Source organism: Staphylococcus lugdunensis (assembly GCF_002901705.1).
GTDB lineage: Bacteria > Bacillota > Bacilli > Staphylococcales > Staphylococcaceae > Staphylococcus > Staphylococcus lugdunensis.
Genome location: NZ_PPPV01000012.1, coordinates 567,808 through 625,478 on the forward strand (window position 1 = coordinate 567,808; position 57,671 = coordinate 625,478).

General features: G+C 33.9%; 46 protein-coding genes and 1 pseudogene (2 of these 47 only partly in view). 2 read left to right on the forward strand and 45 right to left on the reverse strand.

Annotated elements, in window-relative coordinates; translation table 11 throughout:
- The 38 genes and pseudogenes from yfmH to ylqF all read right to left on the reverse strand — a co-directional run.
- Window positions 1–880, reverse strand: partial view of an EF-P 5-aminopentanol modification-associated protein YfmH gene (yfmH, locus tag CD041_RS03485; RefSeq protein ID WP_070648608.1) — the 5' portion only. 413 nt of this gene lie to the left of the window's left edge; only the first 880 of its 1,293 coding nucleotides appear in the window; the start codon lies at window positions 878–880; its stop codon lies off the left edge, out of view.
- On the reverse strand, window positions 873–2,141 hold the full coding sequence (yfmF, locus tag CD041_RS03490; RefSeq protein WP_070648610.1) for an EF-P 5-aminopentanol modification-associated protein YfmF: 1,269 nt from the start codon (window positions 2,139–2,141) through the stop codon (window positions 873–875). The genes yfmH and yfmF overlap by 8 nt, the downstream gene beginning before the upstream one ends.
- Window positions 2,142–2,218: 77 nt before the next feature.
- Entirely contained in the window at window positions 2,219–2,953 is a 735-nt protein-coding gene (locus tag CD041_RS03495; RefSeq protein WP_002459267.1) for a GntR family transcriptional regulator, read from the reverse strand.
- A gap of 3 nt (window positions 2,954–2,956) precedes the next feature.
- Window positions 2,957–5,230: pseudogene (locus CD041_RS03500) on the reverse strand (FtsK/SpoIIIE family DNA translocase); the annotation flags it as partial.
- Between the two features lie 370 nt (window positions 5,231–5,600).
- A complete protein-coding gene (rnjB, locus tag CD041_RS03505) occupies window positions 5,601–7,274 on the reverse strand; it encodes a ribonuclease J2 (protein WP_002459269.1) in 1,674 nt (557 codons plus the stop codon).
- A 183-nt stretch (window positions 7,275–7,457) separates the two neighbouring features.
- Window positions 7,458–9,554 carry a polyribonucleotide nucleotidyltransferase gene (gene pnp, locus CD041_RS03515; protein WP_037544922.1) on the reverse strand — a complete coding sequence of 699 codons (2,097 nt, stop codon included), beginning with the start codon at window positions 9,552–9,554 and terminating at the stop codon, window positions 7,458–7,460.
- Between the two features lie 135 nt (window positions 9,555–9,689).
- Complete coding sequence (gene rpsO / locus CD041_RS03520; RefSeq protein WP_002459271.1) at window positions 9,690–9,959, reverse strand: 30S ribosomal protein S15; 270 nt, start codon at window positions 9,957–9,959, stop codon at window positions 9,690–9,692.
- A gap of 113 nt (window positions 9,960–10,072) precedes the next feature.
- Window positions 10,073–11,044, reverse strand: a complete 972-nt coding sequence (ribF, locus tag CD041_RS03525; protein ID WP_002459272.1) for a riboflavin biosynthesis protein RibF — start codon at window positions 11,042–11,044, stop codon at window positions 10,073–10,075.
- Between the two features lie 13 nt (window positions 11,045–11,057).
- Window positions 11,058–11,975 carry a tRNA pseudouridine(55) synthase TruB gene (gene truB, locus CD041_RS03530; RefSeq protein ID WP_070648612.1) on the reverse strand — a complete coding sequence of 306 codons (918 nt, stop codon included), beginning with the start codon at window positions 11,973–11,975 and terminating at the stop codon, window positions 11,058–11,060.
- A gap of 197 nt (window positions 11,976–12,172) precedes the next feature.
- Window positions 12,173–12,520 (reverse strand): 30S ribosome-binding factor RbfA, encoded by a 348-nt coding sequence (gene rbfA / locus CD041_RS03535; protein ID WP_002459274.1) that lies wholly within the window; start codon window positions 12,518–12,520, stop codon window positions 12,173–12,175.
- Window positions 12,521–12,729: 209 nt separating this feature from the next.
- Complete coding sequence (gene infB / locus CD041_RS03540) at window positions 12,730–14,886, reverse strand: translation initiation factor IF-2 (protein WP_002478274.1); 2,157 nt, start codon at window positions 14,884–14,886, stop codon at window positions 12,730–12,732.
- A gap of 4 nt (window positions 14,887–14,890) precedes the next feature.
- Window positions 14,891–15,208, reverse strand: a complete 318-nt coding sequence (locus CD041_RS03545; RefSeq protein ID WP_002459276.1) for a L7Ae/L30e/S12e/Gadd45 family ribosomal protein — start codon at window positions 15,206–15,208, stop codon at window positions 14,891–14,893.
- Complete coding sequence (gene rnpM, locus CD041_RS03550) at window positions 15,205–15,489, reverse strand: RNase P modulator RnpM (protein ID WP_037540354.1); 285 nt, start codon at window positions 15,487–15,489, stop codon at window positions 15,205–15,207. The genes CD041_RS03545 and rnpM overlap by 4 nt, the downstream gene beginning before the upstream one ends.
- A gap of 17 nt (window positions 15,490–15,506) precedes the next feature.
- Window positions 15,507–16,670, reverse strand: a complete 1,164-nt coding sequence (gene nusA / locus CD041_RS03555; protein WP_070648614.1) for a transcription termination factor NusA — start codon at window positions 16,668–16,670, stop codon at window positions 15,507–15,509.
- Window positions 16,671–16,690: 20 nt separating this feature from the next.
- Window positions 16,691–17,158, reverse strand: coding sequence for a ribosome maturation factor RimP (rimP, locus tag CD041_RS03560; protein ID WP_002478277.1), 468 nt, complete (start codon window positions 17,156–17,158; stop codon window positions 16,691–16,693).
- Window positions 17,159–17,294: 136 nt separating this feature from the next.
- Window positions 17,295–21,605 carry a PolC-type DNA polymerase III gene (locus tag CD041_RS03565; protein WP_103284510.1) on the reverse strand — a complete coding sequence of 1,437 codons (4,311 nt, stop codon included), beginning with the start codon at window positions 21,603–21,605 and terminating at the stop codon, window positions 17,295–17,297.
- 227 nt (window positions 21,606–21,832) lie between these two features.
- Window positions 21,833–23,533, reverse strand: a complete 1,701-nt coding sequence (locus tag CD041_RS03570; RefSeq protein ID WP_002459281.1) for a proline--tRNA ligase — start codon at window positions 23,531–23,533, stop codon at window positions 21,833–21,835.
- Between the two features lie 18 nt (window positions 23,534–23,551).
- Complete coding sequence (gene rseP / locus CD041_RS03575) at window positions 23,552–24,838, reverse strand: RIP metalloprotease RseP (protein ID WP_002459282.1); 1,287 nt, start codon at window positions 24,836–24,838, stop codon at window positions 23,552–23,554.
- 508 nt (window positions 24,839–25,346) lie between these two features.
- A complete protein-coding gene (gene fbl / locus CD041_RS03580) occupies window positions 25,347–27,920 on the reverse strand; it encodes an MSCRAMM family fibrinogen-binding adhesin Fbl (RefSeq protein WP_080606586.1) in 2,574 nt (857 codons plus the stop codon).
- Between the two features lie 210 nt (window positions 27,921–28,130).
- Window positions 28,131–28,913, reverse strand: a complete 783-nt coding sequence (locus tag CD041_RS03585) for a phosphatidate cytidylyltransferase (protein WP_070648620.1) — start codon at window positions 28,911–28,913, stop codon at window positions 28,131–28,133.
- Between the two features lie 13 nt (window positions 28,914–28,926).
- Window positions 28,927–29,688: an undecaprenyl pyrophosphate synthase gene (gene uppS, locus CD041_RS03590; RefSeq protein WP_002478281.1), complete on the reverse strand. Its 762-nt coding sequence runs from the start codon at window positions 29,686–29,688 to the stop codon at window positions 28,927–28,929.
- Between the two features lie 261 nt (window positions 29,689–29,949).
- Window positions 29,950–30,504: a ribosome recycling factor gene (gene frr / locus CD041_RS03595; RefSeq protein ID WP_002459286.1), complete on the reverse strand. Its 555-nt coding sequence runs from the start codon at window positions 30,502–30,504 to the stop codon at window positions 29,950–29,952.
- Window positions 30,505–30,588: 84 nt separating this feature from the next.
- Complete coding sequence (pyrH, locus tag CD041_RS03600) at window positions 30,589–31,311, reverse strand: UMP kinase (RefSeq protein ID WP_002459287.1); 723 nt, start codon at window positions 31,309–31,311, stop codon at window positions 30,589–30,591.
- A 136-nt stretch (window positions 31,312–31,447) separates the two neighbouring features.
- The gene (gene tsf / locus CD041_RS03605; protein WP_070648622.1) at window positions 31,448–32,326 is read right to left on the reverse strand and encodes a translation elongation factor Ts; all 879 of its coding nucleotides are present in this window, start codon (window positions 32,324–32,326) and stop codon (window positions 31,448–31,450) included.
- A gap of 183 nt (window positions 32,327–32,509) precedes the next feature.
- A complete protein-coding gene (gene rpsB, locus CD041_RS03610; RefSeq protein ID WP_002459289.1) occupies window positions 32,510–33,298 on the reverse strand; it encodes a 30S ribosomal protein S2 in 789 nt (262 codons plus the stop codon).
- Between the two features lie 218 nt (window positions 33,299–33,516).
- Window positions 33,517–34,290: a GTP-sensing pleiotropic transcriptional regulator CodY gene (gene codY / locus CD041_RS03615; RefSeq protein WP_002459290.1), complete on the reverse strand. Its 774-nt coding sequence runs from the start codon at window positions 34,288–34,290 to the stop codon at window positions 33,517–33,519.
- Between the two features lie 21 nt (window positions 34,291–34,311).
- Window positions 34,312–35,715, reverse strand: a complete 1,404-nt coding sequence (gene hslU / locus CD041_RS03620) for an ATP-dependent protease ATPase subunit HslU (RefSeq protein ID WP_002478282.1) — start codon at window positions 35,713–35,715, stop codon at window positions 34,312–34,314.
- Window positions 35,716–35,761: 46 nt separating this feature from the next.
- The gene (hslV, locus tag CD041_RS03625) at window positions 35,762–36,304 is read right to left on the reverse strand and encodes an ATP-dependent protease subunit HslV (RefSeq protein ID WP_002459292.1); all 543 of its coding nucleotides are present in this window, start codon (window positions 36,302–36,304) and stop codon (window positions 35,762–35,764) included.
- Window positions 36,305–37,198 carry a tyrosine recombinase XerC gene (xerC, locus tag CD041_RS03630; protein ID WP_002459293.1) on the reverse strand — a complete coding sequence of 298 codons (894 nt, stop codon included), beginning with the start codon at window positions 37,196–37,198 and terminating at the stop codon, window positions 36,305–36,307.
- Window positions 37,199–37,329: 131 nt separating this feature from the next.
- Complete coding sequence (gene trmFO, locus CD041_RS03635) at window positions 37,330–38,637, reverse strand: FADH(2)-oxidizing methylenetetrahydrofolate--tRNA-(uracil(54)-C(5))-methyltransferase TrmFO (RefSeq protein WP_002459294.1); 1,308 nt, start codon at window positions 38,635–38,637, stop codon at window positions 37,330–37,332.
- Window positions 38,638–38,688: 51 nt separating this feature from the next.
- Entirely contained in the window at window positions 38,689–40,764 is a 2,076-nt protein-coding gene (topA, locus tag CD041_RS03640; RefSeq protein ID WP_176744575.1) for a type I DNA topoisomerase, read from the reverse strand.
- 165 nt (window positions 40,765–40,929) lie between these two features.
- Complete coding sequence (gene dprA, locus CD041_RS03645) at window positions 40,930–41,802, reverse strand: DNA-processing protein DprA (RefSeq protein ID WP_141750749.1); 873 nt, start codon at window positions 41,800–41,802, stop codon at window positions 40,930–40,932.
- A gap of 658 nt (window positions 41,803–42,460) precedes the next feature.
- A complete protein-coding gene (locus CD041_RS03650) occupies window positions 42,461–43,696 on the reverse strand; it encodes an aminoacyltransferase (protein ID WP_037545870.1) in 1,236 nt (411 codons plus the stop codon).
- A 13-nt stretch (window positions 43,697–43,709) separates the two neighbouring features.
- Complete coding sequence (locus CD041_RS03655) at window positions 43,710–44,858, reverse strand: CHAP and LysM peptidoglycan-binding domain-containing protein (RefSeq protein WP_070648624.1); 1,149 nt, start codon at window positions 44,856–44,858, stop codon at window positions 43,710–43,712.
- Window positions 44,859–45,053: 195 nt separating this feature from the next.
- Complete coding sequence (gene sucD / locus CD041_RS03660; RefSeq protein ID WP_002478289.1) at window positions 45,054–45,962, reverse strand: succinate--CoA ligase subunit alpha; 909 nt, start codon at window positions 45,960–45,962, stop codon at window positions 45,054–45,056.
- Between the two features lie 21 nt (window positions 45,963–45,983).
- Window positions 45,984–47,150 (reverse strand): ADP-forming succinate--CoA ligase subunit beta, encoded by a 1,167-nt coding sequence (sucC, locus tag CD041_RS03665; protein WP_070648626.1) that lies wholly within the window; start codon window positions 47,148–47,150, stop codon window positions 45,984–45,986.
- Window positions 47,151–47,260: 110 nt separating this feature from the next.
- Entirely contained in the window at window positions 47,261–48,028 is a 768-nt protein-coding gene (rnhB, locus tag CD041_RS03670) for a ribonuclease HII (RefSeq protein ID WP_002478291.1), read from the reverse strand.
- Entirely contained in the window at window positions 48,012–48,896 is an 885-nt protein-coding gene (gene ylqF, locus CD041_RS03675) for a ribosome biogenesis GTPase YlqF (RefSeq protein WP_002493074.1), read from the reverse strand. The genes rnhB and ylqF overlap by 17 nt, the downstream gene beginning before the upstream one ends.
- 256 nt (window positions 48,897–49,152) lie before the next feature.
- On the opposite strand from ylqF, the gene CD041_RS03680 reads away from it, so the two are divergent.
- Window positions 49,153–51,744 carry a YfhO family protein gene (locus CD041_RS03680; protein WP_080606588.1) on the forward strand — a complete coding sequence of 864 codons (2,592 nt, stop codon included), beginning with the start codon at window positions 49,153–49,155 and terminating at the stop codon, window positions 51,742–51,744.
- Window positions 51,734–54,355: a YfhO family protein gene (locus CD041_RS03685; RefSeq protein WP_070648630.1), complete on the forward strand. Its 2,622-nt coding sequence runs from the start codon at window positions 51,734–51,736 to the stop codon at window positions 54,353–54,355. The genes CD041_RS03680 and CD041_RS03685 overlap by 11 nt, the downstream gene beginning before the upstream one ends.
- A gap of 201 nt (window positions 54,356–54,556) precedes the next feature.
- Here CD041_RS03685 and rplS read toward each other — a convergent pair whose 3' ends face one another.
- The 7 genes from rplS to CD041_RS03720 all read right to left on the reverse strand — a co-directional run.
- Entirely contained in the window at window positions 54,557–54,907 is a 351-nt protein-coding gene (gene rplS / locus CD041_RS03690) for a 50S ribosomal protein L19 (protein WP_002459304.1), read from the reverse strand.
- 105 nt (window positions 54,908–55,012) lie between these two features.
- Entirely contained in the window at window positions 55,013–55,750 is a 738-nt protein-coding gene (trmD, locus tag CD041_RS03695) for a tRNA (guanosine(37)-N1)-methyltransferase TrmD (RefSeq protein WP_002459305.1), read from the reverse strand.
- On the reverse strand, window positions 55,750–56,250 hold the full coding sequence (gene rimM, locus CD041_RS03700; RefSeq protein ID WP_070648632.1) for a ribosome maturation factor RimM: 501 nt from the start codon (window positions 56,248–56,250) through the stop codon (window positions 55,750–55,752). The genes trmD and rimM overlap by 1 nt, the downstream gene beginning before the upstream one ends.
- A gap of 129 nt (window positions 56,251–56,379) precedes the next feature.
- Complete coding sequence (gene rpsP, locus CD041_RS03705; RefSeq protein ID WP_002459307.1) at window positions 56,380–56,655, reverse strand: 30S ribosomal protein S16; 276 nt, start codon at window positions 56,653–56,655, stop codon at window positions 56,380–56,382.
- 214 nt (window positions 56,656–56,869) lie between these two features.
- The gene (locus tag CD041_RS03710; protein ID WP_002459308.1) at window positions 56,870–57,130 is read right to left on the reverse strand and encodes a hypothetical protein; all 261 of its coding nucleotides are present in this window, start codon (window positions 57,128–57,130) and stop codon (window positions 56,870–56,872) included.
- Window positions 57,120–57,494, reverse strand: coding sequence for a VraC family protein (locus tag CD041_RS03715; protein ID WP_070648633.1), 375 nt, complete (start codon window positions 57,492–57,494; stop codon window positions 57,120–57,122). Before CD041_RS03715 ends, CD041_RS03710 begins: the two co-directional genes overlap by 11 nt.
- On the reverse strand, window positions 57,463–57,671 hold the 3' end of the coding sequence (locus CD041_RS03720; RefSeq protein WP_062077541.1) for an acetyl-CoA C-acyltransferase. 937 nt of this gene lie beyond the right edge of the window; the window shows 209 of its 1,146 coding nt (coding positions 938–1,146); its start codon lies beyond the right edge, outside the window; the stop codon is at window positions 57,463–57,465. The genes CD041_RS03715 and CD041_RS03720 overlap by 32 nt, the downstream gene beginning before the upstream one ends.

Sequence of the window (57,671 nt, forward strand, 5' to 3'; positions counted from 1 at the left end):
CCTCACCGAAAACTAATTCAAAAAATAATGTCATTTCTAGATCTTTTTGAACAAATTGTTGTGGTGACAAATCACCTGGCGTATTTTTAAAACCAAGCATAATTCGTGGAGACTGCAATTTCATACATTCACGCACATTAGCATCTTTAACATATGACGGTTCATCCACTAAAGATCGTTCTATCGTAGGTTGATAGACTTTGTCTCGTTTCGCTTCATGCTTTTCAACAATTTGGCATATTTCTTCCGGATTAACGTCTCCAACAACAAACAACACCATATTGGAAGGATGATAAAACGTTTCATAACAGCGATATAAATCATCTTTTGTAATATGGTAGATACTTTCGACACTTCCAGCAATATCCACCCTGATTGGATGGTGATGGTACATAGCTCTTAGTGTATTAAACATTAATTTATAACCTGGTTGTTCTTGATACATTTTGATTTCTTCTGCTATGATTCCTTTTTCTTTTTCAACAGTTTCTTCCGAAAAATAAGGCTGTTCAACCATGGACAATAAACGAATAATATTGGCTTCAATTTCATCAGTTGCACTAAACAAATAACTTGTACGATCAAAACTAGTAAATGCATTTGCTTGAGCACTGTCTTGAGCAAATGATGTAAATAAGTCTTCGCCTTGCTCTTTTTCAAATAATTTATGTTCTAAAAAATGGGCTACGCCATCTGGTACAGTTACAAAATCATCTTGACCAAATGGTTTGAATTTACTATCAAGGGAACCAAATTGCGTCGTATATGTAACAAATGTTTTTTGAAATCCTTTTTTAGGAATGATAAATAAACGCAATCCATTGTCTAGTTCTTTTTCATAAACACGCTCATCAATAAGTTCATAATAATGTTCATTCATTTATGTCATCTCCTTTTGTTAAGACATAAATTGTATCTAATTGAGCTTGGTTTACTAATTCGATTATGTCTTCTTTGGTTACTTTATTTATAGCATCAATATATTGTTCGTTACTTTGAGGATAATCAAGTAGTAATTGATTATGCATTATTTCGATAATACTTTTTGGTCTATCCATCGATTCATAGCGCTGGGATGCAATAACCTTTTTGGCTAAAGCTAATTTTTCTTCGCTAAAGTTTCCATTTTTAAACTTATCAAATTCATCTAAAATAGTTTGCTTAGCAACTTGGTATTTATCGACTGAAACACCACTTAACACAAATAAATAACCATTTTTACCATCGATTTGTGAATGAATAGAATATGCTAAACTTTGTTTTTCACGCACTTCACTAAATAAAACCGAAGATGGATCTCCACCAAACATCATATTAAAAACAACAAATGTGTAATAATTTGCGTTTCCATAAATAGCAGGGAAACGATAACCTAAATTCAATTTAGCTTGATCAACCACATCATAGTCTTTGATATCTTGAACTTGGATTTCATTTGCTAAGTCTAGATTTTTGTCAACTTTTTCAAGTGTAATGGAAGGCATAGGGAACTTTTGTTCAATCATTTTTGTAACATGTGCTTCATCTACATTTCCTACAATATAAACGGAAGATGTATCATTAGTAATCATAGCTTGATATGTATTGTATAGACTCGTTGGCGTAACCTGATCTATTTGTTCTAACTGGCCTGTTGCTAAAAAACGATAGGCTTCATTTTTAAACATATGTTTCATCAAATTTAAAAATGCAAACTGTGATTTATTGTCAACCATGGATTCTAATTTCTTAGTAAGTAATGTTTTTTCTTGTGTTACATATGTATTATGAAAAGCTTTATCATGAATAAGTGGATTCCAAATCACTTCGTAAAGTAAGTCTAACCCTTTTTCAAGGAGTGGTGTCGTATCCTTTAAATAACGTTCATTAACAATCTCCAATGAAATACTTACTACATGTTGATTCTTATATTTGGATACAGAACTATTGATGTAAGCACCATATAAACCTGCTAAATGTTGATTGAAAGCCTTGTCTGTAGGGAAGTATTGTGTAGCCCTGGTTAATACTTTGCTGAGCACTGATCTTTGTGTAATCGTCTCATAATTTAATGGGGTCATAAACTTAAAAGTTATAGTCGTTGTTTTGAACTTTTCTGTGGAAAATATATGAATATTATTCTGTTTTTCTTTCTCTGTCATATTCTTTCGCCTCTCTTTCAAAGTTGTCTTTCTACTACCATTTATAAAGCTTATTAATTACAACTAATAAAACAACCTTAAAATGTATCGCTATTCTCGCCTTTGCATCTAGTTATTTTAAATTTAACTAAGCTGCTTTTTAAATAATTTAAAGAATAAAGAATGGGCTGCTGATTTTCGTCATAATGCGTAACCTTTAACATCATTAAGCTTTCGTGGGGAGAAGCATTTAATACTTCTGAAATATGTGGCTCATAGCTAATAGCTTCAACCTCTGTTTCGGCATATTCAATACTTAAACCCGTGTTATCTTCTATTGCCTTCAACATTGAACCACTGCGCGATTGATACTCTGTACAGGTCAAATGATGGTTTGCTATTTTGTCTAAACAATAAACGACAGGCACTTGATTTGCTGTGCGTATACGTTCTATTACAGTAATCAATTCTTGATCTTGTATACCTAACTTTTCTGCATCTAAAATACTCGCTGGCTGCTGTTCTAAACTTAAATATTCTGTTCCTGATTGATATCCAGCACATGTTATCATTTCACTAATGCTAAATAATTTATTTAGCGGATAGTAAAAAGGGTGAAGTGCTTTCACACTTGGCCCTTCTTCAAAGTTATCCGTTAATACCTGCTCTGTGATAAGTTCACCAATAGCATCATAAACATCATCTGTTTTCACATGAAGTTCACGTGCAATTGCTAAATTGCTAGGAAGTTTGTCACCAGGTAGATATTTATTTGAATGTATTTGATTTAAAATATATTCTTTCACTTTAAAAATAGCGGTCAATTCTGCCATGATTTACACCTCATCATTATCTAAATCAATTAATACTTGTCGTGGTTTACTTCCTTTTTGTGGACCAATCACTTGGTTTCTTTCTAAATCATCCATTAATCTTGATGCTCTATTGTATCCAATTCTAAATTGTCTTTGCAATAATGACGTACTCGCTTTCTGCTTTTCTAAAACAAACAAGTAAGCTTCATCATATAATTCATCTTCACTTTTCATCTCTGATTTATCTACTGGTGCGTCTGGTTCCATTTCTTTTACATAGTTTGCTTGTTGTTGTTCCACAACATAATTCACTACTTCTTGGACTTCATAATCACTTAAAAATGCACCTTGCACACGCGTTTGCGATGATTCGCCATTTCCAACATAAAGCATATCACCCTTACCAAGAAGTTTCTCAGCACCACCTGAGCCAATAATTGTTCTTGAATCAGTTTGTGAACTCACTGCAAACGCAATACGTGACGGTATGTTATTTTTAATAATACCAGTAATAACATCTACAGAAGGTCGTTGTGTTGCAACAATTAAATGAATACCTGCCGCTCTTGCCATTTGTGTAATACGTTGTATGGCATTTTCAACATCTTTTCCTGCTACCATCATTAAATCAGCTAACTCATCTACAATAACAACAATATATGGTAATTCCGCTTGCTTTTCGTCTAACTCAGCATTTTGTTGACGAATATATTGATTATAACCTTCTATATTACGTGTTGATGAATGTTGGAACAAATCATAGCGTCGTTCCATCTCAGCAACAATTTTTTCAAGTGCTTGTGCAGCTTTATGTGGATTAGTAACAACAGGTATTAATAAATGTGGAATTCCATTGTATACATTTAATTCTACCATTTTAGGGTCAATTAACATAAGTTTTACTTCGTGTGGTTTTGCATTAAGTAATATACTCGTGATAATGCCGTTAATACAGACAGATTTACCGCTACCTGTCGATCCTGCTACTAATAAATGCGGCATTTCATTAAGTTGTATTGTCATAGGATCCCCAGAAATATCACGACCTAAGCCAACTTCTAATTTATTTTGAGCTGGGAATTTTGAATCTAATACTTCTTTAAGCGTTACCAATGAAATTTTATCATTAGGCACTTCAATTCCTACTGCAGACCGCCCTGGAATTGGTGCTTCTATTCTTACATCCTTTGCTGCTAAGGCTAACGCAATATCATTATGTAAGTTAACTATCTTACTTACTTTAACGCCTTGAGCTGGTTGAATTTCATATTGTGTTACTGCAGGTCCAATTTTAATTTGTGTAACTTTTGCATTCACACCAAAGTTCTTTAACGTTGTTTCTAGTACACGACCTTTACGTTGCACTTCTGCTTTAGATGTCGTTTGTTGCTTAGTCGGTTGATTCAATAATGATAAAGGCGGAATATGATATGCTTCATTGGCCACTTCACCCGCTTCAGAAATCGAGCTACCTACTTGGTCATCAATCATTGTTTCCTCATTGGTTTCAGCTTCTAATGATGGTGCTTTGTTTTCATCAGTATCTGAATTCATATCAGTTGTTTCAAAGCGACGTTTTTTTCGTGAAGAATGATTAGCCTGCCCTTTTTCATTATGATTATAAATAGGAATATCATTATTACCTGTTATTTCAGGTAAATCAGATACATCTTTGACTTCAGAGTCTTGCTGACCATTTTCTAGTAATTGCTGCTGTTTTTCTTCTGAACGTTGTTGCTTTTTCTCTTGTGCTTTAATACGTTGTTGCTTTATTTTAGCAGATGCTGCTTGGCTGAAATCTTTAATTTTTGTGAATAATGATTTTAATACATCACGATGTCTCAATTTCATAATTAAAATGATACTAGATGCACTTAACACAATGGTGATTAATATGACACCTATAATTGAAACTAATGGTTCAAATATTGCTAATAGATAAAAACCTATCAAGCCGCCACCAAAATCAGGAAAACGGGAAGAATCATAAGCGCTATAAACGTATGATAACACCGGTTCTCTCTCCGCTAATACACCTTTAGTAAAATGAAAATTGAGTTGTGCTATCAATAACAAGACAAATTGTAATAAAAATATACCTGATGTCCGTCTTGATTTCGGTATTTTACCAGCAAAAGCAATATAAAGTGATATTAAACTAATAAGAATATAAGTCATATAGCGACTCCAACCAAATAGATAATTAAAAAAACTATCCACTGCACGACCTATAATCCCTAATTGAAATAAACCAAATATCGATATTGCGATAACAATGATTGCGAATATGAAACGTACTGAATTATCACTGCTATTTTTTCTATTTCTTGACGATCTACGCGCGGTTGTTTTTTTCTTTCTAGAAGTAGTTTTCTTCTTTGTTTGTGGCAAACTCATACACCTTCTTTTTAATCTTTAACATGATATAACATCTGTGTTGCTTATGTATTGTTGTTCTGTGTCATAACATAAATGATTAAAGAGGTAGGGCGACATATTCACTAATAGATAACTTTATCAAGCAACCGACTGGCTACATTATGATAACACTATCATCTATCATTCTACATGTACTGCGACACTCTGATAGCATCATTGTACAAATTCAAGTGATACGACCCAACCTCTTTATATAAATGTGAACAACTCACTAGAAGCTAATTTATTAAATTTCTGAGATAACTGGTATAATCATTGGACGACGTTTCGTACTCTCAAATAATAGCTTGCTAATTTGGTCCCTCATATTTTGCTTAATTTCAGACCATTCAATACGTTTTTCTTGTAGACCGGCTTCTACGATTTCACGCACTTTTTCTTCTGCTTCTTTTAAAAGTTCTTCACTTTCCCGAACATAGACAAATCCTCTTGATTGAATTTCAGGTCCAGCAGCGATACGACGATGTTTAGGGTCTAACGTTACGACAGCAATAAAAATGCCATCTTCTGCTAGTAAATGACGATCTCTTAACACGATATTACCTACATCACCAACACCGATACCATCAATTAAAACATTGCCTGATGTAACTTTCTCACTCAAAGTCATGTCTTTACCGTCGTAATGCATGACGTCACCTTTTTCAACTAAAAAGATTTTTTCTGGAGCAACGCCAGTTTCATTAGCTAATTTAGCATGCGCAATTTGCATTTTAAATTCACCTTGTACTGGAATAAAGTACTCTGGTTTCATAATATTAAGCATCATTTTTAATTCTTCCATGCAACCGTGACTAGAAGCATGTATTTTTTTATTATTAGGAACGATATGTGCACCTGCACGAACCAACTCATTTAAAGTATTACCAATAATAACTTCCATATTAGCAGAAGCTGTAATGGCTAGATATACTGAATCACCTTTTTGAATGTTCATAATTTTATGTTTATTACGTGCCATTTGACTTAATGCTTCAATAGGTTCGCCTTCCATTCCAGAGGCGATAATAACAACTTCATTTTTCGGATAATTTTCAACTTCATCAATTGGAATAAGGAGATCTTTAGGTATATCAAAATATCCCATCTTACGTGCAATATTAAATGAGCTTTCTAGTGATCTGCCTAAGAATGAAACTTTACGATTTAACTTACTAGCAGTATTTAACACCTGCTGAATACGAATAAAGTTTGATGCATAACATGATACAATAATTCGTCCTTTTGCTTTAGCAAATGCATCATAAATGTGCGTTTCAATGACATTTTCTGGTGTGTTGTAACCAGGTTTTTCCGCTTCTGTAGAATCACTTATTAACGCAAAAACACCATTCTCTCCTATTTCTGACATTCGTTTTAAATCTGGCGCATAGTTTCCTTGTAAGCTTTGGTCAAACTTAAATTCGCCTGTATAGACAATGGCACCATATGATGTATGAATACAAATACCTAAACTATCTGGAATACTATGTGTTGTATTGAAAAACGTAATATTTACATTTTTGAATTTCATCACTGAATCATGATTAACTGTATAATAGCGTACTTTTTTCTTTATATTACGCGCTTTCATATTCTCTTTAACAAGTGCCAATGTAAGCTTTGATCCATAGACTGGAACATCTAACTGCTCTAAAATATAACTTACTGCACCAATGGCATGTTCATGTCCATGAGTCAAGAAAATCCCTTTTAAACGCGCTTTATTTTCAAGGACATACGTAATATCCGGTATAACAATGTCAACACCTAGCATTTCATCTTCTGGAAACATCAAGCCGGCGTCTAATATAAACATTTCATCGTCAACTTCGACGATATACATATTCTTTGCGATTTCACCCACGCCACCTAAGGGTATGATGCGAATATCTTTATTTTTTTTCTTAATTAAACTCAAAATGTTACCTCCTATAAAAATTCCCGTCCAAATATATACTCATTCATTATTATAAGTTAAATTGTACGCTGTGTACACTATTAAAACCATTTCAACTCCGGTTAAAAAATAGAAAAGGTAGCGCGTCTAGCACACTACCTAAAACTTCATTAATTGATTTAATTCGTTTTAAAAAACAGAACCTTATTCAACAAGTACTTTATGAGAGGCATTGACGCGACCTTGTTTATCGATTTCAGTGATTTTAACTTTAATCGTATCTCCAATTTTCAAGACATCTTCAACTTTATTAATGCGGTCTTTTGAAATTTGAGAAATGTGTAATAATGCATCTTTGCCTGAGAATATTTCTACAAACGCACCATATTTTTCAATACGTTTTACTTTTGCATCATAAATTTGACCAACTTCAGCTTCACGTGTAATCGCTTCAATGATTTCTTTTGAACGATTAATCATTGCTTGATCTACAGCCCCAATATAAATTGTTCCATCTTGTTCAATATCTAATTTCACACCTGTTTCATCAATAATTTCATTGATTTTTTTGCCTCCAGGTCCAATGACATCTCTAATTTTATCTGGATTAATGTGCATAATTTCTACTTTTGGTGCGTATGCACTAAGCTCAGCACGTGGATGATCAATCGTTTGTAACATGTGGTCCATAATCGCTAAGCGACCTTTACGTGCCTGTTCTAAAGCCTCTTCAATAACTTCACGTGTTAACCCATCAATCTTAATATCCATTTGGATTGCCGTAATACCATCTTTTGTACCAGCAACTTTGAAATCCATGTCTCCTAAGGCATCTTCCATACCTTGTATGTCTGTTAAGATTGTATAGCTGTCTTCACGTGTAACAAGACCCATCGCAATACCTGCAACCGGTGCTTTAATTGGTACACCTGCATCCATTAAGGCCAAAGTAGAACCACAAATGGATGCTTGTGAAGATGAACCATTAGATTCAAGTACTTCACTCACGATTCTTATTGTATAAGGGAATTTAGATGTATCCGGAATAATGTGACGTAATGCGCGTTCACCTAAAGCACCATGTCCGATTTCTCGACGTCCTGGTGCTCTTACAGGACCCGTTTCACCAACTGAGAAATTAGGAAAATTATAATGATGCATAAATCGTTTTTCTTGTTCAGGTCCTAAACCATCAATAATTTGATAATCACCTAAGGCTCCGAGTGTCAATACAGACAATGCTTGAGTTTGTCCACGTGTAAACAATCCTGACCCATGTGCTCTTGGTAAAATACCAACTTCAGATTCTAAAGGACGAATCTCATCTGGTTTACGCCCATCAGGTCGGATTTTTTCGTCTGCAATAAGACGACGTACTTCTTCTTTAACTAGATCATTTAAAATTGCATGAACTTCATTAATTAGCAATTCATTCTCAGGATCAGCTTCGTCTATAAATTCTGCTGCAATTTCCGCTTTTAACTCGTCTAAGTTATCATCACGTTGTTTTTTATCGAATGTTAACACCGTTTCTTTAAGACCTTTTTCTTCTGTTAATGCTTGTACTCTACTAACTAACGCTTCATCGCGTTCAACTGGAATAAACTCTGACTTAACTGGTTGGAGATGATCAACAATTTGTTGTTGGAATTCAACAAGACGTTTTATTTCATCATGCCCAAAGAAAATAGCCTCTAACATTTCCTGTTCTGTGATTTCACTTGCACCGGCTTCAACCATATTAACAGCATCTTTATGCCCTGCAACCTCTAAATCCAAACGAGATTGCTCTTTTTGTTCCAATGTAGGATTAATAACATATTTGCCATCTACATAACCAACATTCACACCGGCAATTGGACCTTGGAATGGAATATCAGATACGCTAAGCGCCATTGATGAACCAATCATCGCTGCCATTTCAGGTGAGCAATCAGGATCTGCACTTAAGACGATATTCATAATTTGAACATCATGTTTATATCCTTTAGGAAACAAAGGTCTAATCGGTCTATCGATAAGTCGTGCTGTTAATGTCGCTTCATCTCCAGGACGACCTTCTCTTTTTTTAAAACCACCAGGGATTTTACCAGCAGCATACATTTTTTCTTCATAATTTACTGTTAATGGGAAAAAGTCACCATCACGTGGTTCTTTTGACGCAACAGCAGTTGATAAGACAACTGTATCGCCATAACGTACCAAAACAGCACCGTTAGCTTGCTTAGCTAATTGTCCTGTCTCTATTGTTAATGAACGGCCGGCCCATTCAGTTTTGAAAACTTTCTTTTCTTGAGACATTATGAATCTCCTCTCTTCATTCTAATATGTATATCATATCATTAATTTTTGAATTTTTATAATAGTTATTTGTCTTATTTCTATAAAAAAAGGAAAGCCCTAAGTGAATAGAACTTCCCTCAAAGTGTATTAAGATTAACGACGAATACCTAATGATTTAATCAATTCACGGTAACGTTGAATATCTTTGCTACGTAAGTAGTTTAATAAATGTCTACGACGACCTACCATTTTCAATAGTCCACGACGTGAATGATGGTCTTTTTTATGAGTACTTAAATGTTCGTTTAATGCTGAAATTTCAGCAGTTAAAACAGCAATTTGTACTTCTGGTGAACCAGTATCTGTTTCGTGTACACGGTATTCTTTAATAATTTCATTCTTACGTTCTTGAGTGATTGCCATAATCAATTCCTCCTATAATTTGTATACACCTCAATCTGAGCTAGGCGTCGGAGTCTCAACCTGCCAAGATAAAGGATTATATTGGTCGATGTCTTTATTTACAAAACTCAACTTTATATATTATATGATACTTCATCGCCAAAATCAACTGCCAGTAAATATTGGGCTTTAGCTTTATCTTCATTCATCTGTTCAACTAGCGGATCAATGCCATCAAATTTAACTTCAGGTCGTAAATAATGATGCCAATAAACAATGACCCTTTCACCATAGATATTTTCATCAAAATCAAAAATATTAACTTCTATTACAATTTCCGCTTTAGAAGGATCATGGAATGTTGGCTTTACACCAACATTTGCTACACCACGATACAATCTCTTTTCTGCACCAATAGCCATACTAACAGCATATACACCTTTTTTCGGTAGCACATAATCATCACTAGGTTGAACATTCGCGGTTGGAAAACCAATCGTACGCCCTCTTTTTTCACCTTGTACAACGGTACCTTTTAAACGGTATAAATAACCTAATTCATTGTTAGCTTTTTGCAAATGACCTTCTTGCAAAGCCTGACGAATAGCAGTAGTAGAAATTTTTTCGGCTTCAATTTCTTGCTTTCCAACAATGGTCGTATTAAAGTCGTCCATTTCTTTTAATACTGTCATATTTCCTTTGCCAAATTTACCATAAGTAAAATCAAAACCAGCAACCACTTCTTTAACATGGTTATTTATAATATAATTTTGAACAAAATCTTCTGCAGTCACATCAGCAAAACGCGAAGAAAAATTAATGACAATGCAATAATCGATATTTTGTTGTTCAATCATCTCTAATTTATCAGTCAAAGGTGTTAAATATGTAGTTCTTTTTCTTTTTGGGTTTAGAACGACAGAAGGATGTGGATCAAATGTCATAACTGCTTTTTTCAAGTTATGCGCTTCAGCACGTTCGTTGAGTGTTTCAAAAACCTTTAAATGACCTTTATGCATACCATCAAAAAAGCCAAAAGCCATCGCAACATCTTCGTTAATCAGTTGTTCCGGCTGTATAGGATGCGTTACTTCTATCACTTTCATTAATATTTCTCCTTTAATTAAAAACTTTCTTTGGTTTAATTTCCTTTGGCTTATCTGGATGTGAAATATAGATAGCTAAAACTTGTTGTGTCCTACCATCAATAAATACAATTTGTTGTTTAATAACTGTAGAAAACATAGACTTCTGAAACTTTTGTCCATTAAGTATACGATGCTTGATGTCCTCATTATATATTTCAATAGAAGGTAGACCTTTTAATCCATATTCTATAGGAAACAACTTTTCTTGTAACTGTTCTTGCTCATGCAATACTTTGATTTGCTCAATAGTTAAACTATCACTTATATTAAATCCGCCAGATGATGTTCGAGTAAGGCGTGACATATGTGCTGGAAAGCCTAATGCTTTGCCAATATCTGTAGCAAGCGTACGTATATATGTCCCTTTACCACAAGTAATATCTATATCAAATAAGCACATGCCTTGTTTAAAGTGAATTTCTGAAACACGTTGTATGCTTTTTATCTCAACTTTTCTTTCTGGACGCTCTACAGTTTCACCATTTCTAGCATATTCATAAAGCTTTTTTCCTTTAACTTTAACTGATGAATACATAGGTGGAATTTGTGTAATCCATCCTTGAAATTGAGACAAGGTCGAGTCAATTGCTTCTGATGTAATTTCTCCTACATTTATTGTTTTCTGTTCTAATATATCTCCAGTTTGATCTTCAGTAGTGGTACTTGTCCCTATAGCCACAGTAGCATGATAGGTTTTTCCCATATCCATGATATAATCACTTACTCGAGTGGCGATGCCAATACAAACTGGCAATACACCATCAACTTCAGGATCAAGTGTGCCCGTGTGGCCTATTTTCCTAGTTTGTAATATCTTTCTCAATTTAAAGACGACATCATGACTTGTAAGTCCTCTTTCCTTGCGTACAGGCAAAATACCGTTATACATATTTTCACACCTTTTAAATAATAAATGCTATTCTTTCACATTATAACACTGATGATTAGCGCTTCGAACATTATTTTTACAAGAAAAAAGACAAGCTGCTTTAAAATACTCACTGTCTTTACTAAAAATCATAGAAGGTTGAGTATTTCAAATCGAATTGCTTGCCTTAATGTTGCTTTTAAATGTTAACGTTAATTTTAATCTTTTTTATGCAAATCTCGAATCATTTTTTCAATTTTATTACCATAATCTATGGATTTGTCATACTCAAATGATAATTCTGGTATTATGCGCAATCTCATACGAGTTGCTAATTCTGATTTAATAAAACCTTTTGCTTTATCTAATGCTTTAAATGTATCATCAATTTCTTTATCACTGCCAAGTACTGTTAAAAATACTTTAGCTTGTGATAAGTCGTTCGTTAAGTCTACATCTGTGATAGTAATAAAACCTACTCTTGGATCTTTGACTTTATTATTAACAATATCCATAATCTCTTTTTTCATTTGTTCGCCTACACGTTCAGCTCTCATATTAGTCATAAATCGTTCACCTCTTTGTCCATTTTTGTATTTATTCAAAATTCAATAAAGTCATAATACGTCTTTGCATGTGAATATCATTGTTTATTTTAAGTTATATTGTACTATTTAACACAGAAATTTATAAATTTTTTGATATTCAAAAACTGTCAACATAGTTCCTCAATGCTGACAGTTTTTAATTGTATTATCATTTATTTTCGATAAATTTAACGTTTTACTTCTACCATTTCAAATGCTTCAATAATGTCGCCTTCTTTAAGGTCGTTATATTTATCAATTGTAATACCGCATTCGTAACCTTGTGCTACTTCTTTAGCATCATCTTTAAAACGTTTTAATGTATCTAATTCACCTTCAAATTGAACAATACCGTCTCTAATCACACGAACACCTGCATTACGAGTGATTTTACCTTCAACAACGTAGCTGCCTGCAATTGTTCCTACTTTAGATACTTTAAATGTTTGACGTACTTCAGCTTGACCGATGACTTGTTCTTCAAATTCTGGATCTAGCATTCCTTTCATAGCTGATTCAATTTCTTCGATAACATTATAGATAACACGATGTAAGCGCATATCTACATTTTCAGCTTCTGCTGCACGTTTAGCTCCTGAATCCGGTCTCACATTAAAACCAATGATAATTCCATTAGATGCATTAGCTAATGTAACATCTGATTCATTGATTGCACCAACTGCAGTGTGAATAATACGTACATTAACGCCTTCAACGTCAATTTTCATTAATGATGCAGCTAGTGCCTCAACAGAACCCTGCACATCACCTTTGATAATGACATTTAAATCTTTCATTTCACCTTGTTTCATTTGTTCAAATAAGTTATCTAGAGTTACATTCTTACTTTCTTGACGTTGTTGTATAATACTGGCTTCGTGACGTGCTTCACCGATACGACGCGCTTGCTTTTCATCACTAAAGATAACGAAGCGATCTCCAGCTTGTGGCACATCGTTAATACCTGTAATTTCTACTGGTGTGGATGGTCCTGCTGATTTAATACGTTGGCCCAAATCATTGACCATTGCACGAATACGTCCATATGTGTTACCGACAACAATGGCATCACCTACATTTAGAGTACCGTTTTGTACTAACAGTGAAGCTGATGGCCCTCGTGATTTATCTAACTCAGCTTCAATCACTGTACCAACTGCACGCTTACTTGGATTAGCTTTTAATTCTTGAACTTCTGCCACTAAACCAATCATTTCTAATAAATCATCAATACCCTCACCACTTAATGCTGATAGCGGTACAAAGATGGTATCGCCACCCCAATCTTCAGGAATGAGTCCATATTCAGTTAATTCTTGCATAACTCGATCAGGATTAGCTGTTGGTTTATCAATCTTATTTACAGCGACAATCGTAGGTACATCTGCTTCTTTAGCATGATTAATCGCTTCAATTGTTTGAGGCATGACGCCATCATCAGCTGCCACAACTAAAATAGTGATGTCAGTAACTTGGGCACCACGAGCACGCATCGTTGTAAATGCTGCATGTCCCGGTGTGTCTAGAAATGTTATTTTCTTCCCAGCATTTTTAATTTGATAAGCACCGATATGCTGCGTAATCCCTCCAGCTTCTCCTGCAGTCACTTTAGTGTGACGAATTGAGTCAAGAAGTGTCGTTTTACCATGGTCAACATGTCCCATAATTGTAACAACAGCAGGTCTTTCAATTGCATCAGGATCTTCTTGTTCATCATCAAAATAAATAGATAAATCTTCTTCATCAATAACTATTTCTTTTTCAAGTTCAACATCATAATCACTAGCAATCAGTTCTAATGTATCTTCGTCTAAAGATTGATTAATATTGGCAACAATACCCAATAAGAATAATTTTTTTATAATCTCAGCTGACTCTACATTCATTTTATCAGCTAGTTCTCCAACTGTAATACCTTCAGTATATGAAATTTTTGATGGAATTTCTTTAGGCTCAACTGGTTTTTTAACCGTATTATTTTTGTTATTTTTATTGTTTTTACTATTTTTGTTGCTTTTATTATTTTTATTGCCCTTATTATTATTTTGATTGCTTTTCTTTTGATTGTTCTTAGTTTGTTGATTTCCTTGTTGTTTACTACCTTGTTGTTGATTTGATTTTTGAGTTGATTTATTAGATGATTTTTGGTGATTATTTTGAGCTTCTTGTTTATTATTCTGTTGTTTTTGTGGTCTGAATTTTTTATCAAGCGCTGTGATTTGTTCTTTTTCTAGTGCTTGCATATGATTAGATACTTCAACATTCATACTTTTAAGTTCATCTATAATATCTTTACTCTTTAAATTTAATTCTTTCGCATATTCATAAATTCTTTGTTTACTCATATAATCACTCCTTACGATATTCATCGATCATTGACACTAATTTTTTAGCAAATCCAGCATCAGTGATTCCGATATTAACTCGTTCGCTTTTGCCCAAAGCTTGTCCTAATTGTTCTTTCGTTCCAAATACTCTCAGCGGAACTTGATAACTATGACATTTATTTTTAATTGTTTTTGTTGTATTATCAGATGCATCAGAAGCTAAGATGACTAATGTTAATGTCTTTTTTTTGATTTCAGTCATCAAAACTGATTCACCAGACTTTACTTTTCTTGCTCTCATGGCTAAGCCAAGAAAGTTCATAATTTGAGCTTCAGTCATTTAGGTATCTCTTCTCTATATATAAGTCGAATGATTTCCTTGTAGACCGGATCAAGTTGTTCTTTGCTCGCATTGAAGTACTTTTCTAAAACGCCTTTTTGCTGTGCCTGTTCAACAGCTGAAACCACTTTAGAAACATAGGCACCTCTCCCTGGTTTCTTACCAGTAGCATCTGCAAATATCTCGCCTTCTTTATTAATAACCACTCGAATCATATCTTTTTTTGGTTGCATCTCATTCGTTAAGATACATTTACGCATTGGTATTTTTTTCTTTTTCATAAGATACATACACCAGCCTATTCTTCAGTGTTTTTGGATTCTTCAGCTGCATCTATTTCTGTTGTTTCAATTGATTCGTCGTCTATTTCAATTTCAGATTCATCTGCATGATTTTCAGCTTCTACAATAGGATAGATACCTGCTTCACGTGCATCTGTTTCTGATTTAATATCGATTTTCCAACCTGTTAATTTAGCTGCTAATCGCGCATTTTGCCCTCTTTTACCAATAGCTAATGATAATTGATAATCTGGAACGATGACAACAGTTGATTGATTGCTTTCATCGACAATAACTTCTAAAACTTGTGAAGGACTTAAAGCATTCTTAACGAAAACTTTAGGATCTTCATCCCATTGGACAATGTCGATTTTTTCTCCACCTAACTCTTCAACAACAGCTTCGACACGTGCACCTTTTGCACCAACACATGCACCTACAGCATCGATATCTGGATTCTCTGAGTACACGCTGATTTTAGATCTATCACCTGCTTCACGTGCAACAGATTTTACGATTACTGTGCCATCATAAATTTCAGGAACTTCTTGCTCAAATAATCGTTTAAGCAAACCAGGATGACTGCGAGACACATAGATTTGAGGCCCTTTTGTTGTTTGTTCAACTTTATTGACATAAACTTTAATACGTTCATTAGGGATATACTTTTCATTTGGACTTCTTTCAGCTTCAGATAATACGGCTTCAATACGACCTAGATTAACATAAACGTAACGATGATCAACACGGTCAATAAGACCAGTTAAAATATCATCTTCTTTATCTACAAATTCATCATAAAGGATTTCTCTTTCTGCATCACGTAATCGTTGCATAACAGCTTGTTTAGCTGCTTGAGCGCCAACGCGGCCAAAATCCTTTGGTGTCACATCTTCTTCATAAATATCGCCCACTTCGTATGCAGGATTTTTAACAAGTGCAGTACTCAAATCCACTTCATCTCTATAATCAGAAACTTCTTCAACTACTGATTTGCGAGCCACTACTTTAAATGTACCTTCGTCCATATTTAATTCGACACGAACATTGCGTGCGCTATCATAATTTTTTTTATAAGCCGTTATTAATGCGGCTTCAATCGCATCAATTAAAACTTCTCTTGGGATTTTCTTTTCTTTTTCTAAATATTCTGTTGCCAATAATAGTTCATTACTTGCCACAATTATTCCTCCTCATCACGTTAGAGCATTACCGCGTGACGTGCTTTTGCTATTTTATTTCTTGGTATGCTAATTTGTTTTTTCTTGGCTTTTTCTTTAACTTCCATGGTAATTGTTTCTGCTGTAACTTCCACTAAAATACCTAGCCATTCTTTATTATTTTCGATAGGTGCATAAAGTGACACAAAGATAGGCTGTTGGATTGCCTTTTGATAATCTTGCTCTTTTTTGATTGGTCGCTCTGCACCTGGTGAAGCCACATCAAGATAGTACATTTCTTTAATCGGATCATGCTCATCCATCACTTCACTAATTTTTTCGGAGGCAAGTGTACAATCGTTCAAATCTACGCCACCTTCTTTGTCAATAGATACACGTAAGAAATGATCTTTACCTTCTTTCACAAATTCAACTTCTACAAGTTCATAATTTAAAGCTTCCAACACTGGTTGAATAAGAGTTTCTACCTCTTCAGTTATTTTGCTCATACAGACCTCCCTTTTTGGCAAATAGAAAAGAGCGGGTATATGCCCACTCTTTTTGCCTGAGTATCATTTTTTACACAATTAAAGTATACCATAACTAATTGTAGTAAACAAATTGTAACAATATTTAGTGCGTCAATTACATATCAAATATAGATAACTGTGCTTTATCTGGTAAATCTGGTAAAGAACCTAAATCATCTAAGTAATCAATAATCTTTTGTGATAAGCCAGCTTTTTTATTTAAATCTTCTTTTGATAAGAAAGGACCTTCACTACGCGCCTCTACAATACGTTGCGCAACGTTTTCACCAAGTCCAGGAACTGCAATAAATGGTGGAATTAAAGAATCACCTTCGATAATAAAATCAAATGCCTGGCTTTTCTCTAAACTAATCGGCTGCATACTAAAGCCTCTATGAGCCATCTCATTCACTAACTCTAACACTGTTAATACGTCTTTTTCTTTTTTACCTAATTCCATATAGCGTGCATACATATCTTTAACAGTATTTTTAATGCTTTCTTTATCTTTAATCATCGTGATTAAATCAAAATCAGATGCACGAATCGTAAAATATGCTGCATAATAATACAGTGGATGATGTACTTTAAAGTAAGCAATGCGTACTGCCATTAAAACATATGCTGCCGCATGTGCTTTAGGGAACATGTACTTAATTTTCAAACATGAATCTAAATACCAGTCTGGTACATTATTTTCTTTCATGGTTTCAATCATCTCATCGGTTAATCCTTTACCTTTACGTACGGATTCCATTATTTTAAATGCCATAGATGGTTCTAGTCCGGCGTACATTAAGTACACCATGATATCATCACGGCAACCTATCACACCCGATAAATCACATATACCACTTCGCACTAGTTCTTGGGCGTTACCTAACCATACATCTGTACCATGAGACAATCCTGAAATTTGTACTAACTCCGAAAAAGTAGTTGGTTTTGTATCTTCAAGCATCTGTCTTACAAATCCTGTACCAAATTCAGGTACCCCAAACGTCCCTGTTTTACATAAAATATCTTCTTCCGTCACACCTAGCGTTTCAGGGCTACTAAAAATTTTCATTGTTTCTTTATCATCAACTGGAATTGTTTTCGGGTCAATACCTGATAAATCTTGCAACATACGAATCATGGTAGGATCATCGTGCCCTAGTATATCAAGTTTTAAGACATTATCATGTATAGAATGAAAATCAAAGTGTGTCGTCATCCATGCTGAATTCTGATCATCAGCCGGATATTGAATTGGCGTAAAATCATAGATATCCATGTAATCTGGTACAACAATAATGCCCCCTGGATGTTGTCCAGTCGTACGTTTTACTCCTGTACATCCTTTAACTAAACGATCAATTTCAGCACCACGCTTATGAATTCCTTGATCATTTAAATAGCCTTTAACATATCCGAAGGCAGTTTTTTCAGCAACTGTACCTATAGTCCCTGCACGGAATACTTTGTCTTCTCCGAAAAGAACTTTCGTATAGTTATGCGCGTTTGGTTGATATTCACCACTAAAATTCAAGTCAATATCAGGTACTTTGTCACCTTTGAATCCTAAGAATGTTTCAAATGGAATATCTTGACCTTCTTTAATTAATTCACTGCCACATGTTTCACATTTTTTATCTGGTAAATCAAAGCCAGAACCTACAGATCCATCATTAAAGAATTCACTCGTTTTACACTGTGGACATATATAGTGCGGAGGTAGCGGATTAACTTCTGTAATTTCAGTCATTGTTGCTACGAAGCTTGATCCTACTGATCCCCTTGATCCCACTAGATATCCATCTTCTAAAGATTTCTTAACAAGTCGCTGAGAGATTAAATATATAACTGCGAAACCATTACCGATAATACTGGCTAACTCTTTTTCAAGTCGATCAATAACAATTTGTGGTAGATCTTCACCATATAATTTTTTGGCATTACTATAGCTTAATTCACGTATTTCTTCATTTGCACCCTCCATTCTTGGAGTAAATAACTGATCTTTAATCGGTACAACACGTTCAATGCGATCAGCCAAAGCATTTGTATTTTTAACGACGATTTCATATGCCTTTTCTTCTCCTAAGAAATGAAATTCATCTAACATTTCATCAGTTGTTCTAAAATGTGCTTTAGGTAAAGTTGAACGATTCAATGGGTTACCTGGTTGTGAAGCGATTAATATTTTACGCGCTATGCCATCATGTTCATTTAAGTAATGGGCATTACCTGTTGCAATAACAGGTATATTGGCCTGTTCTCCTGCTTTAAGCAAACGTTGGTAAATCTCATGTAACGTCGCTGTGTCACGGATTAACTCTCGATCAAGTAAATCTTGATACAATGCAGGTGGTTGAACTTCGATAAAATCATAATAGTTCGCAACTTTTTCAACTTCCGATTGATCGCGTTGCATTACAGCTGTAAATAATTCACCTTCATCACATGCTGTGCCAATTAATAGACCTTCACGGAATTCATCAAGTAGAGATCTTGGAATACGAGGTGTACGATAATAATATTTGACCAATGATGCACTAACAATTTTAAAGAGATTTTTAAGTCCTTCTTGGTTTTGGACAATCAGTGTGACATGAGATGGACGTGCACGTTTATACGCGTCCTCATTCGACAACTTCTTATTGATGTCTTTATGATTTGATACACCTAATTCTTTCATTTGTTGAAGCATCTTAATAAAAATATATGCAGTAGCTTCAGTATCATAAATTGCTCTATGATGTTGCGTAAGTTCGACACCATATTTTTTAGCTAAAAAGTTTAATCCATGTTTACCATATTCTGTATTAATCGTTCTAGATAATTCAAGCGTATCGATTACTCCATTGGTCGAAGGTCCAAAACCTATGCGCTCATATCCGGTGTCAATAAAGCCCATGTCAAAAGAAGCGTTGTGTGCTACGAAAATAGCATCCCCAACCCATTCTTTAAATTCTGTCAATACTTCATCAATTTCGGGTGCATCTGTCAACATATCATCTGTAATATGCGTTAAATTAATAATTGTTTCTGATAATTTTTGATGTGGATTGCTAAAACGTTCGAATTTATCAATAATTTCACCATCATAAACTTTAACAGCCGCTAACTCAATGATTTGATCATATTGATTGGATAAACCCGTTGTTTCAACGTCAAACACTACATAAGTAGCATCTTTTAAGTCACGATTCGTGGGTTTATATGCAATAGGCACACCATCGTCTACCAACATACCTTCCATTCCATAAATCATCTTTATGCCATGCTTTTCTGCTGCACTATGCGCATCTGGAAATGCTTGAACACCGTTGTGATCCGTCACTGCTATCGCTTTGTGACCCCATTCGGCTGCTTGAGCAACATAACTATTAATGTTAGGTATCCCATCCATTTGACTCATTGCAGTATGTAAATGATATTCTACGCGCTTCTCTTTTGATTTATCTTGTTTAGGTGTTTTTTTAATTTCTTCAATATCAGACATCATCATAACTAAATCTCTGACAAAACTATCTTCCTCAATGCGTCCTTGAGCACGTATCCACTTGCCGACACTTAAAGCTTTAAAGTGATCTAAGTCATCTTTGTTTTTACGTGTGAACATCTTTAATACTAATGAGTCTGTGTAATCAGTAACTTTTAATTCGACTATGTGACGACCACTTTTAAGTTCTTTTAAATTTATATCAAAAATAACCCCTTCAATTGCAACTTTAAATTCCTCTTCAACAATTGATTCGATAGTTCTAATATTTTCAACTTGTATTGTTTTTCCAATTTGACACTTAGAAACGGCACTTTCGTTATTGTCTTGTTGTTTCGCTTTTTCTGCTTTCATTTTTTCAAGTTTTTCCGTAGCTTCACGTGCACTTTGTTCATCCTCTTGTTGAATATGTGCTTCAAGTGATGCTAAGTTTTCATCTTGATGACTATGATCTGTTTCAAAAACAACTTTATTGATATCAAAACCACACTGCTGATATGCCTTTACCAAACTCCCATTACAAACTTTGTCAAAGTGATTTCTTTCGACATCATTAGAAACCATCACTTTCAAGACATCGCCTGACATAATTAGGCTTTTTTGCTTTAACTGTCCTTTAACTTTTGGAGATAATGCTGTCTGATCAATACAATAATCAAAATATTTTATCGCAAATTCATCTTGGTTATGAGTATCAGCAATAGTAAAATGCCACTGTACAGTTGCTATTTCTTTAAATTCTTCGACTATTGCGTGTGTAAAGATAAGATAGTCTTCTTTAGATAAAAAACGTGGTAACTTAATTTGGAAATCCCAAGTTCTGTTCTTTTTCGAAACATCTATACGCATTAATTCGCCTTGTTCTATAATATCTTGCTCAAGCTGATTAGCTATTTTAATCTGGTCAGCAAGTACTTTAAATTTTTCTTGATTTGTCATTGCCAAGACAACTACCACCTTAAAATATTACTTTTATCACGTTAAAATATCAATTTTTGCTAATAATTCAAAAATAAATTTACTTCTTATTATACTACTGTAATTTAAAAAATTCATGTCTGCAAAATAACTTTTTGTTACACAACCAGGTACTTTGTTCAATCAAAAGCGGTGAAAACCTATGAGTAGGAATTTTCACCGCTTTATGTCATTTATACTTTTAAACTTTATAATTCGTTATAAATAGCTTTAATGTATTGTTCAAGTTGTTCAACATGTACATCTTCACTTGTGCCTGTACGTCGAACTTTGACTTCAACGATGCCTTCAGCTGCTTGTTTACCTACAACAATACGAATAGGTAACCCAATTAAATCTGCATCATTAAATTTCACACCGGCACGTTCTTTTCTATCATCATATAATACGTCAAACATACCGTTAAGTTGCTCATACAAATTATCTGCTAATGATTGTTGTTCTTCTTTTTTAGGATTTACAGTAATAAGATGCAAATCAAACGGTGTTACAGTTTTAGGCCAAATAATACCGTTATCATCATTATTTTGCTCAACAATAGCACTTAATGTACGAGAAACACCGATGCCATAGCATCCCATAATTAATGGTTGTGCTTTTCCTTGATTATCTAAGAACGTCGCATTCATCGCTTCAGAATATTTAGTGCCAAGTTTAAAGACTTGTCCAACCTCAATACCTTCTGCAAATTGAGCTTTACCAGATCCATCGCTCAACATTTCACCTTCAAGAATAAAACGAAAATCACCAAAATCATCTACAGTAAAATCTCTGCCTATATTTGCGTTCATGTAATGATAACCATCTTCATTAGCACCTATGACTAAATTCGTTAAATCTTGCACATAATTATCAGCAATTATTTTGATATCTTTATCAAAAATTGGACCTAGTGAACCCGGATGTGCACCTACTAAATTGACAATTTCATCTTCTGTTGCCATCTCAATAGCATCTGTGCCAAAATATGATTTTAATTTAACGTCATTAAGTTCATGATGACCTCTGATAAGAATCATGACAAATTCACCGTCTATTTTAAAAATCATTGATTTAACAATGGCGTTTAATGGTAACTGTAGGAAGTCTGCTAACTCTTGTGCAGTTTTAACATTTGGTGTTTCAATTTTAGTTAAGTCTGCTGACGATTCTTCTTGACGTTGTGGCTGATATACAACTTCTGCTTTTTCAATATTAGCTGCATAATCACTTTCATTACTATAAACAATCGTATCTTCGCCAATTTTACTTAGTGCCATAAATTCGTGGGTATGATTGCCACCAATAGCACCAGAATCGGCAAGTACAGGGCGCACGTTAATACCTACACGTTTAAAAATTCTTCCATATGCTTGATACATGTCTTGATATGTTGCATCTAATGATGCTTCATCAGCGTGAAAAGAATAGGCATCTTTCATTATAAACTCACGTCCACGTAATAAGCCGAAACGTGGTCGTTTTTCATCACGGAATTTTGACTGAATTTGAAATAGCGTAAGTGGTAGACGCTTGTATGATTTTAATTCATCTCGAACTAAAGAAGTAACTACCTCTTCATGTGTAGGCCCTAATGCAAACTCTCTCCCATTTCTATCTTTTAAGCGCATTAATTCTGGACCGTATGCGCTCCAACGACCTGATTCTTCCCAAAGTTCAGCTTGTTGTAATACTGGCATTAAAATTTCAACTGCATCAATGCGTTCCATTTCTTCGCGAATGATTTTAGAAATATTATTAAGGACACGTGTTGCTAATGGTAAGTAACTATAAATACCACTTGTACTTTGTTTGATTAGTCCCGCTTTAAGGAGTAATTGATGACTCAAAGCTTCAGCTTCAGCAGGCACTTCTCTCATAGTTGGTATAAATACTTTTGATTGTCTCATGACTTTCTCCTCCTATAATTATAAGAAATAGCGTTGAATATCATTCCATGTTACTGCTATCATAACAAGCAAGACAAAAATAGCCCCTGCTGCAATAATCATTGTTTCTGCTTTTTTATTAATTGGTTTTCTAAAGATAGCTTCATAAATAACGAATAAAATACGACCACCGTCAAGGGCAGGTATTGGTAATAAATTCATTATACCTAGGTTAACACTTAATAGCGCTGTATAACTTATTAGATTATAAATTCCAGATTTTACTACCGTATCTACATTATGATAAATACCCACAGGTCCATTTAACATATTAAACGTAAAGTCTCCTGTAAAAATACTAGCTAATAATGTACCCACAGCCTGGAAAATTAGCTTTCCTTTATCGAAGAATTCTGTTACACCAAATTTTAACGATGGTAGTAAAGAATGGTCATATGTTGGTGCAATACCCAATAAAAATGTAGATTGTGTTTTAGTTTTAGTAGTTTTTTGTTTAAATTCTTTAGGTTTAATTTCGATATTCTTTGTTTTATTATCGCGTTCAATTTTTACTATTGTGCTTTTAGCTTTCGTGCCATCTAAGGTTTTCTGAATGTCTTTAAAATTTTTGATGTCTTGCCCGCCGATTTGAAGAATTTTATCTCCCTTATGAATACCAGCTTGTTGGGCAGGATATTTATCAATTGTTTTGTCTACTATAGTAGTCGGTGCACCACTATACATAGCTAATCCAAGAAAAAGAACTAACGCTAAAATAAAATTAAACAATGGCCCAGCAAAAAGTGTTAAAAACTTTTGTAACGGTTTTTTATGTGCAAATTGGCGATTTCTAGGGGCAATTTGAATTAAACTACCATGTTCAACAAAGAACGCTTTCTGCGCAATATTGAAGTGATGACGTTGTTCATCATACGCTGTAATACCCTCTATAAATAACTCATTTTTAAAATCACATTTTTTAACTTCGATAGCTTCAATTTGTTGAAATTTGTGCTGATCATCTAAAATAATGTGTGTAATTTCATCTTGCTCATTGAGTTTAATTTTAACATTCATACCAGGTTGTACTGGCAGTTCTTCAAGCCCATCACCTGCCATACGGACATAGCCACCAACTGGTAACAAACGAATCGTGTATAACGTTTCATTCTTTCTAAAGCTAAAGATTTTTGGTCCCATCCCAATTGCAAATTCTGGGCACATAATTCCTGCACGCTTTGCAAAAAACATATGCCCATATTCATGCACTGTCACTAGCACTCCAAATACGATAGCAAATGATACAACTGTAATTAATATGCTCAATAACTACACCTCTATAATTTATTTGATTTCATGCTGAAAATCATTACTTATTCAAAAATACTATATAAAACGTACATATAATGTCAATTCATTTTATAAACCTTCATAATACTTATTACTCATGGTTTAGCTATCTTAGCATTATTTTATAAGAACACGTTTTAAATTTAAATATATATAAGAAAAATGCTAACTTTGATACTATATCCGTTTTAATGATTTCTATTTACATCACAGTATTCATTTTAATAATCTCTTGTCTATCATATTGATAAACAACTTCTTAAGTATATCATTTTATATAACTTAGTTCCTACTATCAAATAAATAATTTTACTTAATAATTGTTAAATATATAGCTGCAAATAAGTTAACGGGAGCTGGAAAAGTTATTTTAACTTTCATTTCCACTCCCGTATAGTAACTTAGTTTATAAGATTCATATTCGTAATGCTTAAATTTATAATAGTATTACATATTTAATAGAACATTTCCATCTTACTATCTTTTATTTATCTTCTTTTTTTGAACGTCGACGATTTAAGAATAATAATCCACCTAAAAATAGAAGTATGCTTGATATAAAGCCAGTTTGTTCTGACTGTTCTCCTGTTTTTGGCAAGGATTTATCTGTGTTTTTCTGTGTAGTGTTATTTGAGTCATAATGTTGATGTTGAGCTTTCATTGTTGATATACCACGTTGATTAGAATTATTATCAACTTCAACACTTACATTATCATTTTCTGAATCACTATCTGAGTCCACATTGCTGTCGGAACCGGAATTGCTGTCAGAATCTGCGTCGCTATCGGAATCTGCATCGCTGTCGGAGTCTGCGTCGCTATCTGAGTCCGCATCACTGTCAGAATCTGCGTCACTATCTGAGTCTGCATCGCTATCGGAATCTGCATCGCTATCGGAGTCTGCGTCGCTATCTGAGTCTGCGTCGCTGTCGGAATCTGCATCACTATCGGAGTCTGCGTCGCTGTCAGAATCTGCGTCGCTATCTGAGTCCGCATCACTATCGGAATCTGCATCACTGTCGGAATCCGCGTCACTGTCGGAGTCTGCATCACTGTCGGAGTCCGCATCGCTGTCGGAATCTGCGTCGCTATCGGAATCTGCATCGCTATCGGAGTCTGCATCACTATCGGAATCTGCGTCGCTGTCGGAGTCCGCATCGCTGTCGGAATCTGCGTCACTATCGGAGTCCGCATCACTGTCGGAGTCCGCATCACTATCGGAGTCCGCATCACTGTCGGAGTCCGCATCACTATCGGAATCTGCATCGCTGTCGGAGTCTGCATCACTATCGGAGTCCGCATCGCTGTCGGAGTCTGCATCACTATCGGAATCTGCGTCGCTGTCGGAATCCGCATCACTATCGGAATCTGCGTCGCTATCGGAATCTGCATCGCTATCGGAGTCCGCATCGCTGTCGGAGTCTGCGTCGCTATCGGAATCTGCATCACTATCGGAATCCCCCGGTTGATCCGGTATTACAGGTTTATCTATACCGTCACCATTACCACTTCCTGCATGATATTCTACTTCATTATCCCATGCCATAGAAACTCTAGTGAAATTAGAATCGTAACCATATAATGTAGAACGTAAATACAAATTGCCATTACTATTCGGATCAACATGACCATTAATAACAACTACGTATGGAGAATTAATTTGATCATCTTCAGTATTAAAGTTGATTTGATATATTCCTTTTTCAGGGAAAGTAATTTTGACGTCACTTGTAACATCTTCATAATTTGATGGATCAACATAATAGCTGTCTGTTAGATGCGCTTTTTCTTTAACTTTATAAACTTTTATTGATGTATTCTGCTCATCTATAATTACATTACTATTGGTACCCGGTATTGAACCGCCTCTTAAATAAGGATCCACTACAGTATCACTACTAGGATTTACATATACGGTTTGTCTATATGTGTTATTCACCTTATCAATTTGATCAATAGTTCCTTTGATTGACAAGTTACGAAACTCTCCATACTTTTCATAATCAACTGTCACAGTTTTCTTTGCAGTTGTTTGGCCAATAGATGTCTCTAAATTCACTTTACCCGTATGTGTTACATTTTTAGGATCAATATACCCAGGAATTGATATCTGTCCTGTAATATTATTTTTATTTGTTACATAATCTGTAAACGTATAAATTAAATTTCCTTCTTCATCGATTGTCCCAGTAGCTAATATTTGGTCACCTGCCATAATATTAGGTGCTTTAGCAGTAGCTGTTACACCATTTAAGTTTAATGCTTGAGGAATAGTAATTTTAATACTATCTCCTGCTTGAACATCATCTGGGGCTTGGAAACGATAATTTAAATTTACATATTCTGCTTTATGTGGGTAAATCGTATCTGCCGCTTCAATTGTCGCTGTTACATTTGAGAGTTTATTCGATATGTCTGAAGTCTGAGTAACGTTATTATCTGTATTTGTTGCTTCAACTTTTGCTAATCTTCTTACTTGATGATTATTGTTGTATGTTACTGTGGATGTATTTAGGTGACTGTTACGTGGTTGATTTGAAGACTGATTGTCATTGGTTGCTACTTGGGATAATACGTTGTTATTACCATCTTGCTTATAATTTGTTTTGGTTTGTGTTGTTGCATCATTGTTTTCCTGAGTTGTTTGATTGCTAGTAGTTGTATCTTGTTTCGTTGCAGGTGATACATCGGTGGATGTATTTAAAGTAGAGTTATTGTCTAGTGCTTCAGTGGCTTTATTTACTGTACGATGGCTGTCGCTTATTTCATTTATTGCTTGTGCCTCGCTATTTACATTGTCAGACTGAGTTATTTGTTTGTTCTGCGTTGTTGCTTCCTGATTTGATATTTCATTATTATAATTATTATCATCTTGAGTGTCACCAGTAGCATCATTATTATGCTGTATTTGTTGTTTTGACAAATTACGCTCCACTTCTTCAGCTTCAGCTTCTTTAGTCATTAACATTGTCAGACCAATAATACTACCTACCAGTATGGATGATACGCCAAATTTATGCTTCCGAATTGAAAACTTTTCTTTCTTTGTTAGTTTCATTTAATCTCTCCTTTGATTGATATGATTATGCCCCTAATTTAAACGTGTACTAATAATTGTATTATTTATAGAATAAGACTTTAATTAACGTTTATGCAATAAGATAGCATTATACAGGCAAATTTCAATAAAATCAATTATTAAGTTTTTGAATATACACAAAAAATGACTCATTTTACACTATCATATAAAATGAGCCATTTCCAAAATTTAAATTTGAATAAGCAAAATATTTAATAAAGGTAAGACAAACATAAAACTATCGAAACGATCTAAAATACCACCATGTCCTGGTAAAATTCTTCCTGAATCCTTTACACCAAAGTGTCTTTTAAAACCAGACTCAACTAAATCTCCAAGTTGACCAAACATACTTAATATAATGGTGACGAGCAAGATGAGCCAAATATTCATGTTAAAATCCACAAAGAATATCATAACTAACGGCACGATTAAACTGCTAAATAATCCTCCAATAAAACCTTCAATTGTTTTATTTGGACTGATAACCGGCCATAATTTATGCTTTCCTAATAATTTCCCAAAAATATATGCACCTGTATCTGTAAGCCAAACAACTAAGAATGCATAGAGTATGAAATGTAAACCTTCTGAACGCGTTTCATAAAAATACATGAAACCAATGCCTACATAGGCAACTGACATTAAACAAAATGCTGCATCCATAAAACTAAATCGATTCTTTGATAAAACAGTATAGCTTAATAAGATAAAACTCATTGCAATTAAACTTCTAAGTTGAATCATTTGAACCCATGCTCCCGCATCTTGCGGTAACATGATAATTATTAAAGCAATAGCACTAAAAATGCCTGGAATAGATAAAAACTTTATCATATTCATATTGAGCAATTCTTTCAGCGCAATCAACGCTAATAAGAATGCAAATAACATGAGAATAAATCCACCCTTTAATAAAATGGGCAGAAATATTAGTAATGCAATAATTGCCGTCAGTGTTCTAACTTTCATAAAAGACTCCTTACTATAATCCTCCAAACCGTCGTTGGCGGGATTGATATATTTTTATGCACGATTTCAATTCTTGCTCATCAAAATCCGGCCATAACTTTTCATTAAAAATAAATTCACTGTATGAAACCTGCCAAATTAAGAAATTACTGATCCGTTGTTCTCCAGAAGTTCGAATTAATAATTCAGGTTCTGGATATGATTTAGTCATTAAATGACTTGAAATCATATTTTCATTAATACTTTCTTCATCTAAACCTTGAGCTTGAAGTTCTTTATAAATTGCTTTCACACTATGTACAATTTCTGCTCTCCCACCATAGTTAATCGCAAAAATTAATCTTAATCCTGTATTATGTTCTGTTTTAATTTTGGCTTCATTAATAGCCTTTATCGTAGACTCTGGTAATCCTTCCATAAATCCAATCGTTTCTACTTTAACATTCTTTTCAATCAACTCTGGCAAGAATGTTTTTAAAAAATTAACAGGTAAACTCATAATATAGTTAACTTCACTTTCAGGTCTAGACCAATTTTCTGTTGAAAAAGCGTAAAGTGTTAAATACTTAATACCAAGGTTATTGGCTTCTCTTGTTATTTTTTTGATTGTTTGCATACCTTCATAGTGGCCTTTTATACGCGGCATCTTTCTCTTTTTAGCCCATCGACCATTCCCGTCCATGATAATTGCTACATGTTCAGGTATATTACGCATGTCTAAATCAATATCATCTGTTATCTCAATCTTATTTCTATTTATTAGCTTCTTGAACATGGTCTTTCCTCCGAGCCTGATCATCTCTGTAGTATTATAAATATCATTATATAAGAAATCATCTATCATTTTATCATACTCATTCATGGCATTGAATAAGCAAATAGAAAAACTGTACCAAAGTCTGATGCAATATTTCTCTAAAAAAGGTACATTTCTTGTTAAACCTCAAGTGAAATAACACATGCAGCTTGATACAGTTAAGACTCAGACTATTCGTGTTTATATCTAATTTTTGTAATAAATCTGTTGAAATTAGTTTTAAACAGACATAATATCTTTTTCTTTGTCTCCAACTAATTGATCAATTTCTTTGATTGAATCATCCGTTGCTTTTTGTACATCATCACTTTGACTTCTTAAATCATCTTCAGTGATGTCGCCATTTTTTTCATCTTTTTTCAATTGATCATTAATATCACGACGAATGTTACGGATTGATACTTTTGCATCTTCTCCAACTTTTTTAACATCTTTAACTAATTCTTTACGACGTTCTTCAGTTAATGCAGGAACTGTGATACGAATCACTTCTCCATCACTTGTAGGGTTTACACCCAAATTCGCAGCGATAATTGCTCTTTCAATGTCTTTTACCGATGTTTTATCATACGGGGAAATCACTAATAAACGTGCTTCAGGAACATTAATGCTGGCTAATTGTTGTACAGGCGTAGGTGCACCATAATAATCAACTGTCACACCGTTTAAAAGATTAGAGTTTGCTCTACCTGCATTAATATTCGCAAGTTCACGAGATAAATTTTCAATTGATTTGTTCATTCTTGCTTTTGTATCTTTAATTATGTCAGCCATTTTTTTACACCTCAAAGTTTTCGACTATAATATTATATACTTCACTATATATACTATATGCCATTTATTAAAATTTCAATATGATTATTTTGTTATTAACGTACCAATTTTCTCGCCCATTACTGCGCGCTTAATATTGCCTTCTTCCATAATGGAGAATACATTTAATGGAATATTGTTGTCCATACAGAATGACGAAGCAGTAGAATCCATAACTTGTAATCCTTCTTGTAACATTTGAATATGTGTTAAATGTTCATATTTAACTGCATTAGGGTCAACTTTTGGATCAGCAGAATATACGCCATCCACGTTATTTTTGCCCATTAAAATAACATCTGCTTCAACTTCAGCAGCACGTAAAGCTGCGGTTGTATCAGTTGAGAAGTATGGATTGCCGATGCCAGCAGCAAAGATGACTACCCGCTTCTTCTCAAGGTGTCTAATTGCTCGACGTCTAATATAGGGTTCAGCTACTTGTTTCATCTCAATGGATGTTAATACTCGAGTATCACAATCAAGTTGTTCTAAACTATCTTGCAAGGCAAGTGCATTCATCACAGTTGCTAACATACCCATGTAATCTGCTGTACCGCGATCCATACCTAAGTCGCTACCTGTCTTACCTCTCCAAATATTTCCACCACCAACAATGACTGCAATTTCACAATCCATTTTGGCAACTTCAGCTACTTGCTCAGCAACACTTTTAATGATAATTGGATTAATGCCAAAACCTTTTTCACCAGCTAGTGCTTCACCACTTAATTTTAATACGACACGTTTATATTTAGAAGTTTGAGTCATTTTTTTGTCCTCTCCATTAAAAAATATGTAACAGATACAAGTAAAGAAGACACGGTCGCGTCTTCTAAAATAAATATAATCATTTATATTTAGAAAACCTCAAAGGTGCCTTCTTCCTTGTAAACTTTATGACGGGTTATTTCATTTGTCCTTTAACTTCGTCAGCAAAGTTTTCTTCACGTTTTTCCATGCCTTCGCCTACTTCATAACGTACGAAGTCAACAAGTTTTCCACCTTTTGATTTTAAGAAAGCTTCAACTGTTTGATCTGGATCTTTAACGAAGTTTTGATCAACTGCACAAATTTCTTGAAGATATTTACGTAAACGACCTTCGACCATTTTTTCAACGATATTTGCTGGTTTACCTTCATTTAATGCTTGTTGCTTTAATACTTCTCTTTCATGATTGATTTCATCTTCACTAACTTGTTCAGAAGAAACATATTTAGGGTTAATAGCAGCAATGTGCATTGCCACATCTTTAGCTGCTTCTTCATCTGTAGAACCTTCAACTACTGATAATACACCAATGCGTCCACCCATGTGCAAGTATGCACCAAATGCATCGTTATCTGATTTTGATTTTACTGCGAAACGACGGATGCTTAGTTTTTCACCAATTGTTGAGATTGCTTCTTTCATTTTTTCATCAACAGAATGACCATTTGGTAATTTAGTTTCCATTAATGCATCTACTGACTCAGGTTTAGTATCAAGAATTTGATTAGCAATTTCTTTTACTAATTCTTGGAAACCTTCGTTACGTGCTACGAAGTCTGTTTCAGAGTTAATTTCAACGATAGCTGCTTCATTGCCTTTAACTTCAACATGTACTAAACCTTCTGCAGCGATACGGTCTGCTTTTTTAGCTGCTTTAGCAATGCCTTTTTCACGTAAGTAATCAATTGCTTTATCGATGTCACCATCAGTTTCAGTAAGCGCTTTTTTACAATCCATCATACCAGCGCCAGTTCTTTCGCGTAATTGTTTAACAAGTTTTGCTGAAATTGCCATTCATTATTCCTCCAATATTTTCATTGTAATAATCAATATACTTAAATATTACCATTATTAGTAGTGATATTTCCAATACTCTATTGTCATTTAAATATTTTTTCACTTTACTGCCGACTCAATCAATTTGATTTGAAAAAAAGGTGATAAGCATCACATCTTATCACCCATTTAAACTATTTCTTAGTTTGATTCAACAGAAGTGTTTTCTTCAGTTGTTTCTGCATCTTTAGCTTCTTCTTTTTCATCTAAATCGATGTTTTGCTCTGCAGCTACTTCTTCATTAGATACACCTTGTTGACCTTCTAAGACAGCATCAGCCATTTTACCAGTTAATAATTTAACGGCACGAATCGCATCATCGTTTGCTGGGATAACGTAATCAATTTCATCAGGATCACAGTTAGTGTCAACAATACCAACGATTGGAATATTTAATTTACGTGCTTCAGCAATCGCATTGCGCTCTTTACGAGGGTCAACAACGAATAATGCTTGAGGCATTGATTTCATATCACGGATACCGCCTAAGAATTTGATTAAACGGTCATATTCTTTTTTAAGTTCAACAACTTCTTTTTTAGGTAAAACGTCGAATAAACCATCTTCTTCCATCTTTTCGATTTCAGAGATACGTTTAATACGTTTAGAGATTGTTTTATAGTTTGTTAAGATTCCACCTAACCATCTTTGGTTAACGTAGAATTGTCCAGCACGTTCAGCTTCTGCTTTCACTGATTCTTGTGCTTGTTTTTTAGTACCTACAAATAAGACTTTACCGCCATCTTCAGATACTTGTTTAATGAAGTTATAAGCTTCTTCAACTTTCTTCACTGTTTTTTGTAAGTCAATGATATAAATACCATTTCTTTCAGTGAAGATATACTTTTTCATTTTTGGGTTCCAACGGCGTGTTTGGTGACCGAAGTGAACACCAGCTTCTAACAATTGTTTCATTGAAATAACTGCCATGTTTCATTTCCTCCTGTTTGGTTATTTACCTCCATAACAAACTAATATAAAGACAATCCTCGAATTGCACCCTTTATATATTCATTTATTATGTGTGTATTGGCTTTATAGCCGAAAATTAATATATCATAAATAGTACGTCAAAGCAATACTTGAGTACATATTTTGACATTTTAAATTTATCATATTGTGTATGACTTCCTTACTAATACGTTACTTTATTTATTTCGCTCTAATTCATCAAGAAATTTTTCTTTTTTAACTTTAATAAATGTACCCTTCATTCCTAAGGATCGAGATTCTATGACACCAGCACTTTCAAGTTTACGTAATGCATTGACAATAACTGAACGTGTGATGCCTACTCTATCTGCTACTTTAGATGCGATTAATAATCCTTCATTTCCGCCTAATTCTTCAAAAATATGTTCAATAGCTTCTTTTTCAGAATAAGATAAAGAATTGATAGCCATATTAATTGCTGCTTTATCACGCGCTTCTTTTTCTACTTCATTGTGTTTCTCACGTAAAATTTCCATACCAATGACTGTTGCAGCATATTCTCCTAGAACCAAATCGTTTTCATTAAAGTCATCTTTAACTCGACCTAAAACAAGCGTCCCAAAACGTTCTCCCCCACCTAATATTGGGAAAACAGTTGTTCTGCTATTAATAAATGTTTCTCTATCTTCTGGTGGGAAAACAGTCAACACGTTGTCTATATCTATATTAGATTGTGTTTGTTTTACTTCCATAAGTTGCTCTGTATATTCTTCTGGGATATGTTTGCTTTCTAACATTTGATTAATGCGTTCGCTTTTTAATAACTCATTTAAACTTGAACCTAATATCTTACCTCTTCGTGATACTATAAATACATTGGTTACAGTCACGTTACTAATCGTTTGTGCAACATCTTTAAAATCAACTGCAATACCTTTATGTTTTTGTAATAATGTGTTTAACTCTCTCGTTTTCGATAATAAGCTCATAATTTTTCTCCTTTATATATATTATAAAATAAATGCACTTAAATCTTTGTTTGTTGAAATAGACTTCAATTTTTCATCCACGTATTGCGGTGTAATATCGACGACTGCATTAGGCATATTTGGTGCTTCAAATGATAAGTCTTCAAGCATTTTTTCTAAAATTGTGTGTAAGCGACGTGCACCAATATTATCCGTATCTTGATTAACTTGATACGCAATTTCTGCCAATTTCGTAATAGCTCCATCTGTAAAGTTAACAGTTACTTCCTCAGTTTTCAATAATGCTTCATATTGTTTAACTAATGAAAGTTTAGGTTCAGTTAATATACGATAGAAATCATTAACCGTTAAACTTTCGAGTTCTACTCTAATTGGAAAGCGTCCTTGTAATTCTGGAATCAAATCGCTAGGTTTAGAGACATGAAACGCGCCAGCACCAATAAAGAGCATATGTTCAGTATTAACAGTACCATATTTAGTTTGAATCATGCTACCTTCAAGTATTGGTAAAATATCTCTTTGGACGCCTTGACGAGAAACATCTTGGCCACTACTTTGATTATTTGTAGCTACTTTATCAATTTCATCAATGAAGATAATCCCCATCTGTTCTGCAAGTTCTATTGCTTCTTGATTGGCTGTTTCTTGGTCGATAAGTTCATCGGCAAAATCATCGGCTAGAATATTTCTTGCTGTTTTTACTGGCACTTCTCGTTCAACCTTTTTCTTAGGCATCAGCTGATTCATCATGTCCTGCATTTGTTGATTTTGATTTGTACCAAGCATTCCTAAGGCCCCAGGATCTTGCTCTACTTTAATGCGCACCTTTTCGTCTTCGAGTTTTCCTGCTAGCAATTGCTGTCTTATTTCAGAGCGTTTAGTTTTAATTTCTTCTGTTGGTGGTTCTTCCTCATCTTCTTGGTTATTTCCAAAATTTGGAATGGCACCACCAAAAAGATTTTCTAAAGGATTATTGCCTTGTGCTGCTTTCTTCTTCATACTTGGAACTAGCAATTTAACTAATTTATCATTTGCTTTGGCCACAGCTTCATCTTTAACCATGGCTTTCTTTTGATTTTTAACTAATCTAACTGCTACGTCTACTAAATCTCTGACCATGCTTTCAACATCGCGTCCCACGTAGCCAACTTCAGTAAATTTTGTTGCTTCTACTTTGATAAACGGAGCACCAACAATTTTAGCCATGCGCCGAGCAATTTCCGTTTTACCCACACCAGTTGGCCCAATCATTAAAATATTTTTAGGCGCGATTTCTTGTTTTGTTTCTTCATCTAATAAACTTCGTCTGTAGCGATTTCTTAAAGCAATGGCTACTTTTCTTTTAGCATCATCTTGACCGACGATGTATTCATTAAGTTGAGAAACAATATCTTTGGGTGTAAGTTTAATCCCATTTGTATCCATTTTGTTACCTCCATCAATTTAACTCAAATCATGTGTAGTATTATTTTTATAGTGTTTCAACAATGATATTATCATTAGTAAAGACGCAAATGTCAGATGCTACTTTAAGACTTTCATAAGCCATTTCTTTAGCAGACAAATGTGCTGCATGGCGTTTTAATGCGCGACCAGCACTTAATGCGTAATTGCCACCTGAACCAATCGCAATAATGTCATCATCAGGTGCAATAACTTCTCCTGTACCACTCACCACTAAAATGCCACTTTTATCCATAACAATCAACATTGCCTCTAATTGGCGTAGTTGTTTATCACCACGCCATTCTTGGGCAAGCTCAACAGCTGCACGTTCTAAATTACCGCTAAATTGTTGTAATTTAGTTTCGAATTTTTCAAATAAGGTAAAGGCATCCGCGACACTTCCAGCAAATCCTGCTAAAACTTTATCATCATATAACCGTCTAACTTTTCGTGCTGTTTGTTTCATGATGACTTGTTGCCCTAGCGTCACTTGGCCATCCCCAGCCATTGCTGCTTCACCATTATGTCTTACAGCATATATTGTTGTTGCATGTATTGATGTACTCATTTAATTACGCTCCTTTTTTGCTCTAGGATGAGCATTTAAATACACTTTTCGTAATTGATCTTTTGAAACATGTGTATATCGTCCTGTCGTCGATAAATTAACATGTCCTAATAAAGACTGAACTGTCCGTAAATCTGCGCCTTGATTAAGCAAATGCGTTGCAAAGGTATGGCGTAGTTTATGAGGGTGTATGTCTGTAACACCCGCCGTACGTTTTACAATATCATTTAACACATAGCGCACACCACGTTCAGTTATCGGTTGTCCATTCATATTTACTAATAAAAATGGATGGTCATTCTGTTTTACAGGACCAAATTCTAATAAGTATTGTTCTATGCTTTGCTTACAAAACTCTCCAAAAGGAAGAAAACGCTCTTTGCTCCCTTTTCCTAGCACTTTAACTCCTGGCAATGTTAAATCAATGTCCATTTTCTTAATATGGACAAGTTCTGAAACACGCATTCCAGTAGAATAAAGCAATTCTAATATTACTCGATCACGTAATCCCTTTTTAGCATCGTGTAATACCGTTTCAAAAAGTGCATCCATTTCTGCCTCATAAAAAAATTGTGGTAAGTACTGCTCTTTTTTAGGGTGTACTAACTGCACAAATGGATTAATAACAGTTTCGTCCTGTGTCATCCAATATTCATAGAACGAACGCAACGTCGAAATTTTGCGTGAAACTGTTGTTCTTTTCAAATTTTTATTATACAAGTAGCTCAAGTAATTTCTAGCATCTTTATATTCAAACGTTGATAAAGTCAACATCTCTTGTGCTAAAAATTCATTGAATTGCATCAAATCATCATGATAGGACTTAATCGTATGGTCGGAGAAATTTCTTTCTACTTTTAACATATATAAAAACGCTTTCTGAATCTCGTTCAACAAAAATCCCCTCCATCATATGCATTGTAGCATATTACATGAAGGGGGCTAAAATAATTTGATATTTTATTCAAAATTTTTTGAGAATTTGTCAAAATTAGTTTACAATTTAAGACTTGTTTTTGTATAAATTATAATGTTTTTTTATACTTTTCAAGATATTCTAATGCACGGTTTGCAAGTGTTTCATACCGCTCTTTTTTATCTTTTATACGCTTTTCAAGCACCGGCAATAAGCCAAAATTAGCATTCATTGGTTGGAAGTTTTTGTCATTTTTCGCATGCGAAATATAATAAGCCATGCTACCAATCATCGTTTCTCTAGGGAAAATCACTTCACCTTTTGCAAGTAATTTATGTGCTAAATTGACGCCAGCAACAAGACCACTCGCCGCACTTTCAACATATCCTTCAACACCAGTCATTTGACCAGCAAATTGTATGTGTTCATTCCCAATAAGTTCATATTTTTCATTGAGTACATCCGGCGAATTAATAAAAGTATTTCTATGCATTACACCATATCTTACAATTTCAACATTTTCTAATCCTGGAATTAATTGAATAACCTCTTTTTGTGCGCCCCATTTCAAATGCGTTTGGAACCCTACAATATTGTAGAGCGTTCCTGCGGCATCATCTTGTCTGAGTTGCACAACTGCAAATGGGCGTTTCCCAGTCTTAGGATCTTCTAACCCAACCGGCTTCATTGGACCAAATAGTAATGTTTTACGCCCACGTTCTGCCATAACTTCAAATGGCATACATCCTTCAAAATATTTTTCTTTCTCAAATTCATTAACTGGCGCAACTTCTGCTGCTAATACCGCATCATAAAAACGGTTGAATTCTTCTTCAGTCATCGGACAATTTAAATAAGCAGCTTCACCTTTGTCATAACGTGATTTTAAGTATACTTTGTCCATATCAATTGAATCTTTTTCAATGATAGGTGCAGCAGCATCATAAAAATAAAGTTGATCTTTACCAGTTATATTAACGATTTCTTGCGCTAAACTTGAAGTTGTCAATGGTCCGGTGGCAATAATTGAATGCCCGTCAGGAATTTGTGTTATTTCTTCATTTAATACAGTTACATTGGGATGACTGCGTAATGCGTCGGTAACATAACCAGCAAAATCATGTCTATCTACTGCTAATGCACCCCCAGCAGGGACTTTAGCCTGATCCGCTGCTTTAATTATTAACGAATCAAGCCTTCTCATTTCTTCTTTTAACACGCCTACCGCATTTGTTAATGCATTTCCACGTAAAGAATTGGAACACACGAGTTCAGCAAATTTATCTGTATGATGCGCTGGTGTTTGTTTTACTGGTCTCATCTCTATTAAATTGACATTAATCCCGCGTTGGGCTAATTGATACGCAGCTTCAGAACCTGCAAGTCCAGCACCAATCACATTGACTGTTTGTGTCATTTCAATCCTCCTATTTTAGCCATACTTTATTTTAAGGCTTTATTGATAATACTATTTTTGAGCTTCTTCTTGATAATCACAATTAGAACAAACTACTTGACTACTGCGTCCTTTTTTCTTCTCTACTAAATAATGCTCACATTTTGGACAGTCTCTTCCAATTGGTTTATCCCATGAAATAAAATCACATTCTGGATAATTAGAACAACCATAAAATATGCGATTTTTCTTAGATTTTCTTTCAACAACATCGCCTTTTTTACAAGTTGGACATGTAACACCAATTGTTTTAACAATCGCTTTAGTGTTACGGCAATCTGGAAAATTAGAACATGCCATAAATTTGCCATAACGCCCCATTTTAATGACCATTGGAGACCCACATACTTCACAATCCTCGCCAGCAGGTTCATCTTTAATTTCTATTTTTTCCATTTCTTTTTCTGCTCTAGCGACATCTAGTTTAAAACTATTATAAAAGTCATCAATAACCTTGCGCCACTTCATATCGCCTTCCGCAATTTTGTCTAATAATGTTTCCATATTAACTGTAAATTCAACATCAATGATTTCAGGGAAGTATTCTTTCACTTGTTCATAGACAATTTCACCTAATTCTGTAGGCACAAAACGCTTACTATCTAATTTGACATAGTTACGTTTTTGGATTGTATCTATTGTTGGCGCATATGTTGAAGGTCGACCAATTTTTAATTCTTCTAACGTTTTGACTAATCTAGCTTCGGTATAACGTGGAGGTGGTTGAGTAAAGTGTTGTGCTGGCTCTATTTGAGTTGCAGTAACTTTATCTCCTTCTTTAAGATTTGGCAATTTATTTTCTTTATCATTTTCTTTATCGTCTTTTGCTTCTACGTATAATGTCATAAAGCCTTTAAATTTAATCGTTTGACCGTTCGCTCTAAATTTAATGTCATTTTGCGTTACATCTAAGGCAACGGTATCAAGTATCGCTGGGGCCATTTGGCTTGCAACAAAACGTTCCCAAATTAATTTGTACAAACGATGTTGATCTCTTGATAAATATGATTTCATTTCATTAGGCGTACGCATTGCACTTGTAGGACGAATTGCTTCATGGGCATCTTGGTCCCCCTGTTTACCTTTGGCTTGACGCTTAGATACATAATTGCTGCCATAATTCTCTGTAATATATGATTTAGCTTCATTTTTAGCAGCGTCTGATATTCTAGTAGAATCTGTACGCATATATGTGATTAAACCAACAGTACCTTGCCGTTTTAAATCTATACCTTCATATAATTGTTGTGCAATCATCATTGTTTTACGCGCTTTGAAATTTAATTTACGCGCTGCTTCTTGTTGCAATGTTGAAGTTGTAAAAGGTTGTGCTGGATTTCTAGTTTTTTCCTTTTTATTCACATTTGTTATTTCAAACTGGTCACCATCTAATTTAGCAGTTACTTTATTAACGTCATCTTTGTTTTGTAATTTAAATGGTTTATTTTTATAATGTAAAAATTTAGCCGTGAATTTGGATTTTTGATATCTAAATTCACCTTCAATTGTCCAATATTCTTCTGGTTTGAAATTGCGAATTTCATTTTCACGGTCTATGACTAATCTTAAAGCAACAGATTGTACACGCCCTGCTGACAATCCTTTTTTTACCTTTTTCCACAATACAGGTGAAATGTTATATCCTACAAGTCGATCTAAAATACGTCGTGCTTGTTGCGCATCAACTAAATCCATTTCAATATCTCGTGGATGTTTAAAGCTTTCTTTCACCGCATCTTTTGTAATTTCATTAAATACGACTCTATTTTCTTTTGAATCTTCAAGTTCTAATATGTTTGATAAATGCCAAGCAATCGCTTCACCTTCACGGTCGGGGTCACTAGCAAGAAAAACCTTTTTAGCTTTTTTCGCATGTTTCTTTAATTCCTTTACTACCGGCCCTTTACCGCGTATCGTTATATATTTCGGTTCAAAGTTATCATCAACATCCACGCCCATTTGGCTACGTGGTAAGTCACGTACGTGTCCCATTGAAGCGATAACTTTATATTTTTTACCTAGATATTTTTCAATGGTTTTTGCTTTTGCAGGCGATTCAACAATGACTAAATTATCTGCCAAAGTGATTTCCCCCTCGCTGAACTAATTACTAAAGATAAATGATAAACGCTTAATTTTGTTTTTGTCAATCTTTTAATGTTCTATTTTTCATTTTATAACGATATTGTTAAAAAAATTGCATAAATTAAGATACTATATTTTTTCTATCTGAGCACACATTATTTAATAATTTCAAAAAACTTTATTAATATCATAATCCATTAAAATATCTTCAGCTCCTGTAACAATACACGCTCCTTCTCGTGCACGATATAAATTACCTTGTGTAAGTGGATTAAATAGATCTCCTGGAAGAACATAAACATTTCTATTTTGGTCAAGTGCATGTGCGATTGTAATCTGACTACCACTACGTTTTTCAGCTTCGGTAATCAGTACACCTTTAGAAATACCGCTTATTAAGCGATTTCGTTGTGGAAAATGATATTTCGTTACTGGTTCGAAAGGTAAATATTCACTGATTGATAAGTGATGAGCTTCAATTTTTTGACGTAAAATATATGTTTCTTTAGGATAATGTGTGAGATGTCCAAATCCAAGCACTGCGATTGTCGCATGATGGTGTTGTATAGCTAATTCGTGTGCCATGCTATCGGCTCCTTTGGCTAAACCTGAAACAATCGTGAAACGACGATTAAATTGGCTAAATAAAAAGTCTAAAGCTTTGTAGGAATAACTTGTGGCTTTACGAGAACCGACAACGGCTAATGTAGTGTTTGAATTAAGGAGTGAAATATCACCACGATAAAATAGGATTGGTGGAAAATCATAAATTTCTTTTAATAAGGTAGAATAACATTGGCTATTGATAGTGATAAATTTGACAGAGGCATCGTATAATGATGTTAAAATATAATCTTCAGAAATCCGTTTGTATTGTGCAGCTATGTCTCCGAACCATTTTTTAATTTCTGTCTTCGATAATAAATTAAGTAAATCATCCTCTGAAAATGATAAAAAGTTAGGGTACCCATGTATAAGCCGTTGAAATTGAGGCGCTTGTATACCACTATAACGTAATTTTAATAAAACAATATCGTCCACTAGGCCACTTCCTTTTTTACTCATTATAACTTGCCAATGCAACAATCTATATCTCAATTGTTTAACAATTCTAGCTTTAATTTAATCTAATTGAAACAAGTAAAAATGCTTATTTCTATATCAGTTTCTTCTATTTAAATGACTGATTGTGATGCATCTACATAAAATAAACAGTCTAAAAATAAAAGTAACAGATTAAAATTGTGATGCCAAAACCTTTTCTTCAATATTATCTCCACAATATAGTTAATATGATATGAAACATCATTTGAAAGTATTAAAATTGAAGTTTCTATTGGCAGCCTATATTGACTCTTATTCATAAAACACCTCATTCATTTAGTTTATAAATGAGACAAAAAGGCCTTATTTAAAGGGGTCCCAACAGAGAGGATTTCGAGAAGAAATTCGACAAACAAAGCAAGTTGGGGTGGGGCCCCAACAAAGAGAATTTCGAAATGAAATTCGACAAACAAAGCAAGTTGGGGTTCGGCTATCTTCTATACAAGTCGATAATTCAAAGTCTTGTAAATAAAGAAGAACCTAAAACTTAATGATTGTGTTTTAGGCTCTTAACTCTATATTGGCAGTAGTTGACCGGATTGAAAATGCGCTTATAATAAGCTTATTTTAATTCTAGTCCATTTCATAAATTGTCCTATTTTCTTGAATAGAATTTATATAACCATGGTCGCAAAGGCTTAATGAAATCGCCAATATATTCCTCTACAAACGCATTAAAGCCTTTTTTAAATTGTTGCACACCATAATCCTCTGCCTGTGAACTAAAATCACCTGTTATACCATAAAAATTATAACGATGAATATGATGAGACTTGGCAAAACAAATCATATCCCATTGTAAACGATATGCCCCCATATATTGGTTATATTTAGGATTTGAACCACTTGATAAATAATACATCTCATGATTGTTATAGACATATAATGCAGCTGCTAAATCAAGAATATTACCATCTTCCTGTTGTAAATCTTGAGTTTTAGCAATATTTTTATCGATACTCGCTAATTGTTGTGTTAACTGTTGATATTTTGTTTTACTTTTCTTAGAATTTGGATTAATTTCTAAAGTTTCTTTTACATCGTTTAATAATACTATTAATTTTTGTCGTTGTTTTTCAAGCCGCGTCAAATAATCAGTTAAATTGATATACGCTAATTTAATGCATCCATTGTCATGATAAATCTTTTGCATTTCTTCAAAGTATGACTCTTCTCTGAAATTGAAGCCATGTTTTTCTTCAGCCATTTTAAACAATCGATAAAATCTATCCGTCTCTTCTATAGGTAAGGTAATGACTTCAACACCCATTTCAAAGGTTTTGTTAATATTACGTCTTGTTTGATACGACATTTCTTTTAACAATTGATCTTCAGATTTTTGTTGTAAATTAAGTACTGAATGCCATCTAATTTGGCTCATATCAGAGTATCCAACGCTAAAACCTTGATGTTCATATCCTAAACGATGCATCGTATCAATCAACTTTTCATTGTTATACGTATGAATAATTTCCCCCTCTGCATTACGAATATTTTCTAAAATATAAGGGTCAATAAGAACAAATAAACCACGCTGTTTCTTTAGGTAGCGCGTAAGATGCTTAAAGAAAAATTTAACAAGCGATAAGTCATTATAATCCATCACAGGTCCACGATGACTATAAAAATATTTAAATATTTTGAGTACCCGTGCTTCTGTTAATAGACATGCTGCTATAACTTCCCCATAAATATTTTTCACACCAACGAGATGAACCCCTTTATGCTGCTGCTTACGATATTCATATAGTTGTATTGATTGAGTATAATGTGAGAAGTGTTTTGATACATAGGTATTAAACTCCTCACAAGTCAAAGTTGTAAAATTCATTGTTCCCTACCTTTTATGCTTTTTTGTATGGTCTGATGAAATACATATCATAATCATAGTTATGAACTACCTTATGTGCGATATCAGCTCTTCTAGAATCACCACCATACCAGTTTTGATCTAAACTTTGAAATTTCATTAGTTTTCCATCATAATTGCCATTTAAAACTATCGCAGTATGACCAAAGCCTCCACCATATCGACCACTAAAAACAGCAACATCTCCTAGTTCTGCTTTAAAAGTAGGTGTATTTCTATATACCGTAGCTTCTCCTCTAAAGTTATTTGCAAAAGGTATATCTTTTGCTCCATATCCACGTAAGCCATGACCATATAAGTGATTCCAATAAACATTAACTAAATCAAAACATTGGTTACCATATGCACCATCAAAGTCCCAGCCTTTATAAGCTAAACTATTCAAATAATTAAGTGTACTAGAGCTATTATTTCTTCTATTGGTATTAGTACTAGAATTATTGCTTGAAATGAAAGGAACTTTCAAAACTTGCCCTATTAATATAAAATTAGGATTTTTAATATTATTTAATTTTTGTATTTTGGAAACAGTTGTATTAAATTTTTTTGCGATAGCTCCTAAATAATCTCCTTTTTTCACAACATAATTTTGAGTTCTTTCATTATAGTTTTCAGCAGATCTAAAACCGACTAAGCCACTATTACTAAATGTTTTATTCAACAATTGTTTTTGCGGTTTTTCTTTTGAATCTTTAGATTTAGTTATTTTGATATTAGTATTATTTCTATCTTTTCTATTTAAATAATCATTGGATAATTTAAATTTATTATTCTTTGTCGTCTTTTGATTATGTTTCGAGTCGCTATAATTCACTATAATATTTCTTTTTTTAGTTTTATTACCTATTAAATTTCCTTTTTTATTTTCATTATTAAAAACAGAAATTTTATTGTTAATAGTTTCTTTATAGCTTGCTTTATCGTCTACAGATTTTAGTGAATTTTTTTCAACTAAATTAATTGTATTATTTACATTAATATTCTTTTGACTATTTACAGTTTCTTCTGCTGCCCATGCATGATTTAATTCTCCTATCATTAGAAAACTAGCAAAAAAAATTAAGCTAGTTATCAATACTTTGGGATTGATAACTTTTTTACAATATAGTTGTTGTCTTTCCATGATGATCTACCTTCTTGTCAATATTGTCTACAATATTATAATATCACTTTAAGATATATAATCAACTTTGTAGTTTGTATATGTGACAAAAATAAAATCTAAGTATTACTCTTTAAGATTAAATGCCCAACAAAAAACAGATAGATGGCTTATTAGTCATCTATCTGCTAATCAAATATTATCTTTATTAGACAGTTATTTATCTATTGTTAATAATTGTTCATAAATGCCTGCTTCTTTAGCAGCTGCAATTAATGTTGTACCAATTTCAGATGGTGTATCAGCTGTTTTCACGCCACAGCTATTTAATGTTTTAATTTTTTCAGCTGCAGTTCCTTTTCCTCCTGAAATAATTGCACCAGCATGTCCCATACGTTTTCCTGGAGGGGCCGTTTGACCACCAACAAAACCAACAACTGGTTTAGTCATATTTGCTTTAATCCATTCTGCTGCTTCTTCTTCCGCAGTACCACCGATTTCACCAATCATAACAACCGCTTTAGTTTCTTCATCATCATTAAATGCCTTAAGTACATCGATAAAGTTTGTTCCATTAACTGGGTCACCACCAATGCCTACAGCAGTTGTTTGACCAATACCTTCTTCAGTTAATTGATGAACTGCTTCGTAAGTTAATGTCCCAGACCGTGATACGACACCAACATGACCTTTTTTATGAATATAGCCTGGCATAATACCAATTTTACATTCATCAGCAGTAATAACGCCTGGACAGTTTGGTCCAACTAGACGCGTTTTTCTGCCTTCTAAATATCGTTTCACTTTGACCATATCCACTACAGGAATATGTTCCGTGATACAGATTACCATATCTAAATCGGCATCTGCTGCTTCTAAAATAGAGTCTGCTGCAAATGGAGCTGGTACGTATACTACAGATACGTTAGCACCTGTCTCTTGTTTAGCTTCAGCTACAGTGTTATATACTGGTACGCCTTCAACAACTTGTCCACCTTTACCTGGTGTTACCCCTGCGACAATTTGTGTACCATAATCAAGCATTTGTTTTGTATGGAAAAGGGCAGTAGACCCTGTAATACCTTGCACCATTACTTTAGTATTCTTATCTATAAATACACTCATCTTAGTGTTCCCATCCTTTCCTTACGCTTCTTTAACAAGCTTAACAATTTTTTGAGCACCTTCAGCCATAGTAGCTGCTGGCTCGATTGCTAAACCTGAATCATTTAAAATCTCTTTACCGCGTTCAACATTCGTACCTTCTAAGCGCACAACTAATGGTAAAGTTAATTCTACTTCTTTCACTGCTGCTACAATACCTTCTGCAATAACGTCACATTTCATAATTCCTCCGAAAATGTTTACAAAGATACCTTTAACATTGTCATCACCTAAGATAATTTTAAAAGCTTCAGTAACTTTTTCTTTCGTAGCACCGCCACCTACGTCTAGGAAGTTAGCTGGATTTCCACCAAAATGATTAATTGTATCCATTGTTGCCATTGCTAAACCAGCACCGTTAACCATACAACCGATATCTCCATCTAATGCGATGTATGATAAGTCATATTTAGATGCTTCGATTTCTTTTGGATTTTCTTCTTCTAAATCACGCAATTCTTGAATATCTTTATGTCTGAATAATGCATTATCATCAAAGTTAATTTTAGCATCTAAAGCTAATACTTCACCGTCTCCAGTTGTTACCAACGGGTTAATTTCCACAATAGAACAATCTTTTTCTACAAATACGTTATATAAAGAAATTAAAAATTTTGCAGCTTTGTTGATAGATTCTTTAGGAATATTAATATTAAATGCAATTCGACGCGCTTGGTAAGGCGATAAACCTACCACTGGGTCAATCGTTTCTTTAAAGATTTTTTCTGGTGTTGTTGCAGCTACTTCTTCAATTTCAGTACCGCCCTCTTCAGAAGCCATTAAAGTGATACGATCGGTTGCACGGTCAATAACAAAACCGACATAATACTCTTTTTGAATATCGCAACCTTGTTCTATATATAAGCGTTTCACTTCTTTACCTTCTGGACCAGTTTGATGCGTTACCAATTGTTTACCTAATAATTCATTTGCGTATGTTTCAACTTCAGAAAGTGATTTAGCAATTTTAACACCACCTGCTTTACCTCTACCCCCAGCGTGGATCTGTGCTTTAACCACATATACATCTGAATTTAATTCTTTCGCTTTTTCCACCGCTTCTTTAGCAGTAAATGCGACACGTCCTTCTGGAACAGCTACGCCCATAGAACGAAATATTTCTTTACCTTGATACTCGTGGATATTCATCTTCCATCCTCCTGTTTCTTAGGTTAAGTTCTACTCAATTATAAAAAATGAAAGCGCTATTGTAAACTGTAAGTCATTTACTTTTTGCAATTTATTTAAAATTCTAATAATTATAACATAGATTTAACTGGTTCAAAGGTTCTTCGGTGTATAGGTGTGACACCATATTGTTTTAAACCTGCTAAATGTGCTTTTGTACCATATCCTACATTTTTATCAAATCCATAATATGGATATACTTGTGCGTAGTCACGCATTAAATGATCACGATATTCTTTTGCCATAATACTCGCTGCAGCAATGGATACACTTTTGGCATCTCCTTTGATGATAGCTGTTTGTGAAATCGTACTATCTATTGACATTGCATCAATTAATAAATGTGTTGGACGAACTTGTAGTTGATTAATAGCACGTTGCATCGCTACTTGCGTTGCTCTATAGATGTTTAATTGATCAATTTCAGCTGCTGAAGCAATTCCATAGGCATAACCCCTAACATTAGCCATTAAATCTTGATTCAGCTGTGCTCTATTGACCGCCGAAACTTTCTTTGAATCATTTAATCCTAAATAATGATGATTTGCATTTAAAATAACCGCACATGCAACTACTGGCCCAGCTAATGGACCTCGACCTACTTCATCGATACCACATATTATAGCGTCTGGTTGTTGCTGCAATATTTCTTGTTCATACTTCATCATTCTTTGATAATCCTGCTCTAACTTTAACTCTTTTTCAAGTTGGCGCTGTCTAACACGAATTGCTTGCTTTACACCTTTACGTTCATCAAGGTGTAAAGCATGATTTGAAAGTGCTTCTAATGTTGTTACCTTATTTAACTGAGCTTTAGCTTCTTTAATCGTTATTTTCATGTGCAATATCCCTTTTCATTTCTGAATATAAATCAAAACAGTAGGTACCCATTTTGGCATTACGTAAATCATTAATGAGCAATTCAATTACCGCTTCATAATCGACCTCGTTCCCTTTTTGTAATAATCCTCGACGCCGTCCAATTGCATCAAACCATTCCAAAATTGCTGCGTCTTCTTCTACAGAAATATGATAATGTTGGCGCAGTGTTTCGATATCATGTTGGATAAGAAAATTAAGTCCGAAGATAGCTACATCATCTAAATGTACAATACTATCTTTGATTGCACCTGTTAAGCTGAGCTTTTTACCTACAAGTTCATCTTCAAATTTTGGCCATAAAATACCTGGTGTATCAAGTAATTGCAATACTTTTCCAACTTTAATCCATTGTTGTTGCTTTGTAACACCTGGTTTATTACCTGTTTGCGCAATATTTTTGCGCGCGAGTTTATTAATTAATGTCGATTTCCCTACATTGGGTATGCCTACAATCATTGCCCTTATTGCTCTTGGTTTAAGACCTTTAGCTTGTTCTTTCGCAAATTTATCTTTGGTTGCTTCGATCGCTGCTGCTTCAACACCTTTTAAATTTTTACCATGTTTTGCATCTACAGCAACTGGATAGAATCCTTGTTCAACAAAATAGTGTTCCCACTTTGACATTTCTTTTAAGTTAGTCATATCTTTTTTGTTTAAAATAACCACACGTGGCTTTTGTTTGATGACATCATCTATCATTGGATTTCTTGAGCTATATGGTATTCTTGCATCTACTAATTCAAACACCACGTCTACTTTTTTTAGTTGTTCCGTCACTTCCCTTTTTGCTTTTGCCATGTGTCCTGGATACCATTGTATTGCCATCATTGTCACCTTACTTCCTATGTATTGTTAACTGCTTGATTAAACTGTATATTCACAGTGCTTCCCAACATTGAGAAAGAATTTATGTCAACTATCACTTTTATTTTATAGAATTTAACTGTAATAGTAAAAATTTAATGTTATGTTTAAATGCATATTCCTAAGTACAAATACTTTTCATCGTAACCAGCATCCCCTACAATTTAAACAGAGTCACAAAATCACAATAACAAATTGACTTAATCGAGGCTAAGTTATGACAAAAAAGTTACTCATGATTATGCTATTTTTAACACTTGCTATTATTGGACATACATATATTCTTTACCGCTTCATTCACGATGGTATTTTGTTTACTGGTCCAAATGATGGCATAGAACAAATGATTCCAATGCAAATGTATCTATATGACAAATGGAGTCAAGGTCAATTTTTCTATGCTACTGACTTTGGTCTAGGAGGAGACTTTTTTAGCGATTTAAGTTACTATTTTTCAACTAATTTATTGTTCATTATAAATGCCATCATAATATATATTACTAACTTAATAGTATCGTTACCTACCGGAAATGTTACTTTTTGGACCATAAATGCAATTGTTATATCAATTGTCAAAGCTACAATTGCGATGCTTGTTACATATTTATTTAGTATGCGAATTGTTAAACATCGAGTGAACAGTAGTTTAATTGCTTTTCTCTTTGTTATGTCACCATTGTATTATCGTTTTACTGTCTATTGGCCATTCTTTAGTGATGTATTTATCGGATTACCTTTATTACTTTATGCAATCGAACACATGCTACAACAAAAAAAGATAGGTCTGTTAATTTTAGCCATTACCATCATCATGATAAATAACTTTTATTTCGCCTATTACTTTTTACTCATTGGTGCAGGTTATTTGCTTATTCGCATCACCTTTGCACATAAAGATGATAGGATGAAACGCATAACAGCTTTATGGTTATCTGTATTGTGCGCGTTTCTAGGTTTAGCTAATGCCTTATTTATGTTTTATTATAGTGCTCAAAGTTATATTAACAATCGCCGTATTCCGTATAAAGATCATGTTCCTGTATTCGAATCTTTAAATATTAATAATAATATCTTTATTGACAATTACTTAATCATCTTGTTATTTATCACGATACAAGCATTGCTAACATTTAAGCTATATAAGCACTATTATTTTAGACTTTTTGCATTTTTAACGTGTATTACTATCCTTTTTAATTTTATGCCTATCGTAGATCAAATATTTAATGGTTTTTCGGCACCGCAAAAACGTTGGCATTTTTTACTAGCGTTTAATTCTGCAATGGTTATCGGGCTGTTTATAAAATATTTTAGTACAATTCGTATAAAAACGTATATATGGACAAATATTGTAGCACAATTAGCTGTTTTTATTAGCGTCATTGTTTATCATCAATATGTCCCTTGGTTAGTTTTAGTGCCCATAGTTTCTTTGATTGGATTATTCACTCTAATCATAAAAGATGCTACATCACGTTTAATAATAAAGCAGATTTATGTATTTTCCATTATTTCATTAAGCATTCTTGTTTCTGCTGTTTTTATTAAAAATCAAATTTATTTTAAAGATCACGAACAGCGTGCGAATAATATGTATATCCATTCTAGCCTATACAATTCTGAGTTACAACGACAGCTTTTATCATATATGACACATACAAAAGAGCCATGGGAGCGCATTGATTGGCGTGTCAATGAGCAAGATAATACACCTATGTATCAGAAGTTTAGAGGCTTAAGTCTGTATTCAAGTATTTTTCATCATAATATTTTAGATTTATATTATGATAACTTGAAAATTAATTTAGCTGAAGAATCATTAAGTCGTTATCAATCTACTAATGGACGTCAAAATATTGCAAGTTTATTCTCTGTTCGTTATATGATGTTAAAAGACTATCAAAATAATTTACCTGCCTATTTTCAAAAGATAAAATCAAGTGGACAATATGCCATATATGAAAATAAATTGAATTTACCTGCAGTGAAAGTGACCAACCATCTTTATAATGACCAGTCAATAAAAACTTCGATTGATAGAGAACATGCCATGTTAGATGGTGTCATTGTACATAATGGTGGAAACAATTATCATAAGCACAGTAAAAATTTATTAAATAAAGTTTCACAATCATCCCAACATATTCAATGCTTATCTAATAAACATATAAAAGTAAACAGCCAACAAGGTGGCACGATTAAATTACATTTACCCAAATCAATACGTCAACACTACACTGATTTTTATCTCACTATGTATATTAAACGTGGTCAACCCGATAGTAATTATAGTGTAGCTATCAATGGTTATGTTAATCACAGGTTGTATAATCAATCTACGTATCGCACAGGCGTCAACACACAATTGTATCGCACGCAACCTGATGAGAATGGTAATATTAGCATTCAGCTCACACCTTCTGGTACATTTGATATGAAGTTAATTTCGTTACATGGTGAAAATTATCATAAGTTAGTTCAGACGCATCGTCAAGCTAATTTTGACCATCGTTATCAAGATATTCACGATGGCGTTCGTATTACTTTAGCTCCACATTCACAAGGAATGGCGGTTGTTAATATACCTTATCGTAAAGGTATGATGGCGTATGTAGATGGTAAACGTATCAATCCAATCAGAGTAAACACCATGATGACAGGTATTCCTGTTAAGAAAAGTACAACTTCAATTATCATTAAATATTTACCACCACATTGGATAGTCATGCTGCTGTTATCATCAATAAGTATCCTTTGTAGCATAATGATCACACGTATTTTCACTAAAAAAAGGAAAGATGAGGAATAACGTGATGCAAAAAAGAACTGTTCAAGCGATGAAGACATTTGTAATGATCACTTTAATCTCATTTATAGCAACACTAATCATTTATTTTCCTTTTATTAAAGATTGGATAAGTAAGGGATATGTATTTAGTGGTGTTGGTGATGGTTTTAGACAAATGATGCCTTTTCAAATGTATTTATATGAACATTACACACAATTAAAAGGATTTTATGATCACTCATTTGGTTTGGGTGGCGATTATGTTAAAAGTCTTGCCTATTATTATTCGCTATCGCCAACAATGTGGTGTAACTTTATCATGATATGGTTGGGCGAACGCTTATTACATTGGAATCCTCATGTCATTGGATTTTGGCCATTCAATCAACTTATTGTTGCTTTAGGTCGTTCACTATTGACATTTATTTGTGCATTTTATTATTTTAGATATTTAAAATTAAAACAAGCACCCTTGATGATAGCCACGATTTTATATGGCGCATCAACTGTTGGTCTTTATTATAATTTCACGTGGTCATTTTATGGAGATTTATTAATTTTTTTACCACTCTCATTGTGGGGGATGGAAAGATTTTTTCAACGTGGTAAGATAGGCGTTTTTATCGTCGCAATAGCTATAACATTATTTTCTAATTTCTATTTTAGTTATTATCAAGCGATTGTTTTAGGAATATATTTCTTATTACGTATTATTTTTGAATATCGCTATGATATCGTTACACGTTGGCAAAAGTTTTATCTACTTATGTTTGGTACGATACTAGCACTATTTTCAAGTATCATTGGCTTTTATACGGGAGTATCATCCTTTTTAAATAATGACAGACAACAAAACTCTGATTTTAAAATCAGTCTGTTTACTGATTTAACACAGGATAATTATTATATTTTTTCTAATGGCTTTTACATCACAATTTCGATTATTGCACTTGTCGCTTTGTTGAGCTTCAAGTTGTATAAGCATTATTATTATAAATTATTCGCAATCATCACTTGGTTTTTATTAATCGGATCATTAACACAATATTTTGATAGCGCATTTAATGGCTTTTCATTGCCTCAAAGGCGTTGGGTATACTTCTTAGTGCTTTCAACAAGTGCTTTAATGGCTTTACATATCCAACATATATCAGAATTATCGATAAAACAGTATTGCTTTGCTGCTATTCCTGTATTTATCTTTGGCTTATGTCGATATCTATTTGCGGAACATTTTGTCAATTGGATGCTAATCTCACTCATACTTATTATTATCTTAGCCTTGTTAGTTTGGAGAAAAAAATGGCTTTATCATCCATTGGTTTTACTTGGTATCGTTGTCATCTTCTTTGTTCAACAAGTCGTGATGACAATTGAATCAAGTAAACGTACGATAGGTCCATACTCAACGACGATGTCAACAATCACAGATCCAAGTTATTATAATACGAAGCTTGCAAAAGTAATTCAGCAGATTAATCACAAAAATAACAATCCACTACATCGTATTGATTATATGTCATTCTATGCTTTAAACTCACCATTTATTTATCATTATAACGGCATATCCTTATATTCAAGTATTTTTGATGGAAGTATCTTAAACTACTATGATCATCTTATGCAAATCAATATGCCGGTTGATAAAAATAGTACATATCGTTATTTGAGTAATCGTGCGAATTTAGAAGCACTCTGGAATGTTCAAGATCGTTTTAGACATCCAAATGATCTCAATATACCCTATGGATTTAAAAAGATAGACACTATTAAAAACGGTAATGATACATTAATCCATTCTAAAAACACAATAAATTATCCTGCAACTCATGTAACAAATAAAGTATTTAATGCGTCAGATTTAAAATCACCGTTAGATAGAGAGCAAGCCATGTTACAAGGCATCGTCCCTAGTGATGGTTCAATTAAAGCAAACACAGCGTTTAAAGCTAATCAAAATTTAATAGATGAAGCAAAGCGGTCTACTCATAATGCAACTTGGCTAAATCATTCTCGTTTAAAAGTAGATAAAAATAACGGTGGCGTTACGTATACTTTACCTAAAAACGTAGCTAAAAAATATAAAGATTTATATGTTGAAATGGATGTTGAGTTGCTCACACCTGATAAAAATCATGAAGTTGGTGTAAATGAATATGTCCAAGATCGTAATGAATTAACTTACAAATATCGTCGCTTTGTTACACCGGTCACGATGCGTATAAAAGCGGCTGATAAGCTAAATATACATCTATCTCAAGGAACTTATCGCTTATCAGTTAAAGGAATATATGGCGAAGATTATTCGTCCTTGCAACAATCAGCAAAAGACTTAAAAGCTGTTAGTGTAAAAGAAAATAAAAACGGTTATACGATTTCGAAATCAAAATCAACATCTGGCTATGTCGTTCTCCCTATGGTTTATGCAGATGGCATGAAGGCTACTGTGAATGGTCGCAACGAAGATGTTAAGAAAGTAAATGGTATTATGACAGCAATTCCAGTTAACAAAGGAGACACAAATATCAGATTAACCTATACACCTCCACACTGGCATTTACTTTTCATCATGAGTATACTTGGAATATTTTTAAGTATTGCATTTCGTTTTTGGGTTAAAAGAAAAGTATAACAAACCGGGACAGAAAACCTAAAATTTATAAGGACTAAATATTAACATGTATCTGTGACTTTTTTATTCTATGAGCACTTTTATAGCCTATTTCAAATTGAAAAACTTCCAGCCTCTGCAAACCATACATGAGGTTGGAAGTTCTTGTATATGACAAGCATTACACTAACCCTTGTCTTATCATTACTTTCGATATGCTGATTAACGAATTTCTTGGATTCTAGCAGCTTTACCACGTAAATTACGTAAGTAGTATAATTTAGCACGACGAACTTTACCACGACGTTTAACTTCGATTTTTTCGATTTTTGGCGTGTGTAATGGGAAAGTACGTTCCACACCAACACCTGAAGAAATTTTACGAACTGTAAATGTTTCAGAAATTCCTCCACCACGGCGTTTAATTACAACACCTTCGAAAACTTGGATACGTTCACGTGAACCTTCAATAATACGTACGTGTACACGTAAAGTGTCACCTGTACGGAATGAAGGTAAATCTGTACGTAATTGTGATTTTGTTACTGCTTCAATTAACTTATGATTACTCATTATAATTTCTCTCCTTCAACCTATGTTCTTGCCTAGACAAAAGTATAGCAGCGGATCATAGTGATTTTTAGTGTCTTTTCACACTTAAACTATGTTAGCACATGGTCAGCCTTTTTTCAATTGCTTTTTAAAGCTTTCTATTATTTCTTTATCTTGTTCACTTAGAGGATAAGCCATTAATAAATCCGGACGCTTAAGATATGTGCGTATAAGTTTTTGTTTGTGTCTCCATTTTTCAATGTGTGCATGATTTCCTGATAATAATACGTCGGGTACAGTCATACCTTGAAATTCTCTTGGACGCGTGTATTGTGGGAATTCTAGTAAGCCATCTGAAAACGAGTCGTCTTGATGAGATTGTTGGTTACCAAGGACACCAGGAATTAAGCGCACAATAGCGTCCGTCATAGTCATAGCTGGTAGCTCACCACCTGTTAAGACATAATCACCCATAGAAATTTCATCTGTAACAAGATGTTCTCGAATACGTTCATCATATCCTTCGTAATGACCACAAATAAAGACAATATGCTCAGTCGAGCTTAGTTCTTGCGCAATCTTTTGTGTAAATGGACGCCCTTGAGGACACATCAGGATAACACGTGTCTCATCATTATGCTGAATATCTTTCATTGCATTGAACACAGGTTCTGGCTTCAGCACCATACCTTGCCCACCACCAAAAGGGTAGTCATCAACTTGATTATGTTTATTGACTGCATAATCTCTAAAATTAATTGTATTCACATTGATGATTCCTTTATCCTGTGCACGTTTTAAAATCGAATGGTTAAGCACGCCTTCAAACATTTCGGGGAATAACGTTAAATAATCAATTTTCATTAATCTAACAACCCTTCTAACGGTGTGATCATAATCGTTTTATTTTCAATATCAACATCTTTAACTACATCAGCAATATAAGGAATCATATATTCCTTATCGCCTTTTACTACCCAGACATCATTCGCACCGGTTTCAATAATATTTGTGACACGCCCAATAGGTATTTCTCCATTAAAAACCGTACATCCTATGATGTCAGAATAATAAAATTCATGCTCTGCTAATTCAATGCCTTCATGGTCTCGCTCTTGATACAAATAGTCCCCTTTATATAATTCAACATCATTGATATTATCAAATCCTTCAAACTTTAGCATGTGGAAGCCTTTATGAATACGATATGATGTCACTGTTAACTCAACATTGTCGTTATTGTGCTTTAAGGTTAATACTTCTCCTGGTTGAAAACGCGTATCTGTAAAATCAGAATGAGATTTTACTTTTACTTCGCCCTTAATACCATGCGTATTTACAATCTGTCCAACTTCAACTTGCATTATCTTCGCTCCCTCGGTCATTAAAGTTATGAACGCCGCTAACTATATACTTTTACCTTTTTAAAATAGGCCGAGACAGTTATGTTTGTCCCGGCCTTTATAAAATTCAGCAATTATAGTACAAGCTAATTATTTAGCGTGTTTTTGTTCGTCAAATTTTTTCATAATACCTTCTTTTGATAAAATATTATGAACTGTATCTGTTGGTTTTGCACCATCTTTTAACCATTTTAATGCTAATTCTTCATCGATTTTAACTTCTGGTGCATTAACATGTGCTGGATTGTAAGTACCGATTTGTTCGATAATACGTCCATCACGTGGTGCACGTGCATCTGCTACTACGATACGATAAAATGGATTTCTTTTAGAACCTAAACGTGTTAAACGAATTTTAACTGCCATTGATAAAACGCTCCTTTAAATTTCAATATTTATTTTCTACAAGAATAAATATTAACAGGTCTATTATACTTTGTAAAGAGTTTTTTCTTTACCAATTTTAACTCTGTAAATGTATCTCACTTTTTTGACCAATGTGCTATTAAAAGTGTTGTTATCATAAAGCTTAAATCATCTGTTAAATTTGAAGATAATATTATCTCAATGCCATCGCTTATTAAAGTCTATTATAAATGATTAATTTTAGTTCGTGTTGCTGATTGAATACTTTTACCGATTGCTGCTCTTTTTGTATATATAATTTTTCATTAATCTGAATAGGTCGTTGATATTTTACTTTGAAGGAAGACCATGTCAGTTGATAATTTTGAAAAATATATTCACAAACAAGTTGTCCTGGCACAATATGTGAGTGTAATGGATTTTTATCATGAACAAGCCTTAAATATGTGTGTACCATCTTTGAATCAAACTGCACCGCTACCACCTTCTTTAATAAAGGTTTGCTCAATTTCAACACATACCTCTTCTTGTATAATAAGCTGTAAACAAAACTGATATTTTGTAATATTCTTGATTTGACGTTGTGATATACACGTTAAATGTGCATGGTATGACTGATCGACAATTAACTCTTTATTTTTAGCCACACGAGTTTCAGTTAATATGATTTTATCGTTAAGAAACTGGCTAAATAAATCAAAATGAGTCCATAGTTGTGCACACATCAATACAGGTACTTTGCCGGTATATTGTTGTTGGAATAAAGCGCAATATGCACGTACATCCGCTTCAATAAATTGAATGGTTTTAAAAGTGTTCTCGTTGTAAGAGGGCCGCATTACCCATTCCTCCTCCAATGCCCATTGTAGCAATGCTCGTCATCTTATCTTCCATATTAAATAAGCGTGTTATTAGCGCTGCACCACTCGCTGCGTATGGATGACCAGTCGCTATCGCACCTCCCCAAATATTGAGTTTATCTATAGGTATATGTAATTGTTGCTGACAAGCTAATA

Coding starts and splice junctions, on each gene's coding strand:
- CD041_RS03565 (WP_103284510.1), bottom strand. CDS start 21,605: ATGACAAATCAAGAAAAATTTAAAGTACTTGCTGACCAGATTAAAATA.
- infB (WP_002478274.1), bottom strand. CDS start 14,886: ATGAGTAAACAAAGAATTTATGAATATGCGAAAGAATTAAATTTAAAG.
- CD041_RS03545 (WP_002459276.1), bottom strand. CDS start 15,208: ATGACTGAAGCTCAAATTATGAACTTTCTTGGCTTAGCCATGAGAGCA.
- trmFO (WP_002459294.1), bottom strand. CDS start 38,637: ATGACACAAACAGTCAATGTGATTGGTGCTGGACTTGCAGGTTCTGAA.
- CD041_RS03650 (WP_037545870.1), bottom strand. CDS start 43,696: ATGAATTTTACAACTTTGACTTGTGAGGAGTTTAATACCTATGTATCA.
- CD041_RS03685 (WP_070648630.1), top strand. CDS start 51,734: ATGAGGAATAACGTGATGCAAAAAAGAACTGTTCAAGCGATGAAGACA.
- trmD (WP_002459305.1), bottom strand. CDS start 55,750: ATGAAAATTGATTATTTAACGTTATTCCCCGAAATGTTTGAAGGCGTG.
- CD041_RS03655 (WP_070648624.1), bottom strand. CDS start 44,858: ATGGAAAGACAACAACTATATTGTAAAAAAGTTATCAATCCCAAAGTA.
- rpsP (WP_002459307.1), bottom strand. CDS start 56,655: ATGGCAGTTAAAATTCGTTTAACACGTTTAGGTTCTAAAAGAAATCCA.
- yfmF (WP_070648610.1), bottom strand. CDS start 2,141: ATGACAGAGAAAGAAAAACAGAATAATATTCATATATTTTCCACAGAA.
- uppS (WP_002478281.1), bottom strand. CDS start 29,688: ATGTTCAAGAAGCTAATAAATAGAAATAAGATTGAGATAACAGATGAT.
- hslV (WP_002459292.1), bottom strand. CDS start 36,304: ATGAGTACATCAATACATGCAACAACAATATATGCTGTAAGACATAAT.
- CD041_RS03585 (WP_070648620.1), bottom strand. CDS start 28,913: ATGAAAGTTAGAACACTGACGGCAATTATTGCATTACTAATATTTCTG.
- frr (WP_002459286.1), bottom strand. CDS start 30,504: ATGGCTGACATAATTAAAGATACAAAAGCAAGAATGAACAAATCAATT.
- ylqF (WP_002493074.1), bottom strand. CDS start 48,896: ATGGCAATACAATGGTATCCAGGACACATGGCAAAAGCAAAAAGGGAA.
- rimM (WP_070648632.1), bottom strand. CDS start 56,250: ATGCAAGTTGAAGTTGGACAGATTGTAAATACGCATGGTATTAAGGGC.
- hslU (WP_002478282.1), bottom strand. CDS start 35,715: ATGGATACAAATGGGATTAAACTTACACCCAAAGATATTGTTTCTCAA.
- CD041_RS03570 (WP_002459281.1), bottom strand. CDS start 23,533: ATGAGACAATCAAAAGTATTTATACCAACTATGAGAGAAGTGCCTGCT.
- pnp (WP_037544922.1), bottom strand. CDS start 9,554: ATGTCTCAAGAAAAGAAAGTTTTCAAAACTGAATGGGCCGGCCGTTCA.
- rimP (WP_002478277.1), bottom strand. CDS start 17,158: ATGAGCAAAATAACTGAAGAGGTAGAAACTCTTATTCAACCAGTGTTG.
- ribF (WP_002459272.1), bottom strand. CDS start 11,044: ATGAAAGTGATAGAAGTAACGCATCCTATACAGCCGGAACAACTGATT.
- rbfA (WP_002459274.1), bottom strand. CDS start 12,520: ATGACTAATATGAGAGCTGAACGTGTAGGCGAACAAATGAAAAAAGAG.
- CD041_RS03495 (WP_002459267.1), bottom strand. CDS start 2,953: ATGGCAGAATTGACCGCTATTTTTAAAGTGAAAGAATATATTTTAAAT.
- CD041_RS03680 (WP_080606588.1), top strand. CDS start 49,153: ATGACAAAAAAGTTACTCATGATTATGCTATTTTTAACACTTGCTATT.
- rnhB (WP_002478291.1), bottom strand. CDS start 48,028: ATGAAAATAACGATTAAAGAAGCTAAAGCTCAGTTAAATAAGGTAACA.
- sucC (WP_070648626.1), bottom strand. CDS start 47,150: ATGAATATCCACGAGTATCAAGGTAAAGAAATATTTCGTTCTATGGGC.
- sucD (WP_002478289.1), bottom strand. CDS start 45,962: ATGAGTGTATTTATAGATAAGAATACTAAAGTAATGGTGCAAGGTATT.
- rplS (WP_002459304.1), bottom strand. CDS start 54,907: ATGAGTAATCATAAGTTAATTGAAGCAGTAACAAAATCACAATTACGT.
- codY (WP_002459290.1), bottom strand. CDS start 34,290: ATGAGCTTATTATCGAAAACGAGAGAGTTAAACACATTATTACAAAAA.
- pyrH (WP_002459287.1), bottom strand. CDS start 31,311: ATGACTCAAACTTCTAAATATAAACGTGTCGTATTAAAATTAAGTGGT.
- rpsB (WP_002459289.1), bottom strand. CDS start 33,298: ATGGCAGTTATTTCAATGAAACAATTGTTAGAAGCTGGTGTTCACTTC.
- rnpM (WP_037540354.1), bottom strand. CDS start 15,489: ATGAAAAAGAAAAAAATACCAATGCGTAAATGTATCTTAACGAATGAG.
- tsf (WP_070648622.1), bottom strand. CDS start 32,326: ATGGCAATTTCAGCAAAACTTGTTAAACAATTACGCGAAAGAACTGGC.
- fbl (WP_080606586.1), bottom strand. CDS start 27,920: ATGAAACTAACAAAGAAAGAAAAGTTTTCAATTCGGAAGCATAAATTT.
- rpsO (WP_002459271.1), bottom strand. CDS start 9,959: ATGGCAATCACTCAAGAACGTAAGAATGAAATTATTAAAGAATACCGT.
- truB (WP_070648612.1), bottom strand. CDS start 11,975: ATGTATAACGGTATTTTGCCTGTACGCAAGGAAAGAGGACTTACAAGT.
- CD041_RS03715 (WP_070648633.1), bottom strand. CDS start 57,494: ATGCGGCCCTCTTACAACGAGAACACTTTTAAAACCATTCAATTTATT.